The sequence below is a fragment of the Streptomyces sp. NPDC059989 genome (assembly GCF_042736975.1).
In the GTDB taxonomy this organism is placed as follows: Bacteria; Actinomycetota; Actinomycetes; order Streptomycetales; family Streptomycetaceae; genus Streptomyces.
Map to the genome: position 1 here is coordinate 230359 of NZ_JBHWUO010000002.1, position 55844 is coordinate 286202.

Genomic DNA, 55844 nt, shown 5'->3' on the forward strand with positions numbered 1-55844 from the left:
GACCCGGACATCGTGCTGCCGCACGTCCCCGGGCACGAACTCGCCGGTGTGGTCGAGGCGGTGGGGGCCGGTGTCGCCAACTGGCGGGTCGGCGACCGGGTCACGGCTCCGTTCGTCTGCGCCTGCGGCAGCTGCGCCGAATGCGCGGCGGGCGACCACCAGGTGTGCCGGCGGCAGACGCAGCCCGGGTTCACGCACTGGGGATCCTTCGCCGAGTACGTGGCCCTCGACCATGCCGACGTCAATCTGGTGGCGGTGCCCGGGGAACTGTCGTACGCGACGGCGGCCGGGCTGGGCTGCCGGTTCGCGACGGCGTTCCGGGCCGTGGTGGCGCGGGGCAGGGTGGCGGCGGGCGAGTGGGTCGCCGTGTACGGCTGCGGCGGGGTGGGGCTCTCCGCGGTGATGATCGCGGCCGCGGCGGGCGCGCGGGTGGTCGCCGTCGACACCGCGCCGGCGGCGCTGGAGCTGGCGCGGACGTTCGGGGCGGCGCACTGCGTGGACGCCGCGGCCGTCGGCGACACGGCTGAAGCGGTACGGGAGTTGACCGGCGGGGGCGCACACCTCTCGCTGGACGCCCTGGGGTCGGCGGCGACGGCCGCGGCGTCGGTGGGCGGGCTGCGGCGGCGCGGGCGGCACGTCCAAGTGGGCCTGCTGCCGGCGGCGGCGCTGGGCGGCGGGGCGGCGCTGCCGATGGAGCGGGTGATCGGCTGGGAGCTGGAGATCCTGGGGAGCCACGGGATGGCGGCGCACGCGTACCCGCCGATGATGGAGCTGGTTCGGGCGGGGGTGCTGCGGCCGGACCTGCTGGTCACGGCGACGATCCCGCTGGCCGGGGCGCCGGGGGCGCTCGCGGCGATGGGTTCGGCGCCGGGGGGTGGGGTCACGATCATCCTGCCGGGATCGGGGGCGGGGCTCTGAACGGGGGTACCGGAGGCCCCCCGGGGCGCGGGTTCGCCGCTGCGCGGAGCGGTCCCCTACCCGCCCTTCCCCGTTCCCCGGGCCCTGCCCGGACCCGGTCCTCAAACGCCGGACGGGCTGAAAGACCTGGGGCTCCGCCCCAGACCCCGCGCCTCAAACGCCGGCGGGGCTGAAATTGCCCTACGGGCAATCCAGCCCACCGTGCGGCACGTACGAGCGCAGGCTGACCACTCCAGCCCCGCCGGCGATTGAGGCGCGGGTCTGGGGGCGGAGCCCCGATAAATCCAGCCCCGCCGGCGTTTGAGGCGCGGGGTGCGGGGCGGAGCCCCGGGTCTTTGCTCGGGCTAGCCCAGGCGCCGCAGCTCGGCACGGCGGAGCTTTCCCGAGCCCGTGCGCGGGAGTTCCGTCACGAAGACGACCGCGCGCGGGTACTTGTACGGGGCGATGGCCCGCTTGACGTGCGCCTGGAGCTCCCGCACCGTCGCCTCCCCCGCCGGCGTCCCCGCGCGCAGGACCACATAGGCCTTGACGATCGTCCCGCGCCGCTCGTCCGGGGCCCCGACCACACCGCACTCCTCGACGTAGGGGTGGGTGGCGAGCGCCTTCTCGACCTCGGGGCCTGCGATGTTGTAGCCGGAGGAGACGATCATGTCGTCGCTGCGCGCCACGTACCAGAAGTAGCCCTCCGCGTCGCGGACGTACGTGTCGCCGGTGATGTTCCAGCCGTTCCTCACGTACGCGGTCTGGCGCGGGTCCGCCAGGTAGCGGCAGCCCGTGGGTCCGGTGACCGCGAGGAGGCCGGGCTGCCCGTCGGGGACGGGCGCGCCGTGCTCGTCGACGACGGCGGCGCGGTAGCCGGGCACCGGGCGGCCGGTGGAGCCCGGCCGGATCTCCTCGTCGGCCGCCGAGAGGAAGACGTGCAGCATCTCGGTGGCGCCGATGCCGTCGATGATGCGCAGCCCGGTCGCGGCATGGAACTCGTGCCACACCGCGGCGGGCAGGGCTTCCCCGGCGGACACGCAGCGGCGCAGGCCGGCCAGCCGGCCGGCGGCCCCGGCCGCCAGGATCGCGCGGTAGGCCGTGGGCGCGGTGAAGAGCACGGTCACGCCGTGCTCCACGACCAGGTCGGCCAGCCGCTCGGGGGTCGCCTGCTCGACCAGCAGGGCCGTCGCTCCGACGGAGAGCGGAAAGACCACCAGTCCGCCCAGCCCGAAGGTGAAGGCGAGCGGCGGCGTGCCGGTGAAGACGTCGTCCGGGCGGGGCCTCAGGACGTGCCGGGAGAAGGTGTCGGCGTTGGCGAGCACGTCGCGGTGGAAGTGCAGGGTGGCCTTGGGGCGGCCGGTGGTGCCGGAGGTGAAGGCGATCAGCGCCACGTCGTCGGCGGCCGTGGCCACGGTGGTGAAGCGGCCCTCCTTGACGGCACAGCGCGCGGTCAGGTCCGCCGGCTCCGGGCCGCCGTACGTGAGGAGCGTCAGCCCGGGGAGGCGGGCCGCTTGGAGTTCCCCCGCGTAGCGGTGATCGCAAATCGCGACCGCGGGCCGGCTGATGTCGTGGAGCTCGGCGAGTTCGGCGGCCCGCAGCAGCGGCATGGTGGTGACGGCGACGCCGCCGGCCTTCAGGACGCCGAACCAGGCGGCCACCAGCCAGGGGTTGTTGGGGCCGCGCAGCAGGACGCGGTTGCCGGGGACGAGGCCGAAGTCCTCCGTGAGCACCTGGGCTACCTGGTCGGCCCGGAGCTGTAGCTCGCCGTAGGTCCAGCGTTCGGTCGGGGTGAGCAGGCAGGGGCGGTCGGGGCCGTGCTGCGCGACGGCGTCGTCGAGCAGCCGGCGGGCGCAGTTGAGCCGGTCGGGGTAGGCCAACTCCGGTAGGTCAAAGTGCAGTTCGGGCCACAGGGCGGAAGGCGGCAGCCCGTCCCGGCAGAAGGAATCGGTGTGTGCGGAAGGGGAGAGCTCCATGCGGCGGCACCTCGATCAGGGAGCGGCGGGGAGGGAGGCGGGAGCGAGGGCGTTCGGCACGCGGCGTCCGTCAACGTTCCTCGACGGCACCGGCTCGCGACTGCATCCGGGAGACCGGGATGCGGACGCGGACGGATTTGCCGAACTCATCGACAGTGAGGGCGAGTTGCCCGCCCAGACCGGCGGCCAGCAGCTGTACGAGCAGCAGTCCGCGGCCGCTTTCGGAATCCGGGTCGACCATCGCGGAAGGTGCGGGCAGCCGGGGCAGGGCCGCCCCCTGGTCGGCGACCTCCAGCCGGAGCCACCCACCGCCGGAGGCCACGCCCACCCGCATCCGGCCGGCGCCCACGTGCCGGACGACATTGCCGACGAGTTCGCTCACGGCCAGCAGGAGGACGTCCGCCTCCTCGGCGGACACGCGCCACCCTTCGAGCGCGGCGCGCACCCGGGCCCTGACCTGGGGGACGGTCGCGGCCACGGGATCGGAGACCCAGTGGGTGAAGTTCCTGCTGCCACCGCGGGCGGGGATCGCGGCGGCACTGATGACGCTGGTGGCGCCGGCGGCGCTGGTGGTGGTGAGCATGACGCGCTCCCGGAGGGAAAGGGCGACGCCTCCACTGGGGTGGCTCGTGTAACCGGCCCGGAAGTCAGACCGCCTCCGGGCTTGTAGTCAGCGGAAATGCGTCGCTAGAGTTCTGGTAACACGTGTAACACCGTAAGTCCGCTCAGGTGGCCCGCGCAAGGATTTCGGACAAAGCGCACGAAACCAGAGCCCGCACTTGGACCCGTCGGCCACCCTGGCCGCGCCCGATTTGGAGGGCCGCAATGACCCAATCGCCCCCGGCCGTGTTCGACCTCTCCGACATGACCTGGCCGCCCCCGCCGTACCAGTCCCCCGTGCCTCCCGTGACCGGCCCGGACGGCGTCCGCCGCTTCGACGGGGTCACGTACGCCACCACGCCCGGCTACCGCCCCCGGCTGCTCGACGTGCAGGTGCCCGCCGGCGACGGGCCGTTCCCCGCGGTCGTGTGGATCCACGGCGGCGGCTGGCTGGACGGCGACCGCCGCTACCCGCCGCCGACCGTGCCCGCCGCGCTGCTGCACGGGGCGGTGCTGGCGGCCGGGCTCGCGCTGGTCTCCATCGACTACCGGCACAGCCTCGAAGCCCCCTTCCCCGCCCAGCTGCACGACGTGAAGGCCGCGATCCGCTACGTCCGCGCGTTCGCCGGCGAGCTCGGCATCGACCCGGACCGGATCGGCGTCTGGGGCGAGTCGGCCGGCGGCCACCTGGCCGCGCTCGCGGGCCTCGTCGGCTCCGGCACCCCGGACGGCGCGGCGCTCGAAGGCACGGCCGGTGTCGGCTCCGGGGAGACCGGGGTCCGGGCCGTCGTCGACTGGTACGGCTGCTCCGACCTCGAAGCCCTGGCGGCCCACCCGATGCCGGCGATGATGCCGACCGGTGCCGACTTCCCCGACCCGTACGTGTCCCTGCTCGGCGGCACCGATGCCGAGCGCCCCGCGCTGGCGCGGACCGCCAGCCCGGTCACGTACGCCGGAGGCCCGCACCTGCCGCCCTTCCTGCTGGTGCACGGAACCCAGGACGGCCTGGTCCCGTACAGCCAGAGCGAGGTGCTCGCCGAGGCCCTGCGGACGGGCGGGGGCGAGGTCACCCTGCGGCCGGTGGACGGTGCGGACCACATCTTCCTGGGCTCGCCGGACATCGCCGGGATCGTCGCGGAGAGCGTCGCCTTCCTGGCCGCGCACCTCGACGCGGGCGTCTGACCCCCCTCTTCGCTCCACCCCGCGGGGGCGCGGCGCCCATCGGGCCCGCGCCCCCGCGTCCCCTCAGCACACGCACGGCCGCGAGAGGCACCGATGAACCACGCCACCACCCCGCCCCACAGACCCGACGCGCCGCACGCGCCCCACGCGCCGGACCCGCGCCACCGCGCCGAGGCCCCGCACGGCCCCGGCGTCCCGGTCCTCGTCCTGGGCCTCCTGCTCCTGGGAGCTGCCGCCCTGTCGGCCCTCGTCGTCCGCTCGGAAATCACCGATCCGCCCTTCCAGCGCCTGGACGACCGCTGGCTGACCTGGATGGGGGGCCCGCACGAGGGGCCGTACGCCGTCCTCGCCGCGGCCCTGAACTGGTTCGGCGGGCCGCTCGGCGCCATCGTCCCGGTCGCGCTGCTGGTGCTGCTGCTCGTGCGCGGGCGCCGGGTCTCCGCCGCTTTCCTCTTCCTCGTCTACGTCGGCGGCAACATGGTCGTCGTCCAGGGGCTCAAGCACCTGGTGGACCGGCCGCGCCCGGCGAACCCCCTGGTCCGCGTCGACCACGGGTCCTTCCCGTCCGGACACGCGGCCACCGCGGCCCTGCTCGTCGTCCTGGTGGGAGCCCTGCTGGTGCCGGCCGCCCGGCGGCGCGCGTGGTGGCTGGCCGGCACCGCCTTCACGCTGGCCATGATGTGGAGCCGTACGTGGCTGCACGCGCACTGGCTCAGCGACACCGCGGCCGGGGCCGCCGCCGGTGCGGGCGCGGGACTGCTGGCGTGGTGGCTGTGCCGGGCAGCGCTGGCCCGGGAAGGCGTACGTGTCCACGACCGTCGGGGGGCGGCCGCGGGCGCCCCGGAACGCGCTGCCGTGTAACGGGACGCGGTCCGGCCGGGGCCGGGGGAGGCTCCTGCTTCCCCCGGCCCCTCAGGACGTCCGGCGCTCGACGAGCACGGCCTCGATGGCCGGTACGGACGGTGCCGTGCCGGTCTCGATCAGCTCGTGCACGACGTCGGCGATCCGCGCGGCCGACGGCAGGTCCAGCCGGACGGTGGTGAGCGCGGGCTGCTGGAAGGCGGAGAGGACGAGGTCGTCGGAGCCGACGAGGGCGACCTCGTCCGGGACGGCGATGCCCTCGGCCTGGAGCGCGTGCAGGAGCAGGGCCGCGTACTCGTCGTTGTAGCCGAAGACGGAGTCCAGGCCGAGGTCGCGCCACCGGCGGGCGAGGGCGGTCGCGGACTCCCGCGTGTAGGACAGCTCCACCGGGGTCACGGTGGCCATGTGGCGGGCGGCGACCGACTCGGCGCCCGCGAGGCGCGGCTCGGCGAGCGTGCCGAGGCCGCGCTCGGTGGGCATGACCACGCCGATCCGGGTCCGGCCGCGGGCGATGAGGTGCTCGGCCGCGGTGGCGCCGATCCGGGCGTGGTCGAAACCGATGGTGAACACGCCCTCGACGGGGTTGGCCGCGAAGGCGAGCAGGCCGCGCACTCCGGCGCGGCCCAGCAGTCGGGCCGCCTCGGCGGTGAAGCGGTCCCCGTCGAGGGCGACGACGGCCGCCGGGCGCAGTTCGGCCCAGGCCCGGGCGGCGTCGAGGGAATCGGCGAAGCGGCCCGCGTGGAGCACGGCCGTGTAGCCGTGGCGGTCGAGCTCGCTGTGCAGGTCGTCGACCCAGTCGCTGACGAGCCGGCCGATGGCGGAGATCGACGCGGGCATGAGGACCAGGTTGCTGCGGCCGGCGCGCAGGGACCGGGCGGCGGCGTGGGGTACGTAGCCGAGCTGCGCGGCCGCGTCGAGCACCCGGGCACGGGTGGTGTCGCTGACCCGGTGGCCCTGGGTGTCGTTCAGGACGAAGGAGACGGTGGCGCGCGAGACCCCCGCGAGGCGGGCCACGTCGGCGCTGGTGATGGATGCGCGGACGTGCGTGTCTTTGGCCATGACGTCCCTCGACGCTCCTCGTGCTCGGCGCGCATCCGGTCGGCGCGCGCCCTCTTTTCAGGTTACACGAGTTAGGTCTGGGGCCGGGGCAGAGCGCTAGGGGGACGGGGTGTGGGTGGAGGGGCGGTCGGGGCGGGTGGACTCGTGCAGGAGCCGGGAGGTTCCTGCGAGGTCGCCGAGGGGTGTCACGACCGAGTCGAAGCGCATCGTGGTGCGGGCGTGCGTGTCGTACGGCTGCCAGTCCGGCAGGCCCGGATGGTTCGGGTCGCCCGTGCGGACGAAGGCGATCCAGGCCCGGTGCATGGCGTGGGCGAGGCCGTCGCGGACGGCGGGGGCGAGCCCGGCGAGGAAGGGGGCGTGCGACCACTGGTCGAAGTTGTCGAAGACGAAGGGGAGTTCGAGGCAGTGCGCGGCGCCGAGCCGGCCTTCGTAGGCGGGCGTGGGCAGGTCGAACTGGTAGGCCCAGACGGGCCTGCCCAACTCGGCCCGTTCCTCGGCCAGTCGCACGGAGGGAACGCGGAACAGCTCGTCGCTGATCAGATCCATGAGCACGTCGGCCGGCCGGGCGCCGGGGCGGACTGACTCGTACGCCGCGTACACTCCGGGCGCGGCCTCGGCCCCGAAGGTCTCCGCGATGCGGCTCGTCACCCGGTCGCGGGTGGCGGCGGCGTACCCCTCGTCGAGGGCGAAGCCGAAGTTGGCCTCTTCGCGCGTCCAGCCGATCATGACGTCGATGTCGGCCGCCGGTCCGTGCAGCAGGGCCTGCGCGGGATGGCGGAGCAGGGTGTTTCCGTCGATCACGGGCAGGAAGGGCGTGGGCCAGTACCCCCAGCGCATCGTCTGCGCGAAGAGCCCGCCGCCCGCTCCGATCAGCGCGGGCCAGGGCAGGGCCCGCAGCTCCTCGGCGTTCTTGGCGCCGGCCAGTTCCAGGTAGGCGGCGGTGCGCTCCAGATAGGCGTCCGGGGTGGGGAGGTCCAGGCCGAAGGGCGGGCTCTGCAGGATCACGCGCCGGATCAGGCCCCGGGCCTCCGGGTGCCCGGCGAGCGCGGCGGTGGACACCGCGCCGCCCGACTGTCCGGCGACGGTGATGCGGTCGGGGTCGCCGCCGAACGCGGCGATGTTCTCGCGCACCCAACGGAGGGCGGCGAGCTGGTCGGTGAGCCAGTGGTTGGCGTCGCCCGGGCCGGATTCGCCGTCCTGCGGGCCGAGGTAGAGGTAACCAAGCGGCCCGATCCGGTAGTTGATGCTGACGACGACGAGGTCGCCGTCGCGGGCGAAGGTCTCGCCCGAGTAGCCGGGGAGCGATCCGGAGCCGGAGACGAAGCCGCCGCCGTGGATCCAGAGGAGCACCGGTCGGCGGGCGCCGTCGGCGGCGGGGGTTGTGGCGGGGGTTGTGGCGGGGGCCCAGACATTGAGGGTCAGGCAGTCCTCGTCGAAGGGGGGCGACCCGTGCCCGCCGAGCACGGGGTCGCCGCCCTCCTGGTACATCTGCGGGGCGCTGGGGCCGTCGGCGGTGGCGTCCCGCACCCCTCCCCAGCCGGGGTGCGGCTGCGCGGGCCGCCAGCGGAGGTCGCCGACGGGCGGTGCGGCGTAGGGCACGGCCCGGAAGACGGCGAGGCCGCCTTCGAGCGTGCCGCGGAGCCGCCCTGCGGGCAGGTCGACCAGCGTGGGGTCCTCGGCTGGGGAGTGGGCCATGAGTCGATCCTTCCTCGGTGCGCGGAGGGGTGCGCGCCGACGTGATGATATTGCGCGCTTTTCGCGATCGTCAATTGTGCGACATGTGATGGCCCGGGCATTACAGCCACAGGCTGTTGGAGGCCATGCGCTCGGCTTCCGTACGGAGGAGCGGCTCGAAGGCACGCCACAGCACCAGGCCGGTGCCGACGCCGAGCAGGACGCCGGCGAAGGTGTCGCTGAGCCATTGGGCGTGCAGCCAGGTCCGGCTGCCCATCATGGCGAGGACGTACACGGCACCGACCGCCCACCACCAGCGGCGCGCACGCGGCCGGAACACGACCACGGCGACCGCGACCACGAGGATCACCGCGCTGAACACCTGGCCGGAGGGGTACGAGCCGTCGTTGACCAGGACCCACGGGTGCGGCGGACGCGGCCGGTCGGCGAACTGCTTCAGGGGCAGGACCACCAGGACGTTGGCGCCTACGGCGGCGGTGAAGACGAAGAGGGCGGAGCGCCAGCGGCCGTAGACGCAGAGGCAGCCGACGAGCGCGAGCGGCAGCACCAGCCCGAACGGGCCGCCGAGGCGGTCCAGGACGATGGCCCAGCCGCCGCCTCCATCGGCGGAGGAGGCGTTCACGGAGGCGGCCCACTGGTCGTCGAGGGCCTGGAAGGCGGGGCGCGGGGAGACGCGGAGCCACAGTGCCACGAGCAGCGATACGAGGAGGAGGGCGATCCCGGAGGCGAGGGCGTGGCGGGGCGGGGCGGCCGGGAGGGGATGCCGGTGAGTCGGCATGGCGGGCCTTTCGAGGTGGGCTTCCCTGGGCGGGGCCTGGGGAGGGGGGTGTGGGGAGCGGGTGCGGGGAGCGGGAGCGGGTGCGGGGCGCCGGCGCTGGGTGCAGTGCCGGGTGTAGGCCGCCGGGGCCGGGCGCGCGCCGGGGCACCTCCTCGGGCGCCGAACGTGGCCAGGGGTCGGAGAGTGACAGCCTTATTGCGTTCGGCGCCCTGCGGGGGCGCCCCGGCACACACCCGGCCCCGGCTGCGTTCCGCTTCGGTTGCCCGGCCTTGCGCATGACAGGACGACCTGGCGTGGAGCCGGGTGAGAGGCCAGGGCCTGGGGTCGCGAGGGGGACCGGGGATAGGGCGGCGCGGGGGGTGGTCGCGCTGCGGCACGGAGTATGGCGGAGGCGTGACGGTCGCCACAAGGGCAAGACGGTTTTACGACACATCCGCCCAGTTCAGTGGCCTGGAGTTGTGGTTACACGTCATCGCACGGCGGGTCACGATCTGCGCAACGTGCGCGCTCAGGCTCTAGCGGGGCCCGGGAATGGGTGCTACACAGTGTCCAGCGCCGAAGGTGACACGTGTAACAACCGCCTTTCCGCCATCTGCCGGCTACACCGCCGCCTCCCTCCCGCTCGGTCCCCGAGGAGTCGTCATGGCCCTGCCCGAAACCGCCGGTCCGCCGGTCCCCGCGGTTCCCGAACCTCCCCGTCGGCGGGGGCTGCTGCCCCTGCTGCTCTTCGCGAACTCCGCCATGATGGCGGTCTACATGGGCGTCGGCTCCGTCCTGCTGCCGCTCCAGATCGCCGAGATCGAGCCCGTCCGCAAAGTCGCCGTCCTCGGCCTGATCGGCGGGATCAGCGCGGTCTTCGCGACCGCCTTCAACCCGGTCGCCGGTGCCCTCTCCGACCGCAGTGGGCGCCGCAACCCCTGGATCCTCGGCGGCGCCTTCGGGTCGCTCGCCGGACTGGCCCTGCTCGGCAGCGTCGGCACCGCGCTCCTCGTCGGCATCGGCTGGTGCCTGGTGCAGGCGACGATGAACATCTACCAGGCGGCCGTCACCGCCATCGTGCCCGACCGCATTCCCGCCGCCCGCCGTGGCACCGCGTCCGCCCTGGTCGGGCTCGGCCTGCCCATCGGCGGTACGGCCGGCGTGCTCATCGCCTCCCAGACCTCGGAACATCTGAGGACCGGGTATCTGGTCTTCGGGGCCGTCATCGCCCTGGCCGCGGTGCTGCTCACCGCCTTCTGCCGTGATGTCCCCCGCGCCCCGGTCCCGTCCGAGCGGCCCAAGGGCGGGCAACTCGCCGCCTTTCTCTCGGCGTTGTCGCACCATGACTTCCGGTGGGCCTTCATCGGCCGGGCCCTGATGGTCCTCGGCTACTTCTCCGTCGTCGGCTACCAGCTCTACATCCTCGACGACCACATCGCCCTGCCGGCCGGACTGACCCCGCCCGCCGCGATGGCCGTGCTCACCCCGGTGTCCATGGTCGCGATGGCCGTGTCCACCCTGCTGGGCGGCCTGTTGTCCGACCGGTGGGACCGCCGCAAGGTGTTCGTCGGCGTATCGGCCGCCCTCGCCGGGCTCGTCATGGTGGTCCCCGTGGTCAGCCCGACCTGGACCGGCATGCTCGTCTTCAGCGCGCTCAACGGCCTGGCCTTCGGCTGCTTCATGGCCGTCGACACCGCGCTCGTCACCCTGGTCCTCCCCCGGGCCGAAGACGCCGCCCGCGACATGGGCGTCCTGAACATCGCGAACGCCGGGCCGCAGGTCATCGCCCCCTTCGTCGCCTCGGCCGTCGTGACCGGTCTGGGCGGCTACACCCCGCTGTTCCTCGTCGGCGGCGCCCTCTCGCTGATCGGCGCGCTCGCCATCCTTCCGATCCGCAGCGTGCGCTGAGCTCCGGCGGGCGCGTGCCGAGGGTCGCGCGCCCGCCGGTCTTCCCTTCCGACCCTCACCTCTGAAGGAGCACTCTGTGAGACGCAAGCGAGTCCTGCCGCTGGCAGCCCTGGTGCTGTGCACGCCCGCCCTGGCAGGCACGGCACCCGCCGCCGCCACGCCGCAGACCGCGCCCGCCGGCCCGCTGCGGATCCTGCTCACCAACGACGACGGCTACAACGCGCCGGGCATCCGGAAGGCCTTCGACCGGCTGACCGCGGCCGGGCACGACGTCACGATCGTCGCCCCGCTCACCAACCAGAGCGGCACGGGTACGAAGATGATGAGCGCGCCCTCCATCACGGTGAAGCACCCCGAGCCGAAGGTCTGGGCCGTGGACGGCACACCGGGTGACTCCGTCGCCTTCGGTCTGGCCGAGGTCTTCGCCGGCAAGGCGCCCGACCTGGTGGTCTCCGGCACCAACTTCGGTCCGAACGTCGCCGGGCTCGCCACCCACTCCGGTACGGTCGGCGGCGCCGTCGCCGCACTGGAGTCCGGTGTGCCGGCCATCGCGCTGAGCACCGGCGGTCTGAGCGCGCCCGACCCGGTCACCACCGTCAACGCGATGGACCCCACGCTCGACTTCGCCGTCGTGCTGATCGACCGGCTGCGGGCACGCGCACGGTCCGGCCCCCTGCTCCCCCAGGGGGTCGGCCTCAACGTCAACCACCCCGTGGTCGGCGCGGACGGCAAGGGCAAGGCCGCCGGCGTGGCCGCGACCTTCCAGGATCCGCAGAACTTCCTCCAGCCCGGCTTCACCGACTCCGGCGACGGCACGTGGAAGGTCACCGTGAAGGTGGCCCTGCAGCCCGCGGCCAAGGGCGGCGACGTCGAGGCCGTGAGCGCCGACCGGATCGCCGTCAGCCCGATGAACGCCGACTGGAACACCGGCCCGGCCGACCAGGCCCGGGTCACCGGCCTGATCGCGGGGCTTCGCCCGTAAACCCACCCATCCGGACGGCCGGGGGCGGGGGCGGGGCCCCGCCGCCCCCCCCCCCCGCCCCCCGCCCCCACCAGGCGGGCGGGAGTAGTGGGCCGGCGCGCGGGCGGCGTCGGCAAGACCCCTGATCGGTACGGCTCTTGCGCTGGCGGCCCTGCTCGTCGTCCCGGCGCCGCCGGCGACGGCAGCGGGCTCGGCACCGCGCCCGGTGGCGGCCCTCGCGCAGGGCGTCCTGCGCGGCCAGGCACACGACGGGGCGCAGGAGTTCCTCGGCGTCCCCTACGCCGCTCCCCCGGTCGGGGCCGCGCGGCTGCGGGCTCCGCAGCCGCCGCCGCGGTGGAACGGGGTGCGGGACGCCGTCCGGCAGGCCCCCGCGTGCCTGCAGTTCTCGCCGTTCGGGCTGCGTGATCCGCAGGCCGTCAGCGAGGACTGCCTGTACCTGGACGTGTACCGGCCGCGGACGGCCCGTCCCGGATCCCGGCTTCCCGTGATCGTCTGGATGCACGGGGGTGCGTACAGCCAGGGGACGGGCACGCAGTTCGGCGGGCGCACCATGGCCGATCTCACCCAGACGGTCGTGGTCAGCATCAACTACCGCCTGGGGCAGCTCGGTTATCTGGGCCTGCCCGAGCTGGCCGGGGAGAACGACCTGCGCTCAGGCTCTTTCGGCCTGATGGACCAGGTCGCGGCCCTGCGCTGGACGCGGGAGAACATCGGCGCGTTCGGCGGCGATCCGGGCAGCGTCACGATCTCCGGCCAGTCCGCGGGCAGCGGTTCCGTCTGCGCGCTGCTGGCCGCGCCGTCCGCCGCGGGCCTGTTCCACCGGGCCGTGCTGCAGAGCGGCCCCTGCACGCTGCTGCGTACGCCCGATCCCGCGCGGGCCGAGGCCGAGGCGCGGGCTTTCGCCGCGCGGGCGGGGTGCGCGGAACCGGCCGGCGTCGCCGCATGTCTGCGCGGCGCTCCGGGGCCGGCTCTGGTCGAGGCCGCCCGTACGCTGCCCACCTCGGGTCCGGCGTCCGGTGACGGGCTGCTGCCGGTGGATCCCGCGCGGGCCATCGGGAGCGGGGCGTGGAACAAGGTGCCGGTGCTGATCGGGAGCACCCGCTCCGAGGCGCGATTCTTCGTGGCCCTGAGCCGGCCGCACCTGACGGCGGAGCAGTACTCCGCTCAGGTCCTGGCGCAGTACGGGGCCGCGGGCGCGGAGGTGCTGGCCCGCTATCCGGTCGCCGCGCACGGTTCGCCGTACCTGGCGCTGTCGGCCGTCATGACCGACTCGTCCTTCGCCTGCCACACGGCGTGGACGGCGCAGCTCTTCGCCGCCCAAGTGCCGACGTACGCCTACGAGTTCGACGATCCGGATTCGCCCACGCTGGCGGGTGCGCAGGTGCCGGGCCTGGACGAGTCGAACGCGCACAGCGCGGAGCTGGCCTATCTCCACGACTTCACCATGGGCGAGCGGCCGCTGACCCCGGTCCAGGTCGCGCTGGCCACGCGGATGAAGCGCTACTGGGGCGCCTTCGCCCGCTTCGGCGCCCCGGCCGTGCCGGACCAGCCCGGGTGGCCCCGGACCGGCGCCGGCACCGGCACCGTGCTCACCCTCAACCCTCTGGCCACGCGGCCGAGTACGTCCTTCGGGGAGGAGCATCAGTGCGCGTTCTGGCGGTCCCGGACCGTTTAGGGGCTGTCGGCCGAGCGCTTCCCGTCACCCGAACTGGCCGGGCTGGTAGTCGCCGGCGGGCTGCTTGACCATGACGTTCAGGCGGTTGAAGGCGTTGATGAGGGCGATGAGGGACACGAGGGCGGTGAGCTGGTCCTCGTCGTAGTGCTTGGCGGCGTTCTCCCAGGCCTCGTCCGTGACGCCGCCGGCCGCGTCGGCGATGCGGGTGCCCTGCTCGGCGAGCTCCAGGGCAGCGCGCTCCGCATCGCTGAACACGGTGGCCTCGCGCCAGGCCGCGACGAGGTGGAGGCGGGTCGGGGTCTCCCCGGCGTGCGCGGCTTCCTTGGTGTGCATGTCGGTGCAGAAGCCGCAGCCGTTGATCTGGCTGGCGCGGATCTTCACCAGTTCCTGCGTCGCGGCCGGCAGCGTCGAGCCGGCGATCGGCTTGCCGGCCGCGACGATGGGTCCGAGGAATCGGGCCGCGACCGGGTTGCCGAAGAGGTTGAGGCGGGCGTCCATGGTGCACTCCTTGCCGTTGTCCGTGTTGACACCTCTGAGACACGGCAGCCCGGCGGGATGTGACAGGGCTGGAATGTGACCTGCGTCACCCTAGGCGGAGGCGGTGCGGCGGCTTCGGCGGCGGAGCACCGCGAAGGCCGTGGCCGCCAGCGCGACGAGGGCGGCGGACACCGTCAGGAGCCAGACCGGGATGCCGTCGCCCACCGTGAGGAGCTCGTAGCGGTAGGTCGTCCGGTGGTACGGGGTGTCCTTGGCGGCGGCGCGCAGTTCGTGGTCCCCGTCGATGCGGGCCGGCTGCGGGAACTCCTGGTCGATCGCTGTAAGGAACACCGGTGCACCGCCCACGAGTTCGGCGAGCGGGCCGTGACCCGGGGCGACCTTGCCGGCGAAGGTCACCTTCGGGGCGGAGCCGCCGATCGCGGAGCCGGGTTCCATGCGGTGGTCCGCGAGCACGTACAGGCCGAGGGACTGCGGGGTCTTGGCCGTCCGGGAGAGCCGCATCGGGTAGACCAGCCGGTCGCTGTCGAAGCGGATCTTCAGCGGGTCCAGGGTGCCCTGGAGCTTCTTGCCCTGCTGTCGCGGGGCGAGCCGGACGGCGACGTACTCCCACTTCTGGTCGACGTAGGGCTTCAGTTCGGCGGCGAGGCCGTCCGGCAGCTTGAAGCCGTTGCCCTCCAGCCAGTTCCGCAGCGCGTCCGGGTCGGTCGCGGTCAGGCGCGCGACGTCGAAGTCGCCGAGCTGCTCCCGGCCCACCACCTCGACCGGGGGCGCACCGGCGCCGGGCGCGGCTCCGGCCATGCGGCCCCCGTCGCGGGCGGCGAAGGGCCAGTCGCCCTCGCGCGGCCAGAAGTAGTGGCGGGTGCTCTTCTGCGGCGCGGTCAGCCGGGAGAGTTCGTCGAACACGGCCCCGTCGGCGAGCTCCACCGCGGCCCGCCCGGGCACCGGCATGATCCAGGCGGCCCGAGGCGCGTCCCCGCGGACGACGAACCGCATCACGATCTGTTCGGTACGGCCGTCCCAGCGCACGACGGAGGTCTCCTTCTCGACCCCGATCCGCGCGTAGCCCTCGGGGATCATCGCCCCGCATCCGCAGGCCCACGCGGGGTTGACGAGCGAGCCCAACTGGGTCGTGAGCAGGGCGAACAGCAGGACCAGGATTCTTCGTTTCATCACCACGCGGTCTCAGACGACCGTCCGGGTGATCCGGTTCCGCCGACGGTTCCCGGACATCCGGCCGCCACCTCCCCGCCACCCGCGCCTGCCAGCATGCCCGTCGGCAGAGTTGTATATACAACTTTCACCACCCGCCCCGCCCCCTTCGAAGACCACGGGAGCCCCGATGACCGCGACGGAGACCAGCCGTCCGCCCGCGCTCTGGCTGCGCGACAACTGTCCCTGCGCCGACTGCCGCGATCCCCGCAACGGCCAGAAGCTGTTCCAGATCACCGACCTGCCCGAAGGGCTCGCCGTGGGCGAGGTCCGGGAGGACATGCCCACCGCCGACGGCCGGCCCGGCCGCGAGGTGGTGTGGGAGCCCGACGGGCACCGCTCCGTCTACCCCGCCGACTGGCTCGCCGCCCACGCACCCGGCGCGGGCGGCCCGCCCCACCCGGGCGACGGCCGGACCGAGGCGGACAAGGAGCTGTGGACCGCGGCCGATCTGCGCGGGCGGCTGCCCGAGGCCTCCTGGGACGCCTACATCGGCGACCGCCGGGTGCGCGAAGGGACCCTGGAGAGCGTGTCGCGGCTCGGCTTCGCCCTCCTGCGCGGCGTCCCGCCCCGCGACCGGATGGTGCTGGACGTGGCGCGGACCTTCGGCTTCGTGCGCGAGACGAACTACGGCGAACTCTTCGAGGTGCGGGTCGAGGCCGACCCCAACAACCTCGCCTTCACCCGCGCCCGGATCACCCCGCACACGGACAACCCGTACCGGGACCCGGTGCCCACGCTCCAGCTGCTGCACTGCCTGAACAACGAGGCGCGGGGCGGGGACTCGGGCCTCGTCGACGGCTTCCACGCCGCGGCGCTGCTGCGCGCGCAGGACCCGGACGCCTTCGCCGTACTGACCCGCGTACCCGTCGAGTTCGCCTTCGCCGACGCCCGCACCGAGCTGCGCGCCCACCGGCCGCTGATCGACGTGGACGGGCTCGGACGCGTCCGGGAGATCCGGTTCAACAACCGCTCCATCGGCACCCTGCACCAACCCGCCCCGGTCGTCGAGGAGTTCTACGCCGCCTACCGGCGCTTCGCGGAGCTGCTGCTGCGCCCCGCGCTGCAGCTCGACTTCCGGCTCACGCCCGGCGACTGCCTCGTCTTCGACAACACCCGCCTGCTGCACGCCCGTACGGCCTTCGCCGAGTCGGGCGCCCGCCACCTCCAGGGGGCGTACGCCGACCTCGACGGACTCCTGTCCACCCTTGCCGTCCTGCGCCGCGAAGGAAACCGCTCATGACCCTCGACCCCAGCCCCGTCGACACGCTCGCCGCGCTCTTCGCGGGCGAGGGCAGCGCCGAGTACTTCGGCGAGGCGGTCACCCAGGCCGGGCACATGCTCCAGGCCGGCGCGCTGGCCGAGGCCGACGGCGCCCCCGCGCACCTGGTCGCGGCCGCCCTGCTGCACGACATCGGCCACTTCCACGGCGCCGTGACGGGCCGCGACCTGATGGAGGGCGGTGTGGACAACCGGCACAGCCACACCGGAGCGGACTGGCTCGCCCGGTGGTTCGGACCGGAGGTGACCGAGCCGGTGCGGCTGCACGTCGCCGCCAAGCGGTACCTGTGCACGGCCGAGCCCGGCTACTTCGACCTGCTCTCCGAGGCCTCCGTACACACGCTGCGCGTCCAGGGCGGACCGATGACCGAGGAGCAGGCCCGCGCCTTCGAGGCACTGCCCGGCGCGGCCGACGCCGTGGCCGTACGGCGCTGGGACGAGCAGGCGAAGGACCCGGAGATGGCCACTCCGGACTTCGAGCACTTCCGCCCGCTGCTGGAGGGGGTGCTGGCCGGCGCCTGAGCCGCCGGCCAGGCCCCGATGGCAGGATCTGAGGTCAGGGCCTGCGGTCAGGATCTGCGGTCAGGGCCTGAGCCGTCGGCCCAGTGCGCCGGCCGCCGTGGTGTGCACGGTGAAGGCCACCGTCCCCGGGAGGTAGCGGTCCTGCGACCACTCCACCGGGACCCCGGCCGGGTCGGTGGAGCGCCGCCGCTCCCGCAGCAGCGCCTCCCCGGCCCGGCAGCCCAGCAGCCGCGCGTCGTCCGCGTCCGCCGGGATGATGTCGATGGTGTGGTGGGCATCGCTGAACAGCACTCCGTGCAGGGCGAGTTGTTCGGAGTACGAGACCGTGTCCAGCGGCATGTCCGCCACCAGCGCGCCCACCGCCCCGGGGTACGTCGTGCGCTCCACCATGACCGGCGCGCCCGAGAGGGTGCGCAGCCTCAGCACGCGGTGGACGGTCGCGCCGGGTTCGAGGCGCAGTTGCTCCGCCTCCTCGGCGTCCGCCTCCCCCCGGTCCACGGAGACGGTCCGGCCGCCCGGCGCCTCGCCCAGCGAGCGCGCCCAGCGCGTGAAGCTGCGCAGTTCGGTGGTGCCGCCCTCGCCGCCGGGTCCGGCCAGCACGACCCGGCGGGTGCCGCGGCGCGAGGTGATCAGCCCGTCGCTGCGCAGCGCGGCCAGGGCCTGGCGGACCGTACCCCGGGAGACGCCGTAGCGGCGGGCGAGTTCGTCCTCGGCGGGGAGCCGGGCGCCGGAACCGTACTCCCCCGCCGTGATCGCGGTCCGCAGGTTCGCGGCGACGGTCCGGTAGAGCGGTGTCCGGCGGGAGGCCGGCTCCGGTGCCTGGTGCACGGTCCCGGGCTCAGCCGCGCGAACCGGAGCCGGTGGCGGCGGCGTTGCGCCAGACCGTCACGTCCAGCGTCATGTACTTGCTGGGCGAGTCCTCGGGCGAGAACCCCTGCACGGTCACCAGGCCCATGTGACCGGTGCCCGTGATGACGCAGATCTGGCGGCCCTTCGCGATCTTGTGGATGTAGATGTTCTTGGCGAATCGGGTCTCGGCGCGGCAGACGGCGAGGGAGCCCTCCTGGCCGGGATCGAGCAGCACCATGTTGCCCTCGGAGACCTCCGAGTCGAGGTATCCGCCGGTGTCGTAGGAGAGTTCGTACCCGCCGTCCTCGCCCGGCTGGGGCCGGACGTCGTCGTCCCCGAGGGTCAGGTGGTAGCCGGCGGTGAGGTTGATCGCCTTGAAGTCGGCCGGCTTGGGGTCGGCCTTGGGGCTGGGCTTCGAGGAGCCGCCCGTCCCGGTCCCGCCGCCCGTCCCGGTCCCGCCGCCCGGCGACGGGTCACTGCCCTTGCCCTTGTCCGTGCCCTGCGCAGAGCCGGCGGTGTCCTTCGCCTTCTGCCCGTCGTCCTTCTGCAGGACGTACGCGGTGGCGCTGCCCGCGACGGCGAAGACCAGCACGGCCGCGAGGGCGATGAGCACCCCGCGCTTGCTCCCGCTCTTCGGGGGCACGGGCGCTCCGGGGTACGGCTGCTGCGGGTGCGGCTGCTGGTGCGTCGGGTACTGGGTCGGCGCGTAGGCGTGGGCGTGGGCCGGCGGCGCGGGGTACGGCCTGGGCGGCTGCTGTACGGGCTGCATGGGCTGCTGCGTGGGATGCTGTACTGGCTGCTGCGCCGGCTGCTGTACGGGGGGCTGCTGCTGCGGCGGCGGCCCGAAGCCCGGCGGCGGGGTCGCCGGGGCCACCGGCGCGGTCGGCGAGTACGCCACGGCCGGGGCGGTCGCCGGGGGCGGCGGGGCCTGGACCGGGGCCGGGGCGGCCGCGCGCACCGTGATGTCGGCGGCGACCGAGCCCGGCAGCCAGTCCTCGGGGCGGCGCAGCACCGTCTCCGCGTTCGCGGTCTGGCACAGCCGGATGATCTCGGCGATGGTCGGCCTGGCTTCGGGGTCCTTGGCGAGGCAGCGGGTCACCAGCTCGGTCAGCCGCTCCGGGACCCCGGTGAGGTCGGGCTCCTCGTGCACGATCCGGTAGAGCACCCCGTGCGAGGTGCCCTCGCCGAAGGCCGGGGTGCCCGTAGCCGCGTACGCCGCGACCTGGCCGAGCGCGAAGATGTCGGTGGCCGGGGTGACCTTGCGCCCCGCGGCCTGCTCGGGGGCCATGAACGAGGGCGTGCCGATGGTCACTCCGCTGCCGGTGAGCGAGGTCGCGTCGGCGGCGTAGGCGATGCCGAAGTCGATGACGCGGGGCCCGTCCGCGGCGAGCAGCACGTTGGACGGCTTGAGGTCGCGGTGCACGATGCCCGCGCCGTGGATGACGTGCAGGGCCTCCGCCATGCCGGCGATCAGCAGCAGCACCGCCTCGACCGGCAGCGCCCCGTGGGCGACGACGGCGTCGGCGAGCGAGGGCCCCGGCACGTAGGCGGTGGCCAGCCAGGGCTGGGCCCCGTCGGTGTCGGCGTCGATGACGGGGGCGGTGAACAGCCCCTGCACCCGCTGGGCGGACTGCACCTCCTGGGCGAACCGGCGGCGGAACTCGGCGTCTTCACCGAACTCGGGGCGGATCACCTTGATGGCCACGGGCCGGCCGCCCGGCGTGTACGAGAGGTACACCTTGCCCATGCCGCCGGCGCCGAGCTTGGCCGCCAGCCGGTACCCGGCGATGGTGGTCGGATCGTCCGCCGCAAGCGGTTGGAAGACCTGCGGATTACCGTCCCGGCCCGGCTGCTGACCACTCATCAACTCATGTCTCCCACGCTGATCTCTCCCGACGACCGGCACCCTACCCAACCGGCGGGGCCCGGTTTCACACGGGCGGCCGCGCGCAGCCCCGCAGCAGCGCCGGAGTGACGTCCTCCAGGGACGCGGCGAAGGTCCGCGGCGGCGAGGCCGGGACCGCCAGCAGCGACGGGACCACCAGGACCCCGCATCCGGCGGCCTCCGCTGAGGCCGCGCCGTCCGGCGAGTCCTCCACCGCCACGCACGCCTGCGGTACGAGGCCCAGCCGTCCGGCGGCCGCCGCGTAGGGGTCCGGGTGCGGCTTGGTCCGTACGGTGTCGTCGGCGGACAGCGTGAAGGCGAAGGGGACATGGGCCAGGGAGCCGCCGACCACCGAGTCGACGACCATCCGCGGCGAGGCGCTGACCAGGGCGAAGGGCACGCCCTCCGCCTCCAGCGCGGTCAGCAGCCGCTGGGCGCCGGGCCGCATCGGCGCGCCCGCCTGCACCCGGCGGAAGAAGCTCTCGGTGAGGGCCGCCCCCACCTCGTACGGGTCTCCCCCGCCCGAGACCCGTACGAGGTGGGCGGCGGTGTCCTCCACGGCGCGGCCGACCACCTCCGGCGCGTCCGCGTCGGTGAGCCGGTGGCCGAGGCCGTCGGCTATCTCCTCGGTGGTGCGCCACCACAGCACCTCGGTGTCCACGAGGGTGCCGTCCATGTCGAACAGGACCGCGCCGAGCGCGCTCATGCGGTCCGGGCCACGACGAGTACGGGCCGCTCGGCGAGGCCCACGGTGGCCCGGGCGCCCGGGACGAGGGCTCCGGCGTCCCGCGAGGGCAGGTCGGCCTTGACCTGTACGCCGCCGGGCAGTTCGAGGTGGAGGCGGGTGACCGCGCCGAAGAAGGAGGCGGAGACGACGGTGGCCTCGCCCGCCTCGTCGGCGGTGGCCGTCACGCTCTCGGGGCGGACGAGGACCTCCACGTCCGCAGTCGCGGGCACCGGGCCGTCCACCGGCAGCCGGACCCCGGCCACCTCGACCAGGCCGGAGCCGGCGAGCCGCCCGGGCAGCCGGTTCATGGTGCCGACGAACTCGGCGACGAAGGGCGTCGCGGGGCGCTCGTACAACTCGGCCGGGGCGGCGCACTGTTCCAGCTTCCCGGCGTTCAGGACGGCCACGCGGTCGGCCATGGACAGCGCCTCCTCCTGGTCGTGGGTGACGAAGACGGTGGTGATGCCCAGGCTGAGCTGGAGCCTGCGGATCTCCTCGCGCAGGTTGGACCTTACCTTCGCGTCGAGCGCGGAGAGCGGCTCGTCCAGCAGGAGCACGCTCGGGCGCAGGGCCAGGGCGCGGGCGAGCGCGACGCGCTGCTGCTGGCCGCCGGACATCTGGTGCGGGAAGCGGTCGCCGTGGTCGGGCAGGCCCACCAGGTCGAGGAGTTCGGCGGCCCGCTCGCGGCGCTGGGCCGCGCCGACCTTGCGCACGCGCAGGCCGAAGGCGACGTTGTCGCGGGCGTTGAGGTTCGGGAAGAGGCTGTACGACTGGAAGACCATGCCGGCGTCCCGGCGGTTGGCCGGGACCCGCGTGATGTCCTGTCCGTCGACCAGGACCTCGCCGGAGTCGGGCTGCTCGAAGCCGGCGACGACGCGCAGGGCGGTGGTCTTGCCGCAGCCCGACGGGCCGAGGAGGGCGAGCAGTTCGCCGGGCTCGACGGTCAGGTCGAGGCCGTCGAGGGCGACGGTGGAGCCGAACGCCCGGCGCAGGCCGCGGAATTCGACGCGCGCACCCACCGGCTGCGGGGACTCCGCGGCCTTCCTGGCGGCGGGAAGGGTGGTGGACATGGAGGTCAGGACTCCTTGCGGGAGGTGGTGGCGGGTGCGGCGGCGGCCGTGGCCGGGGTGGTCCCGGCCCGGGAGAGGGCGAGCAGCAGCAGCCAGGTGATCAGGAGGCTGAGGATGGACACGGCCACCGACATCCGGGCCTGGGCTCCGGAGATCGTGACGATCCACACCGCGAAGGGCTGGAAGCCGAGGAGGGAGGCGATGGTGAACTCGCCGAGCACCAGGGCCAGGGTGAGGAAGGCGGCGCCGGCGATCGAGGCCCGCAGGTTGGGCAGCAGCACGCGCAGGACCACGTACGGCCAGCTCGCACCGCAGCTGCGGGCCGCCTCGACGAGGGTGGGCACGTCGACGGCGCGCAGGCCGGCGTCGAGCGAGCGGTAGACGAAGGGCAGCGCCAGCACGGTGTAGGCGAGGACCAGGACGACGGGGAACCGCTCGTTCTGGACGGCGAGGAAGGTCTGGTAGAGCGGGGTCCGCGACAGGTGTTCCGGTCCCCAGCGCAGCACGGTGGTGATCCCGGTGACCAGGGCGATCGGCGGCACCACCAGCGGCAGCATGCACATCACCTCGACGACCGGGCGCAGCCGCGGGGAGCCGATGCGTACGGCGACCAGCGCGGGCACGGCGAGCAGCAGCGACAGCACGATGGTCGCGGCGGCCAGGGAGAGGGAGAGGAGCAGGCTCTCGGTGAACCCGTCGGCGCCGAGCAGCTCGGTGTAGGCCGCGAAGGAGATCCCCTGGCCGGGCACGTGCACGGTGAAGACGAAGGAGGCGAGGAGCGGGAGCAGGAAGTACGCGCCCGCCAGCGTCAGGACGGCTCCGCGCCAGACGGGCCTGCGGCGCCGGCTGCCTCGCGGGGCCGCAGGGGCGTGCTCGGCCGGGACTCCGGAAGGCCGGACGGGCGGGACCGGCGAACCCGGCGCGACCTGCGACGGCGCATCGGCCCGGCCGGGCGGGGTGGTCGGGGTCATCGCAGCCATCGGGCGCTCCGTCGCTGGAGGGGCAGGTAGACCGCCATGACCAGGCCGGCGATCAGGATCATGTCGAGGCCGAGGGCGAGCGCCACGTTCTCCTGGCCGGTGAGCACGTTGCCCGAGAGCGCGTCCGCGATCTTGAGCGTGACCAGCGGGACGGAACCGCCGACGAGGGCCGCGGCCGTGGCGTGCGCGGCGAAGGCGGTGCCGAAGAGCAGTACGAACCCGCCGAGCAGGGAGGGCGCGAGCACCGGCAGGCCGACGTGGCGCCAGAACTGCCATCCGGTGGCCCCGCTGTTCTGGGCGGCCTCGCGCCATTGCGGGCGCAGTCCCTCCAGCGCCGGGGCGATCACCAGCACCATGAGCGGGATCAGGAAGTACAGGTAGACGACGGCGAGCCCGGTGAAGGAGTAGAGGTTCCAGCCGAGGCTGCCGAGATCGGCGAGCTGGGTGACCACTCCGGAGATCCCTACGGTGGCGATGAACGCGAACGCGAGCGGGACGCCGCCGAAGTTGGCGAGCACGCCCGAGGCGGTCAGCGCCGCGCTGCGCAGGGCCTGGGAGCGGGAGGTGACCACGGCCTGGGCGATGAGGACGCCGAGGGCTCCGCCGATCAGTGCGGTGAGGGCGGAGAGCTGGACGCTGCCGATGAGGGAGCCGAGGTACGGGCCCTGGAGGGAGCGCGCGAGGTGCTCGCCGGTGAGGCGGGTGGCGCCGTTTTCCGGGTCGGTGCGGGTGACCGCGCCGAAGGCGATGGCGCCGAGCGGGATGCCGAAGCAGAGCCCGGTGAAGGCGAGGAGCGGGAGGGCGGCGAGCCAGGTGCGCGGGCCGCGCTGCCGGCGGCGGGTGCCGCCGGCAGCCCCGGGGAGGGTGGTGGGCATCAGGAGAGGGCCTTGTCCCACTTCTCGGCGAGGGTGGCCTTGGCCTTGTCGAGCTCCGTGGAGGCCGGGAAGGTGGGCGTACCCGTGACCTGCGGAAGCGTGGCGACGGCCGTCTTGTCGACCGTACCGTCCTGGGTCATCGAGGGGAGCAGGACCGGGCGGGCGTGGCCCTTCAGCCAGAGGTTCTGACCCTCGGCGCTGTAGAGGAACTCCATCCACAGGCGGGCGGCCGCCGGGTTCGGGGCCTCCTTGTTGATGGCCTGCGAGTAGAACTGGGCGAAGACGCCGTCGGTGGGGATGGCGACCTTCCAGTCGACGCCCTTGCCCTTGAACTGCTCGGCGTAGCCGGCGTTCAGGTAGTCCCAGTCGATGGAGATGGGCGTCTCGCCCTTCTCGACGGTGGCCGGGGTGGACTCGACGGGGATGAAGTTGCCGCTCTTCTTCAGCTGCCCGAAGAAGTCGATGCCCGGCTGGATGTCGGCGAAGGAGCCCTTGTTGGCGAGGGCCGCCGCGTACACGCCGCCGAAGGCCGAACCGGACTTGGTGGGATTGCCGTTGAGGGCGACCTTGCCCTTGTACTCGGGCTTCTGGAGGTCGGCGAAGGTCTGCGGGCAGGTGGGGATCCTGGCGGCGTCGCAGCCGATGGAGACGTAGCCGCCGTAGTCGTTGTACCAGCGGCCGTCGGCGTCCTTCTGCGAGTCCGGGATCTTGTCCCACGCGGTGACCTTGTACGGGGCGAACAGGTTCTCCGCGGCGCCGCTGCGGGCGAAGGCGATGCCGAGGTCCATGACGTCGGGGGCGCGCTTCTGGCCCTTGCGGGACTTGACGGCGGCGATCTCGTCGGCGCTGGAGGCGTCCGGGTTCTCGCTGTTGACCTTGATCTTGTACTTGGCCTCGAAGGCCTTGATGATCTCGCCGTAGTTCGCCCAGTCCGGCGGCAGCGCGATCACGTTGAGCCGGCCCTCCTTCTGCGCGGCGGCGACGAGGGCCTCCATCGAGCCGAAGTCGGCCACCGAGGCGGCGGCGCCGGGCTGGGCGCCGTTCTTGGCCTCCCCGGCGGACTTCGGGTCGGGTGCGGCGCCACACGCACTCAGTGTGGTGAGGACGGCGGCGCTGAGCAGTACGGCCGCACCGCGACGGGCGGAGGAACGGAGCACGGTCTCTCCCGGAGACTAAGGGGGGAATCACTTGTCTGAACAAGTTGGCTCCAGTTCGCCCGGGCCCGCTGTACGGACGGTGAACGGCGCCTGTCCCCGGGAGCACGGCCCGACGAAGACACGAGGACGGCGGGGGAAGAACCGCCGGAACCTGCTGGAATGATCATGGGAAGAGCATGCGAAGGGAATCGGCCGCACCGGCCGCACCGCGACAGGGGGCAACGGCATGGGCACGGTCCGGTATCTGGAGATCGCCGAGGAGCTGCGGCGGGCGATCCTCTCCGGCGAGCTCCCGGTGGGCGCGCAGCTGCCCTCGGAGAGCGATCTCGCCGCGCGCTGGTCCGCCTCGCGCGGGACGGTCCGGCAGGCCGTCGCCACCCTCGCCGCGGAGGGGCTGATCGGCTCCCGGCAGGGTGCGCGCAGGATCGTGCTGCGCCACGAGCGCCGGCACAGCTTCGGCGAGCTGAACAGCTTCGCCCAGTGGGCCGAAGGGGTCGGGCACGAGGCGGGCGGTCTGTTCCTGTCCCGGATCCGCCGGCCGGCCACGGCCGAGGAGGCGGACCGGCTCGAACTGGCCCCGGGCACGGAGGTCCTGGCCGTACTGCGGCTGCGCCTCCTCGACGGGGAGCCCACCATGGTGGAGCGGACCGCCTACGCCGACTGGGTCGCGGCAGCCGTCGAGGCACTGCCCGCGGACTGCCGCTCCGTCATGAACAGCCTCGCCGAGGGCTCCGGCATCGTCGCCCACCACGGCGAACACCTCATCGACGCCCTCGCCGCCGGCAGCGAGGACGCCCGGCTCCTGGAGATCCGGCGGGGCAGCCCGCTGCTGCGCCAGCGGCACGTCTCCGCGACGGCGACCGGTCGTCCGATCGAGTGGTCCGACGACCGTTTCCGGGCCGGCAGCGTCACCTTCAGTGTGAGCAACTCTTCAGTAGCAACACCCTTGGAACGGCGCACCGGCGAGGGCTGACGGACGGCGCCCGCCCGGGCCGCTGTACTGTCCCCGGCAGAACTGATGATCGGCTGAACGGGCGTGAAGGAAGACTGATGATCGACGTGCAGCGGCTGCGCATCCTGCGGGCCGTGGCCGAGCACGGCAGCTTCAACAAGGCGGCCGGGGCCCTGCTCCTGACCCCGTCGGCCGTTTCCCAGCACATCGCCGCGCTGGAGCGCTCGCTCGGCCACCCGGTGGCGGTGCGCAGCACCCGCGGGGTCACGCTGACCGAGCCCGGGCGGCTGCTGGTGGAGGCGGCGGAGACGATATCCGCCGAACTGGACCAGGTACGCCACGCGATCGACCGGCTCACCGCGCCGCGGCCGCGGCTGACGATCGCCACCTTCACCAGCGGGGGCCGGCACCTGCTGCCCGAGGCGCTGTCCCTGTTCGTGGCCGAACACCCGGAGGTGGAGCTGACGGTGCGGCAGAGCGAACCGGAGCACGCCGTGCCGCTGGTGCGCGCGGGCGCCGCCGACCTCGCGCTGGCCTACCACTTCGACGGGCCGCCGCCGGTCGAGCCGGGCATGCGGCCGGGGCTCGACTGGGTGCCGCTGATGGAGGATCCGCTGTGGCTGGTCCTGCCGCGCGGGCACCGGCTCGCCGGCCGGGCCGCGCTGAGCCCGGCCGAGCTGGGCGGGGACCGGTGGGTGCTCGGCTGCCTCAAGACGGAGGCGTTCCTGCGCCGTTACGCGGACCTCGCGGGCTTCGACCTGCGGGTAGGGGCGTCCACCACCGACTACTTCTTCGCGCAGACCCTGGTCGCGGCCGGTGTCGGGGTGTCCCTGGTGCCGCACGTGTCGCTGGCCCCGGCACCCGGGCTGGTGGTGGTCCGCGCCGAACCGCCGCGCCCCGCCCGGCACATCGGGGTCGCCATCCCGCGCCGGCGCCGCCCGCACCCCTACGCCGAGGCCCTCACCCGAGCCCTGACCACTGCCGCCGCCTCGGCGGGGGACGGAGTCCGCCCGTGAACCACCTCCTGAACGGGCTCGCCGCCAATCCGGCGCTGCCGTCCGCGCTCCTCGACCGGCTGGTGGCGCTGGCGGTGGCGTGGGGCACGCAGGACGACGCCGCCGACGCACTGGAGTTCGAGCTGTCCTCCCGCGTCGATCTCGGGCGCGCGCAGGCGCGGGCGCTCGCCGCCCGGGAGGAGAGCACGGCGATCAAACTGGCGTACGGCGGGCAGCTCGACCCCGACGACGTCGATCCGGCGGCCTCCCCCGCCGTCGCCGTCGCACTCCTCGACTCGGGGACCGGCCGGCCCGAGTGGGCCCGCTTCCTCGCCGCGCACCCCGATCCCCGGGTCCGGTGGAGGCTGGCTTCCTGCCCGGGCCTGCCGGCGGACGTCGTGGAGACGCTCGCCGCCGACCCGGACACCGGTGTCGTCGCCGAACTCGCCCTGTGGACCAGGGCGGAGGCCGCCACCCGCCTCGCCCGCCACCCGCACGCGGAGGTGCGCCGCACGTCCTGCCTCAACGAGGCCGTGGCGCCCGCGGCCCTCGCCGCCCTGATCACCGGCGAGGGCCTCGCCCCGGCCGAGTCCTGCCTGGTCTGCGACGGCGAGGACACCACGTTCACGCACCACCCGTGGGACCCGAGCCCGGTGCCGGAGCGCCAGTTGCGGCCCGGCGCCTCCTGCGCCGGTGCGCACGAGTCCACCCTCGGTGAGATCCGCGCTTGGGTGGTGCGCAACCCTGCGACGCCCGCCGCCGCGGCGGCCGCCCTCGTCGGTGATCCCTCGACGATCGTGCGGTGGACCCTGGCCGAACGGTCCGACCTGCCGCAGGAGCTCTACGCCCGGCTCGCGCAGGATCCCGTACCCGGCGTCCGGGAAGCCGTCGCAGGGAATCCCGCCATCGGCGAGGAACTCGTGCGCACCCTCGCCGCCGACCCGGGACCGGAAATCCGCCGCGCCCTCGTCCACCACCCCGACCTGCCGCTCGACGTGCTGGCCCGGCTCGCCCACACCACCCGGATCGGCACGGCACTGCTGCCCCGGATCGCCGCGGCCTCCCCCGGCGAGCTGGCCGGACTGGCCGCCTCGCCCCACGCGGCGGTACGCAAGCTCGTGGCCCAACGCCACGACCTGCCACCGGAGTTGCGCGACGCACTGGCCGCCGACCCGGACGCGGCGGTGGCCGCGTCCCTCGCCCCGCACCCGGGGCTCTCGGAGCAGCAGCTGCGCTCCGTGGTGGCGGCCCACGGAGACCGCGTGGCCGCCCGGGTGGCCGCCAACCCCGACGCGCCGGGGGCGCTGCTGGTCGAACTCGCCCGCCGTGAGCCGCCCGTACCCAAGGCCCTGCGGGTGATAGCCGGCCATCCGCACGCCACCGCCGAGGCGCTGCGGCCCTGCCTGGCCGATCCGAAGGCGGGTCCGCTCGCCGCCGCCCACCCGGCGCTGCCGCCCGCGCTGCTCGTGGAACTGCTGACGGGCCCCGACGAGGGGCTCGCCGAGGCCGCGGCGGCCAACCCCGCGCTCCCGGTGGCCGTGATGGAGGACCTGATCGCCCGCTACCCGGAGCCGGGGGTGACCAGCCCCGTCTCGTAGGCGAGGACCACGGCCTGGGCCCGGTCGCGCAGCTGCAGCTTCGCGAAGATCCGGGCCACGTGGGTCTTCACGGTGGCCTCGCTGAGGGTCAGCTCCTGTGCCAGCTCGGCGTTGGAGCGTCCGTGGCCCATCAGGGTCAGCACCTCGCGCTCGCGCGGGGTCAGGGCGGCGAGTTCGCGATGGGTGGCGGCCGTGGCGACCCGCTCCGCACCGGGGGCGCAGCGCTCCACCAGGCGGCGGGTGATGGAGGGCGCGAGCAGGGCGTCGCCGGTGCCGACCAGCCGGACGGCGTTGGCGAGGTGCTCGGGGGTGACGTCCTTGAGCAGGAAGCCGCTGGCTCCGGCGGCGAGGGCGGCGTAGACGTACGTGTCGAGGTCGAAGGTGGTCAGCATGATCACCCGGGTGCCGGGGAACTCGGCGAGGATCCGCCGGGCGGCTTCCAGCCCGTCCAGGTTGGGCATCCGGATGTCGAGCAGGACCACGTCGGGGCGCAGCCGGCGCACTTCGGCGACGGCCTCCAGCCCGTCGGCGGCGACGCCGACCACGTCGATCCCGCGGGCGGTGAGGATCATCCGGAAGCCGGTGCGGACGAGCTCCTGGTCGTCGGCGATCACCACGCGGGGCGCGGGCACCTCGGGCCCGGCGGGGGCGCTCACGGCCGGTCCAGGGGGAGGCGGGCGCGCACCCGGTAGCCGCCGCCGAGGCGGCGGCGGGCGTCGAAGTCGCCGCCGTAGACGGCGACGCGCTCGCGCAGGCCGAGCAGCCCGCGCCCGGCGCCCTCGGCCTTGGCCTTCGGCTTGGCCGCGGCCCGCCCGGGCCGCCACCCCCCGGCCCCGCCGCCGACACCCTCCGCGATCCCCGCCGCTCCCGCGTCTCCCGCCTCTCCCGCCGACGCTGCCGGTCCGACGGGTCCGGCCTGGTCCGTCGGGCCCGACCGCAAGGCCCCCGGTCCGCTCGGTCCGCTCGGCCCGCTCGGTCCGCTCGGTCCGCTCGGTCCGCTGGTGAGCACCTCCACCCGCAGCGCGTGGTCCGCGTACCGCACCGTCACCTCCACCTTGCCCCCTGCTCCGTGCTTGAGCGCATTGGTCAGCGCCTCCTGGATGATCCGGTACGCCGTCACGTCGATCCCGGCCGGCAGCGGCCGCGGCTCCCCCGAGATGCGCACCTCCACCGGCAGACCGGCGAAGGCGAACCTGTCGATCAGCGGGGTCAGCCGGCCCATGCTCGGCTGGGGCGCGAGCTGCGTACCGCTCCCCGCGGCCCCGGCGGAGGACTCGTACGGCTCGTCCACGCCGTCCTGCGCGGGCGCGAGCAGCCCGAGCAGGTGCCGCAGTTCGGTCATCGTGGTGCGCCCGGCGGTCTCCACGGCGCCCATCGCCGCCGCGGCCTCCTCCGGCATGGTGCCCAGCACCTCGCGGGCGGCGCCGGCCTGGACCACCATCAGGCTCACGTTGTGGCTGACGATGTCGTGGAGTTCGGCCGCGATCCTGGCCCGTTCGGCGTCGACGGCGGTACGGGCCGCGCTCTCGCGCTCCCGTTCCAGCAGCCAGCCGCGTTCCTCCAGTGCCGCCCGGTGCCCGCGCCGCGTGCGCAGCAGGGCCACCCCCAGCCCGCCCGCCACGGCCGCCGCCGCGCACGCGGCGGCCACCGCGATGATCAGCGCCACCTTCAACTCCCCACCCCGTGTGTCCGGATGTCATTCTGCCGGACGGGCCGCGTACATCCCCAGGATGACCTGCCCGGACGGTTACATCGGGGGGTTGACGCGGGGTCCGCGGGCATCGCCATAGGTTCGGACCATGACAACTGATCGCGGAAGTGCGGGACACCCGGTGGTGCGGCTGGAGAGCGTGCACAAGGAGTACGGCGACGCGAAGGCCCTGGACGGCCTGTCGCTGGAGATCCGGGCCGGCGAGGCGGTGGCCGTGATGGGGCCCTCGGGCTGCGGCAAGTCCACCCTCCTCAACATGGCGGCCGGCCTGGACCGCCCGACGTCGGGCCTGGTCGAGGTGCACGGCCAGGACCTGGGGCAGCTCGACGAGACCGGGCTGGCCCTCTTCCGGCGCCGGAACGTCGGCATGATCTTCCAGTTCTTCAACCTCATCGACGACCTGCCGGCCCTCGACAACGTGTCGCTCGCCGCCCAGTTGACCGGCACCTCGGCCCGGCAGGCGCGCCGCCGGGCCCTCGAACTCCTCGACGAACTGGGCGTGGCCGACCGCCGCAACAGCTATCCGGCGACGCTCAGCGGCGGCGAGCGCCAACGCGTCGCCGTGGCCCGGGCATTGATGAACCGTCCGGCGCTGCTGCTGGCGGACGAGCCGACGGGCGCCCTCGACAGCCGCTCGGGCGAGCAGGTGATGGACCTGCTGATCGACCTCAACCAGATCGGCCAGACCCTGCTGATCGTCACCCACGACCGGCACCTGGCCACGCGCTGCGCCGGCCGGCTGGTCGAGATGGCCGACGGCCGGGTGGCCCGCGAGAGCACCCTGGAGGCGACCGCGTGAGCGCCGTGTGGAGGGCCTCGCGCGCGGCCGTGAAGCGCCGCCGGGTCCAGACGTTCGTCATCGGGCTGGTCGTCCTGTGCTCCACCACGACCGTGCTGCTCGCGCTGGGTGTGCTCGCCGCCGCCTCGGAGCCGTTCGACAAGGCGTACGCCGTCCAGCGCGGCGCGCACGTGGTGGCGTCCTTCGACACCGCGAAGGTGACGGAGGCCCAGCTGGCGCGGACCGCGGGGCGGCCGGGCGTGGAAGCGGCCGCCGGGCCCTTCGGACAGGCCGTCGTCGCCACTCCCAAGGGCTGGCTCGGGAAGCCCGGCGGCTCCCTCACGGTGGTGGGCCGGGCCGATCCGGCGGGACCCGTCGACCGCATCGAGATCCTGCAGGGCCGGTGGGCCACCGCACCCGGCGAGATCGTCGTCAACTGGGCCTTCGACGGCTCCCCCTACGCGAAACTGCTCGGCACGAAGCTCGCGGTTCCCGACGCCCCGCCCCTGACCGTCGTCGGATTCGCCAACAGCATGAGCAAGTCCGCGGGTGCCTGGGTCACGCCCGACCAGGTGAACGCGCTGCGTCCGGCCTCCGCCCAGATGCTCTACCGCTTCGCGGACTCCTCGACCGAGGCGCAGCTGCGCGCCGGGCTCGCCGGGGCGACGGCGGAGCTGCCCGGGGAGTCACTGACCAACACCCAGAGCTACCTCACGATCAAGCAGGCCTTCTCCGCGCTGGCCGACGCCTATCTCCCCTTCATGTCGCTCTTCGGCGTCCTCGGCCTCCTGGTCTCCGCCTTGATCGTCGGAAACGTGGTCAGCGGGGCGGTGGTCTCCGGATACCGGCACATCGGCGTGCTCAAGGCGCTGGGCTTCACCCCGAACCAGGTGGTCGCCGTCTACCTCACGATGATGTCCGTGCCCGCGGTCGTCGGCGGCGTCCTCGGCACCCTGCTGGGCAGAGCGCTGGCCGGGCCCATCCTCAAGGTCTCCTTCTCCGGCATCGAGACGGGCCGGGCCTCCGTCGGGACCGTCCCGTGGTGGGTGTACGCCGTCTGCCTCGTGGGCATGCCCGCCCTCGTCCTGCTCGCCGCACTGGTCCCCGCCCTGCGGGCGCACCGGCTGTCGGCCGCCCAGGCGATCAGCGCGGGTGGCGCGCCCCGGCCCGGGCGCGGGCTGCGCGTCCAGCGGGTGCTGGGCTTCACCGAACTGCCGCGCCCGGTCAGCCTGGGCCTGGGCCAGCCGTTCGCCCGGCCCGGCCGTACGCTCCTGACCATGGCGGCCATCGTCCTGGGGGTCACCACGGTGACGCTGTCGACCGGGCTGACCAGCACGATGCTCGCGATGGGCAGTGCCGGACGGGGCGACGGCGGCGCGCATGTCCTGGTGCACGCGGACGGGGCCGGCGACCGGCCCCCTCCCCTGCTCGGCGACGCGCAGATCGAGGAACGGCTGCGGTCTCTCCCTGGCGCACGGCACGTACGGGCCCGCGGGTTGGCCGAAGTGGGCCTGGTCGGGCAGACCCAGCCCGCCTTCGCCAACTTCTACCGCGGGAACGACTCCTCGTACGCCTACGAGATCGTCGAGGGCCGCCTGCCGGGCGCGGCGGGGGAGATCGCGGCCGGGCCGGCGTTCCTCGCCCAGCGCGGACTGCGGATCGGTGACCGGGTCACCCTGGAGCTGGACGGCAGGCAGGTCCCCACGACCATCGTCGGCAGGCAGACCGCCGGCAACGCACGGTCCCTGGACACCACCTGGGAGACCCTCGAGCAGCTGGCGCCGGGGTCCCGCGCCATCGAGTACTACGTCCGCCTCTCCCCCGGAGCCGACGCGGAGGCCTACGCGGCGGCCGTCGAAGCGACCGACCCCGGGCTCTCCGTGTCCGTGGAGGACGGCGGGAACGCCGCCACCATCACCGTCGTCACCTTCTCCACGGTGTTCACCGTGCTGCTGACCCTCGTCGCCTCCCTCGGCGTCTTCAACACCGTCCTGCTGAACACCCGTGAGCGCCGCCGGGACCTGGGCATGCTCAAGTCCATCGGCATGACGCCCCGCCAGGTGGTGGTGATGACCGTGACCTCGGTGGCCGGGCTCGGGGTGGTCGGCGGACTGCTCGGGATTCCGCTCGGGATGCTGGCGCACCGGCTGGTCGTGGACAACGTCGGGGTGGTCGAGTTCCCCGAGTCCATGAAGGACGTGTGGCACGCGCCGGAGCTGGCCGCGATGCTGCTGGCGGGCGTGGCGATCGCCGTCCTGGGCGCCCTGGTCCCGGCCCGGTCGGCGGCGCGCATGACGATCGCCTCGGTGCTGCACACCGAGTAGCCGCGACGGGGTGACCGGGGCCTGGTGGCCGTGACCTGGTGGCCGTGGGCTGGTGGCCAGTCAGGCGCCACCGCCTGCGCCGCCGTCGGTCTCGCCGGCCGCGTCGCCCGCCAGGGCCCGCAGCCTGCGCCCGGCGGCCTTCGCGGCGCGCCGGGCCTCGCGGGCCGTCCGGCCGGCCTCGCGGTGCCGCTCCTCCGCCTCGGCCACGGCGGCGTACGCGCGGTCCCGGGCGGCCCGGGCGCGTTCCAGTTCGGCATCGGCGGCCGCGGCCGCCTCGACCGTCCGCTGCCGTGCCTCCTCGGCCACGCGCAGCTCGTCCTCCCTGGCCGTGGCGGCCCACTCCGCGTCATGGGCGGCGGCGCGGGCCGCCTCCACCCGGGGGTCTGGCCGCCGGTCCGGTTCGGGCCGCGGTACGGGCGCGGGCGCGGCCGGCGCCGCGCGCTGCGGGGCGGGCGGCACGGCGGGCGGCACGGCGTCCGGGTCGATGCCGGGGAACTCCGTCAGCAAGGCGGGGGCCTTGGCCAGCCGGCCGGATGCCCAGGCCTCGGCCGCTTCCGGATCGGCCAGCGCGGCGTAGAGGATCTGTCCGACCTCGCGCCGCACGGTGTCGGAGACCGGCGTCCCGGCCTCCTCGGCCAACCGCTGCGCCTCCCGGGCCAGGGCCCCGACGACCACGTGCTGCTGGTGGGACAGGGCGCGCAACTGCTCCCCGTCCAGGGACCGGTGCGCCGCCCGCAGCGCCTGGCCCAGCTGGCGGAACTGCTCGACCTCCGCCGGCTTCGCCCGGACCAGCGTGTTCGACGTCCAGGCCGCCAGTGTGGGACGCCGGAGCCCCGCGATCCGCTTCCCCGACGCCGGGTCCCCGGCGCGTTTGGCGCGGGCCGCCGCCTCGTCGCGGCCGGCCGTGAACCGCCCCGGGGGCAGCGCGTACAGGGCGTCGATGACCTCGTCCACATCCACCCGGCCCACTCTCCGCCATCACCGCGCGCGACCTCCGCAGCAGACGGGCGACACGGCACGCGCGGGTGAACGGCGCGGCATTCCGTTTCAGCGGACCGCGGCCTGCCCGGACGGGTCGGCCTGGGGGATGCGGTGCTCGTCGACGATACGGCCGTCGCGCAGTTCCACCACCCGGTCGGCCAGTTCGATGAGGGCCGGGTCGTGGGTGGCGACGAGGGCCGTGACGCCCTCGCTGCGCACGACCGCCCGCAGCAGCCGCATGATGGAGCGGCCCGTCTCGGAGTCGAGCTGGCCGGTCGGTTCGTCCGCGATGATCAGATCGGGTTCGTTGGCCAGCGCGCGGGCCACGGCGACCCGCTGCTGCTGGCCGCCGGAGAGTTCGCCCGGGCGCTGCCCGGCGTGTTCGGCCAGGCCCACCAGGGCGAGCAGGGTGCGGGCGCGCTCCTCGCGCTGCTCGGCGGGGACCTTCCGCAGCCGCATGGGGACACCGACGTTCTCGGCGGCGGTCAGGACGGGTATCAGGCCGAAGGACTGGAACACGAAGCCGATCCGGTCGCGGCGCAGCGCCAGCAGTCCGTTCTCGTCGAGGCCGCCCAGGCCGGTGCCGTCGAGGGTGACGGATCCCGAGGTCGGGGCGTCGAGTCCGCCGACCAGGTTCAGCAGGGTGGTCTTGCCGGATCCGGACCGACCCTTGAGCGCGGTGAGTTCGCCGCGGCGCACCTCGAAGGAGACGCCGCGCAGCGCGTGCACGGCCCGGGGGCCGCTGCCGAAGCTCCGGTGGACGTCGTCCACCACGACCATGGGCGGCGCGAGCGTACCGTTCGGATCCTGCGTCATCGTTCGTCTCCCCCTCGCGTCCCGGACCGGCCGGGCAGGGCCGCCGGGCGCGCCCCTTTTCGAATTTGCTCATCCGTCGCATCCTTCACGCAAGTGCCTTCCCCTGTGCGTTCGAATCTGACAGCATCGTCCGCTATCCGGTACCGATGGTCCGGAACGGGGGAGGTACACAGCACATGCTCGGCTTCGTCATGCGCCGGCTGCGCGGGCGATTGCCGCTCGCCGCCGCCGTGTTGCTCACCGTGCTGATCACCACGACCGTGCTGACGGCGCTGTTCGCCTTCACCCGGGACGTGAGCGAGGCCGGGCTGCGCCAGGCGCTCCAGGGCCCCGGCCGGACCCGGGCGACGGTCCTGGTGACCACCGAACGTGCGGCGGACTCCCGGGCGCAGGACGACGCGACCGTACGGGGCTTCGGCGGCGAGCTGTTCGACCGGCTTCCGTTCGGCATCGAGTCCGTGGCCCGCAGCCGCTCCTACGGCCTGCCGGGCGCCCGTACGCCGGGCAAGGACGCGGACCTGACCCTGCTGGCCGCCTTCGACCGCCGGCACGTACGGCTCCTCGCGGGCCAGTGGCCGGATGCGGCGGCCGGTCCTGCGGGTGCCCCGCTGCCGGCGGCGGTGCCCCGGGCCGCGCTGGACCGTCTGGGGCTGGCCGAGACCGCACTCCCGGCCGAGGTGCGCCTGGACGACCGGTACGGCGGCGCCCCGTTGACGGTGCTGGTCACCGGCGTGTACCGGGCGGCCGACCCCGAAGCCCCCTACTGGCGGCTGGACCCGCTGGGCGGACGGGAGCTCCAGGTCGGCAACTTCGCCACCTACGGTCCGCTGCTCGTCGACGACAGCGCCTTCACCGCGGGCGGGCTCCCGCAGAACAGCCGCGCCTCGCTGCTGACCCCCGACTTCTCCGCCGTGCACGCCGCCGAGGCCGAGGCCGTCCACGGCCGCGCGGTCGGACTGGTGGCCGCCGCGGGCTCGGCCGGCCTCAAGGCACCCGCCGGGTTCCAAGTGCGCACCGAGCTGCCCGAGTTGCTCGGCGACGTGCGGTCCGGCGCGCTCGTCGCCCGGTCCACGCTGCTGGTCGGCGCGCTGCAGCTCGCCGTCCTCGCCGCTGCCGCCCTGCTGCTGGTGGCGCACCTGCTGACGGACCGCCAGGAACCGGAGCGCGTCCTGCTCACCGCGCGCGGCGCCTCCCGGATGCGGCTCGGCGCCCTCGGCACGGCCGGCTCCCTGCTGCTCACCCTGCCCGCCGCGGTCCTGGCACCCCTGCTGGCCCCGCTCCTGCTGGAGCTGCTCAGCGGCTTCGGCCCGCTCGCGCAGGTGCCGTTGAGCACCTCCGGGACCTGGCTGCTGTGGCCGGTCGCGGCGGCGGTCGCGCTCGGCTGCGTCCTGCTGACCTCGCTGCCCGCCGTGCTGCGCGGCGCGGGAGCCGCCGCCCTGCGGCGCGGTGGCCGCCGCCAGGCCGTGGTCGCGGGCGCCGCCCGCTCGGGCGCGGACCTGGCGCTGGTGGCACTGGCCGTCCTCGCCTACCAGCAGCTCGCGCAGTACAACGGCGACGGCCACGTCCTCGACGGTGCCGGTGCGGGCGGGCTCGGCATCGACCCCGTGCTCGTGGCAGCCCCGACCCTGGCGCTGTGCGCGGGCACGCTGCTGGTGCTGCGGCTGCTGCCGTTCGCGGCGCGGCTGGGCGGCCGGCTGGCCGCGCGCGGCCGCGGGCTCGGTCCCGCGCTCGTCGGCTGGCAGCTGGCCCGCCGCCCGGGGCGGGCCGCCGGGCCCGTGCTGCTGCTGGTCCTCGCCGTGTCCAGCGGGGTGTTGGCGCTCGGGCAGCACACGGCATGGTCCGAATCCCAGCGCGACCAGGCCGACTTCGCCACCGCCGGCGGCCTGCGGATCTCCGGCAGCGACCTGGCCCCGCCCGGCCGCAACGGCCGCTACGCCTCGCTGCCCGGCGGCGAGCGGGTGGTTCCGGTGATCCGCACGACGCAGGCGCTGCCGGGCGGACGGACCGGGCAGGTGCTCGCCCTGGACGCCGCCGGGGTGGCCGAACGGGTGCCGCTCCGCGCCGACCTGCGGGACGACCGCCCCGTGCGCGAGCTGTTCGCCCCGCTCGCCGCGGGCCGTGCCCCCGGCGACGCCGGCATCGAACTGCCCGGAAAGCCGCGTCGGATCGACCTCGACGTGAGCGTACGGAACGCCCCGGGCGGCCGTCCCGGCCTGGGCCTGCTGCTGCGCGACCGCTTCGGCCAGACCTTCCGGTCGCCGATGGTCTCACTGCCGCAGTCCGGGGACGCCACCGTCTCGGTGGACGTCGACGCGCTCACCGGGGCCCCGCTCGGATCCGCCGCCGCACCGCTGAGCCTCTCCGGGTTCGTGCTCTCGTACGGCATGGACTTCTGGGGGCTGGGCGGCGCCGAGCGGCATGCCGGCTCCAACGTCCCCGGGGAGCTGTCCGTGCGCCGTGTCACCGTCGCCGATGAACCCGGCGGGGCCGGTGCGCCCGTGACGGCGCCCGCGTCCGGCTGGGTGCTGAAGGGGCCGCCGGAGAGCGGGGGCGAGCCCGCAGGCAAGGTCCTGCCCGCCGCGCCCGACGGCCCGGACTCGGCGGCCCTGCTCCGGCTGCGGTTCCAGGGGGGCAGGCAGTCCGTCGGCGGGGTCCAGCTCGGTGTGCTCGCCGGGCAGGCGCCCCCGTCCGAGATACCCGGGATCGCCACCCGCGGCTACCTCGGCGCGGTCGGGGCGAAGGTCGGCGACCTGGTCCCCGTACCGCTGGGCAGCAGCACCGTGCCGGTACGGATCACCGCGGCCGTGGATTCGCTTCCGGTCGCCGGGGACACCGCGCTGGCCGTCGATCTGGCCGCCGCCGGCCGGCTGCTGGCCGCCGACATCGGGCGGGAACTTCCCCCGCCCACCGAGTGGTGGCTGCCGGCCGCCTCCGCAGACGACCCCGTGCCGGCCCGGGCCGCCGCCGAACTGCGTGCCGGGGCCGGGTCCCACCAGGTGGAGCTGCGCGAGGAGGTGACCGCCGGGCTGCTGGACGATCCGCTGAGCGCCGGCCCGCAGAGCGCGCTCGCCGCCCTCGCGGTGGTCTGTGCCCTGCTGGCGGCCATCGGCTTCGGGGCCGCCGCGGCGGCCGCCGCCCGGGAGCGGAGCAACGAGTTCGCGGTGCTGCTGGCCCTCGGGGCGACCCGGCGCAAGCTGACCCGTACGGCCGCTGCCGAGAGCGGCGTGCTGGTCGGGCTCGGCACGCTCGTCGGGTTGGGCCTGGGCGCCGCCATCGTCCACCTGGTCGTTCCGCTGCTGGTGCTGACACCCGGCGCACAGCGCCCGGTGCCGGAGGTCGTGGTGGACCTGCCGACCGCCGAAACCCTGCTGATGGCCGCCGCGATCGCCGCGGTGCCACTGCTGTCGGCCGTCGTCGGCGGCTTGCGCGACCGCGGCGCCCGGGGCACCGGCGACCGGCTGCGGCTCTTGGAGGACATGTGACCCGCCCGGCCCCGAAATCCGCCGGCTCCCGGGGCCTGCGGCCCGCACCCTGGGTGCGGACCCGGCTGCGCGCGGCCCCGCTCAGCGCGCTGCTCGCCGCCGCCCTGGCCTTCGTCGCCGTCCTGCTCGCGGCCGCGCTGCCGCGCGCCGTGGACCGCGGCGCCGACGGGGCCCTGCGCTCCTTCCTCCAGGAGCAGGGCCCCGGTCCGAGGAGCCTGTCCGCCACGGCGTACTCCCGCAACGGGGCGCTGGCACCGCAGCAGCTGGACTCCGTACTGGACACGCTGCTCTCGCGCACCGGCGGTTCCTTCCGCCTCGACGCGAGCGGCCCCGTGCACGGCGCGCAGAGCGTCAAACCCCGTTCGCTGGCCAACCCGGGCCTGGGCCGGCCCGAGGGCATCGATCCGCGGCTCGGCCTGGTCTACCTGCCGAAGGCCTCCGACCACACCAAGCTGGTCGCCGGCCGCTGGCCCGGCGGCGGAGCGCCCGACGCCCCGATCCAGGTGGCGCTGTCGCGCAAGGCCTCCGAGAGGGTCAAGGCTCCGCTGGGCACGGTGCTGGAGTCGAGGCCGACCATCTCCGGTACGGCGCTGGCCGAGGTCGTCGGCATCTACGACGCCGACCCGGAGGACGTCTACTGGACCGACCTGCCCTGCCTGACCGCGGCCTGCCAGACCGTGACGACCTCGACCAAGGGGCCGCCGCAGGTCTACCTGGACACCGCCGCGCTCGTCGACGCGGAGAGCGTCGCCCGGCTGGACTCCTGGGGCGAGGGCACCGAGTACTTCTGGCGGCTGCCGGTGGACACCGGTGTGCTCCGTGCGGACCTGCTGCCCGGCGTGGCCCGTGACATCGCCTCCTACGTCGCCGGACCCACCGCCTCCGCGATGAGCCTCGCCGTCAACCGGCCGGACCTGCGCATCTCTTCGCGGCTGCCCGAACTGTTCGAGCAGGCTCGGTCCCGGCAGCGGGGCGCGGCTCCGCTGGCCGCGATCGGACCGGCCGGGGTCGCCGGCGTGGCCGCCGTCGTGTTCTGCCTGGCCGCCGCGCTCGTGGGAGACCGGCGCGAGAGCGAGCTGCGGCTGCTGCTGGCGCGCGGCGGATCACGCCGTTCGATCGTCGGACGGCTGCTCGGCGAGGGCGCGGTCACCGTGCTGCCGGCGGCCGTCGCAGCCGCCTGGCTCGCCCTGGTACTGCTGCCCACGCCGCGGTCGGCCGCCTCCCTGACCGCCGCCGCGGCCGTGGGGTCGCTCGCCCTGCTGGCCTTCCCCGTACGGGCCTTCGTGCTGCTGTCCCCGCCCCGCGGGGCACGGCCCCGGCGGCGGCTCGTGGCCGAGCTGTCCGTCTTCGCCGCCACGGGTGCGGCCGTGTTCGAGCTGCGCCGGCGCGGGGTCTCCCCGTCCGCCGGACTCGACCCGCTGCTGGTGGCCGCCCCGCTGCTGCTCGCGCTGTCGGGGGCGCTGCTGCTGGCCCGTCTCCAGCCGGCCCTGGTGGGGGCGCTGGCCCGGGCGGCCGGCCGGAGCCCCGGCGTGATCGGCTTCCTCGGGCTGACCCGGGCCGCCCGCGGTACGTCGGACCGGGCGCGGCCCTCCGTACTTCCGCTGGTCGCCCTGCTGCTGGCCGTGACCACGGGTGGATTCGGCGCCGCGGTGCTGGGGTCCGTGACCGCCGACCGGTTGCAGGTGGCTCGGAGCTCCGTCGGTGGCGACGCGCAGATCACCGCGCCCCGGGACCAGGCCGTTCCGGCGGAGCTGGTCCGGGCGGCCGGAGCCCTGCCCGGAGTGCGGACGTCGGTGACCGCCTGGACGGAGGACGACGCCTTCGTCTTCGGCATCGACCGCGGCTCGCGGCAGGTCACGGTGGTCGTCGTCGATCCGCCCGCGTACGCGGAACTGGCCCGGACGGTCGGGCGCGGCCGCTTCGACCCGGCGGTGCTCGTCGGGGGCGGTACCAGCCTCGACGACCCCGTGCCCGCGCTGTTCAGCGGGGACCTGGGGGTCGAGCCCGGCGACCGGCCCTTCCGGCTGCGGGTCCGCGGCGAGGACCTCCAGGTCAGGGCGGCCGGCGTGGTCGACGGTACGCCGGCCCTGGCGGACCGGGGCGGCGCCACCCTGGTCCTGCCGGCCCAGCAGATGATCTCCCTGACCTCGAAGGCGGCGCTGCCGAACCGGTGGCTCGCCACCGGGCAGGTCGACGCCGACCGGCTGGAGGAGCTGGTCCGGACCGCGCTGCCGGCCGGGGTCGCCGAGAAGTACCAGGTGCGGACCAGCGCGACCGCGGTGGCGAACCTGTCCACCGACCCGCTCCAGCACGCGGCCGAGCGCCTGTTCTGGGCATCGGTCGCGGGGGCCTTCGGCTTCGCCCTGCTGGCCGTGCTGCTGACGCTGGTACGGGCCGCGCCCGAACGGGCCGCGCTGCTGGCCCGGCTGCGCACCATGGGGCTGCGGCCGCGCCAGGGCCTGGCGCTGATCCTGGCGGAGGCGCTGCCGCAGACCGTGGTCGCCGCGGTCGGCGGCGCGCTGTCCGCGGCGGCGGCCGTGGCCCTGCTCGGCCCGGCCGTGGACCTGTCCTCCCTGGTCGGCGCGGAGGTGCCGGCCGGGGTGGACCTCGCCGCGCGGCCGGTCCTGACCCAGGCGTTGGGCCTGGCGGCCCTGGTCGCCGCGGCCGTGCTCGCGGAGGCCGCGATATCCGGCCGGCGACAGATCACCACCGAGTTGAGAGCGGGAGACCAGCGGTGAACACCGACCAGCCGACCTTCGAAGAGCTGCGCCGGCAGGCCCTGGCCGCCGCCGAACCCCTTACGCCGGGGGCGGACACGGCCATCGTCTGCGACCGCCTCGTGCGCATCTTCAGCACCGACGGCGTCGAGGTGCAGGCCTTGCAAGGGCTCGAACTGACCGTGGCCCGAGGCGATCTGGTGGCGCTCGTCGGGGCGTCGGGCAGCGGGAAGTCCACGCTGCTGAACATCCTGGCCGGCCTGGACGTCCCGACGGCGGGCAAGGCCACCGTCGGCGGCTACGACCTGCTGGAGATGTCCGCCAAGGACCGGCTGCGCTACCGCCGCGAGGCGGTGGGCTTCGTCTGGCAGCAGACGGCCCGCAACCTCCTGCCGTTCCTGACGGCGGCCCAGAACATCGCGCTGCCCATGCAGTTGAGGGGCCGGGCCTCCCGGGGGGCGAACGGCCGCCGCGCGGCCCGGGTCGCCGAGCTCATGGAGGCCCTGGACATCGGCGACCTCGCGGAGCGGCGCCCGGCCGCGCTCTCCGGCGGCCAGCAGCAGCGCGTGGCCGTCGCCGTGGCCATGGCCAACGACCCGCAGGTGCTGCTGGCCGACGAACCCACCGGGGAGCTGGACTCCGAGACCGGCGCCGCGATCTTCGAGGCCTTCCGCACCGTGAACCGCGAGCTGGGCGCCACGGTGGTCATCGTGACCCACGACCCGCTCGTCGCCGGCGAGGTCCGCCGTACGGTGGCCATCCGCGACGGCCGCACGAGCAGCGAGGTCCTGCGCCGCACGGTCACCGACGAGCACGGCGCGGAGTCGGTCAGCGAGCGCGAGTACGTGATGCTGGACCGCACCGGCCGCGTCCAGCTCCCGCAGAAGTTCCTGGAGGCCCTGGGCATGGAGCACCGCGTCGCGGTGGACCTCGCCCCCGACCACATCGAGGTCCGCCGCGACGACGTGGAGTCCGACGGAACCTGAGCCCGCAAGTCTTTCCGTCACTTCCCCGCCCCGGGGGTCGTTAGGGCCTGGGGGTTGACTCGGGGGCGAAGGGATGACGGTATGCGGCAATTTCCTCTGGAGATGCACCACGTGGCACCCGGTCGGGTGGTCGAGTGGCGGTTGCGGTCCACGGCGGAGGCGGAAGCGGAAGCCGACGGCCCGGCCGATCCGACGGGCCGGAGGGCGTCCTTCAACCAGGACAAGCACTTCACCGTCGCGGAGGAGAGCCGGGCCGCCGACGACCCCGTGGCGTCATGGCTCGCGGTCACCTTCGAGGTGGCCGGTCGGCTGGACGAACGGGCCCTGGCCCAGGCCCTGCTGGACTTCGTCCAGCGGCACGAGGTGCTGCGGTGCGCGTTCCGCCGGCTGGCCGGTGAGCTGGCCTGCGAGCCCTTCGACCCCGCCGAACTGACCCTGGACGCCGAGGAGGTGGGCACGTTCCGGACCTCCGAGCTGCTGCGCGGCTTCCTCGTCGAGCGGTTCACGCGGTCCATCGACACCCTGTCCTGGCCGCTGTTCACCATGGGTGCGGTGCTGCGCGAGGACTCCGCGACGGTCTACCTCGCCTTCGACCACATCGTGTGCGACGGCATGTCGATGCCGATCGTCGTCAACGAGGTGCTGACCTCGTACGAAGCCCTGTGCCGCGGCGAGTACATCGCGCTGCCGCCCGCCCCCAGCTACCTCGACTTCGCCGACGAGCAGCGGCGCCGGTACCTCTCCATCGACGCCGGCGACGAGCGACTGGACTACTGGAAGACCTTCATCGGCCGGGGCGGCGCGTTCTTCCCCCGCTTCCCGCTCGACCTCGGCGTGGAGCCGGGCCGGATGTACCCGATCGTCAACGAGGCTTCCACGCTGCTGGACGCCGCCGAGGCCGAGGTGTTCGAGAAGACCTGCATGACGGTCGACGGGAAGCCCTTCATGGGGGTGCTCGCGGCCGTCGCCGTGTGCCTGCGCGAGGCCGGCGGGCCGGGCGTCTACCGGGGCCTCATGCCGGTCAGCGAGCGCGGCCGGGGCACGTGGGCGGACTCGGTGGGCTGGTTCGTCAACACCATGCCCATCGAGTTCGACGCCTCCCCCGGGCGGGACTTCGCGCAGGTCATGGCCGCGGTCCGGGCCGGGTTCACGGAGATGATCGGCCACATCGACGTGCCGTTCGTCCGGGCGTGGGAGCTGCTGGCGCCCGAGGAGTTCGCCGCCCGCTCCTGGCCGTACCCGGTCAACTTCTTCTCGTACCTCGACATGCGCAAGTGCCCGGGCGCCGAGCGGCACGACGAGTGGCGGCCCGCCACCCACGTGTGGTCGGCGCGCGCCAACGGGGCCTGCTCCTGGTTCCAGCGGGACGCCGCCGGGATGCACATGAACTCGCTGTACGTCGACACCCCGGCGGCCCGCCGCACCATGGGCGACTTCCAGGAGGCCCTGCGCCTGACGGTCCAGGAGATCGCCCGCTCCGGCGGATTCCGCCGCCCCATCGCGCTGACCGCGCCCCGCAGGCCCGTCGGCACGCCGCTCGACGTGGCCGCCTTCGCCCGCCGCCGCTGAAGCCGGGCCCCGGCCCACGGGGGCCGGGGCCGTCGCTGGTCAGAGACGGGACGCCCGCCGGCGGAGCAGGGCGCGCTCGCGTTCGTTGTGCGTGAGGGTGGCCGCACGCTCGAACTCGGCGCGGGCCTCGGCCGGTCGGCCGAGCCGCTCCAGCAGGTCGCCCCGTACGCTCGGCAGCAGGTGGTAGGAGCGCAGGGCCGGTTCCTCCGCCAGGGCGTCGACCAGCGGCAGGGCCGCCTCCGGCCCCTGTGCCATGGAGACGGCGACCGCCCGGTTGAGTTCCACCACCGGCGAGGGGACGAGCAGGACCAGCCGCCCGTACAGTGCGGCGATCGTGGGCCAGTCCGTGTCCTCGTAGCGCACGGCCGCCGCGTGGCAGCCGGCGATCGCGGCCTGCAGGGAGTACGGGCCGCTGCCGGCGTGGCGCATGGCCCGGGCGCCGCGGTGGATGAGCATGCGGTTCCACCTGGACCGGTTCTGATCGGCGAGCAGCACCGGCTCCCCGTCGGGCCCGGTGCGCGTGGCCATCCGCGAGGCCTGGAACTCCAGGAGTGCGACGAGGCCGTGCACCTCGGGTTCCTCGGGCATCAGCGCCGCCAGGACGCGGGCCAGCCGCAGCGCGTCCTCGCACAGGGCGGGGCGGACGAGGTCGTCGCCGGCGGTGGCCGAGTAGCCCTCGTTGAAGACGAGGTAGATGACCTCCAGGACCGAGGCGAGCCGGGCCTCGCGGTCGGCACCGTACGGGACTTCGAAGGGCACCCCCGCCGTGGCCAGCGTCCGCTTGGCCCGGACGATGCGCTGGGCGACCGTGGACTCGGAGGCGAGGAAGGCGCGGGCGATCTCCTGGGTGGTCAGCCCGCCCATCAGGCGCAGGGTGAGGGCGATCCGGGCCTCGGCGGCCAGGACGGGATGGCAGGAGGTGAAGATCAGGCGGAGCAGGTCGTCGTCGATGTCCTGCGGGTCAGCCGGTTCGGCGGGTGGTGGCACGTCCTCGAGGGTCCGGCCGACCTCCGCGAGCTTGCGCGCGTACGTCTCCCTGCGGCGGACGAGGTCGATCGCGCGGTGCTTGGCCGTGGCCATGAGCCAGGCGCCCGGCCGGTCCGGGACGCCCGACTGCGGCCACTGTTCCAGCGCGGCGACGAGGGCGTCCTGCGCGAGCTCCTCGGCGATGCCGACGTCACGCACGATCCGGGCGACCCCGGCGATGATCCGCGCGGACTCGATCCTGAACACCGCTTCGACCGCCTGGGCCGTGGTCACTGCCGTCACGGCCACCCATCAGAGCAGCCGTGACGGGGCAGGGCAAACGCGGCGGGATCACATCTCCTGGATCTCGCGGACCTCGGCGCTGACGTTCCACTCGGCCGGGTGGATCTCGAGGAACCGCTTGGTCCACTCGAGGGCCTCGGCCTTGTCCTTGCACTGGATGAGGGAGTAGCCGCCGACGACCTCCTTGGTCTCGGTGAAGGGGCCGTCGGTGTAGCTGATCTTCCCGCCGGACCAGTCGACCCGGGTCCCCTCGGGGGTGCGGAGCAGTCCGGCCGTGTCGAGCATGACCCCGGCCTTGGTGATCTCCTCCATGTAGGCCCCCATGTTCTGCAGGAACTCCGGCGGGAACTGGGTGTCGGGGGTCAGCTCCTGCTCATTGATGCGGATCATCGTCAGGAAGCGCGGCATGGTGACTCCTCGGTCGGGAGGGCGGGGACTCTCCCCGCCTCTCACCCCTGCGTCGAACGGCGGACGCCCGGATCGACAGCTCTTCGGAAATTCTTCGAAGAATCTTCGGAACCGGCCACCCGGCGCCCGCCCCACCGCCCGGCCGGCGCCCGTCCGACGGCCCGCCCGGCCGGTCAGCGGCTGTCGCCCGTCCAGTCCCAGCGCCCCGGATCTCCCGCGCGGCGGCGGTAGTGGGCGCGGCCGCCCGCCCCGTAGCGCCCTATCTCGGTGGGGAGCCTGGCCTCCTCGGCGAGCTGCGGGGCGCTCCAGCCGGTGATGTCCAGGAGGAGCCCGTCGAGGGGGCCGCCCACGAGTTCGCCGTAGACGTGGCCGGGGCGCGGGCCGGGGTCGGGGTCGTCGTGGTCGGCGCCGTAGACCCGGCGCCGGAGCATCCTGTCGTCCATACCGCCCAGCTTCACAGGTGCCACTGACAACGGCCCCCCTCCGAGCGGCGATGATGGTGGCCGCCCTCCACATCGGGCGGGGCAATCACGGGCGGGGCGCGGGAGCGAGGAGCGGCACGCATGGCACGTCGGGTACACCAGCCACTGGAGGACCAGGAGTTCGACTTCATCCTGTCCATGGCGCAGGGGCCGGTTCTCGCCTACTTCTGCGGGACCTGGCCGAAGGCTCTGGAGGCGTGCCGCGCGATGGACGCCGTCGTCGGCGAGCTGGCCGAGGAGTACGGGGCGCGGTTCACCGCCGTCCGTACGGACATGACCCGCTGCCCCGGGACGACCAGGCGTTACGGGGTGACCGGCGCACCGACCGCCGTGCTCATCGAGGGCGGCGAGGCGGTCGCGAGCCAGGCCGGGCCGATGACGCGCGAGGAGTTCCGGGGGTTCCTGGACACCCACCTGGGCGAACTCGGGTGATCTGGCCGAAAGTGCCATAGGTGGGATAGGTGCCCTAGGCATGTAATGGAGTCCGGCACGACGGAACCATTGCTCGCGAGGTGCTTCATGTCCTTCACGTCAGAGACCGTTGCCTTCCCCCAGGACCGGACCTGCCCCTACCACCCGCCGACCGGTTACGAGCCCCTGCGGGAGGGGCGTCCGCTCTCCCGCGTCACCCTCTTCGACGGCCGCTCCGTATGGGTGGTCACCGGGCACGCCGAGGCGCGCGCCCTGCTCTCCGACGGCCGGCTCTCCGCCGACCGCACGAAGGCCTCCTTTCCCGCCCCCACCAAGCGGTTCAAGGGGCTGCAGAACCGCCGCGCCGCGCTGCTCGGGTTCGACGATCCCGAGCACAACGCGCAGCGCAGGATGCTGATCCCGCGGTTCAGCCTGAAGCGCACCGCCGCCCTGCGGCCGCTGATCCAGCGGACCGTGGACCGCCTGATCGACGACATGGTGGCCGACGGCCCGCGGGCGGAACTGGTCGGCGCCTTCGCGCTGCCCGTCCCGTCGATGGTCATCTGCGACCTGCTCGGGGTGCCGTACGAGGATCACGAGTTCTTCGAAGGGCAGTCCCGCAGGCTGCTGCGCGGGCCGGAGCCGGCCGATGTGGAAGAGGCCCGCCGGGAACTCGACGCGTACCTCCACGGCCTGATCGAGCGCAAGCGCGCGGAACCCGGGGAGGGCCTGCTCGACGAGCTCATCGAGCAGCGCCTGGAGACCGGTGAGCTCGACGTCGAGGAGCTGGTCGCGCTCACCGTGATCCTGCTCGTCGCGGGACACGAGACCACGGCCAACATGATCTCCCTCGGCACGTTCACCCTGCTGCGCCATCCCGAGCAGCTCGCCGAACTGCGGGCCGATCCGTCCCTGATCTCGGCGGCGGTGGAGGAACTGATGCGCTTCCTGTCGATCGCGGACGGGATGCTGCGGGTGGCGACCGAGGACATCGAGATCGGCGGGGTGACGGTGCGGGCGGACGACGGGGTGGTCTTCTCCACCTCCGTCATCAACCGCGACGCGTCCGTCTTCGAGCAGCCCGACGCGCTGGACTGGCACCGGCCGACCCGCCACCACGTGGCCTTCGGCTTCGGTATCCACCAGTGCCTCGGCCAGAACCTGGCCCGCGCCGAGATGGAGATCGCCCTCGGCACCCTCTTCGCACGGCTGCCCGGGCTGCGGCTGGCCGCCGATCCGGACCGGATCCCCTTCAAACCCGGAGACACCATCCAGGGCATGGTCGAACTCCCCGTGGCGTGGTGAACGCCGTGTCGACCGCACGTCTGCACATCGACATCGACACGGGCGTCTGCATCGGCGCGGGCCAGTGCGCGCTGACCGCCCCCGGGGTGTTCACCCAGGACGACGACGGCTTCGGCGAACTGCTCCCGGGGCGGGAGGACGGCGCCGGGAGCGCCCTGGTCCGGGAGGCCGCCCGGGCCTGCCCGGTCTCGGCCATCTCGGTACGGGAGGACTGAGTCACGGAGGACCGCATTTCCTGTACAGTTGTCCAGGAAATACGGTCCTCGGATTCATCCCCCAAGAAGTGGAGGCGGCCCGTGCATACGGTCGCTCAGATCCTGATCGGCCTCGTGGCCGTGCTGCACGCGTACATCCTGGTGCTGGAGATGTTCCTGTGGCAGCGGCCGCCGGGCCGCGCCCTGTCCGGCTTCGATGCGGACACCGCCCGCCTCACCGCGCCGCTCGCCGCCAACCAGGGCCTCTACAACGGGTTCCTGGCGGCCGGCCTGGTCTGGTCCCTGGTCATCGACTCGCTCGCCACGCAGATCTTCTTCCTGGTGTGCGTGATCGTCGCCGGGGTGTACGGGGCCGCGACCGCCAACCGGCGGATCCTCGTGGCCCAGGCCCTGCCCGGAGCCCTCGCCCTCGGCGCGGCGCTGCTGGCCGCGTGAGCCCACAGGAGTCGCGCGCGCCCGACCCCCGTACGGCCAGGACCAAGGCACGGTTGGGCGAGAGCCTGCTGGCCGAGTGCGCGGGCCGGCCGCTCACGGAGGTCAGCGTCTCGGCGGTGGTCCGCCGGGCGGGGGTCGGCCGCGCCACCTTCTACCTGCACTACGAGGACCTCACCGCACTCGCCGTGGACGCCTGCGCCGATGTGGTGCACGCCGCGGTCGACGCCCTGCACGCCTGGCAGACCGGCCCCGCGGCCGTCCCCCCGGCCCGGCCCCCCGCCGCCCTGGCCGCATTCCTGGCGGGAGCCGCCGAGCGCGCGCCGCTCTACCGCACGCTCCTCCTCCCGGGCGGCGGCGGCCCGCTGGGCGAACGCCTGCACCGGGAGCTGCGGGCGCGTGCCCGCGCCGAGCGCACGGCGGTCGGAGCCCCGCACCCGGACCTGGTGGCCTCGGCGGTCGCCGCCGCCTTCACCGGCGTCCTGGCGGACTGGCTCCACGACGCCATCCCCGCCGATCCGGCCGGGCTGGCGGACCTCCTGTGGCCGCTGCTGCTGGCCCTCCACCGCGCCGTCTAGTGCTGTGGCCGGAAAGGTTTGCCGGGTCACGGCGTCCGGTGCGGTGCATCGCAAGGCGGAGGACCGCGCCTCGTACTGGACGTACTTGCGTGGTCCGACAACGCGGCGAGGTGCAGTGCCTGGGGGTACCTCCCAGCGGTAGCTGGGGGAGCGCCGCGACCCGGTGAACCTTTCCGGTCACAGCACTAGCGGATGGCCGGGGCGGGCCCGCCCGGAACGCGCAAGAGCCCCGCCGAGCGGATCGGCGGGGCTCACATCACGGGCTGGGCTCGTGAAGCGGTACTAGGAGAGGGGAACCACCCGCTCCGCCTGAGGGCCCTTCGGTCCCTGGGTGACGTCGTACTGGACCTTCTGGTTCTCTTCCAGCGACTTGAAGCCGGTGGACTCGATGGCGGAGAAGTGCACGAACACATCCGGGCCGCCGTCGTCCTGCTGGATGAACCCGAATCCCTTCTCCGAGTTGAACCACTTCACGATGCCTGTTGCCATCTGGCTGATCCTTCTCAACGTTCCACTGCGGGCCGCACACGCGGCCGTCTCGATCCTGCCCAACGGTCCGGCACAGCACACGCTGGACGCGGCCAACCGGGGCGCGCCGCGGATTCGAACTTCTGGCCGCCCTGTCCGTGAATCGGGGGAGAAGTGCCTTCGACAGGCCTCCGAGAGGGGACGGACATGGGCGGGTTCGCAACATTCCGGGTGCCGGACCGGGTGACCGGCACGGCGCAGGACGAGGAGCTCGGCCGGGCGATGACCGCGGCCTGGCAGCGCGACGGGATCTTCCAGGTCGCGGCCGACGCCGGCCAGCGGGCGCGGACGCGGGAGGCGCTCGCGGCGAGCCGCCGGTTCTTCGCGCGCCCCCTGGCCGACAAGGCGGCCTGCGTGAACGACACCTCGTACAGCGGTTACATCGCCTCGGGCGAGGAGGTCACGGCGGGCGAGCAGGACGCGTCGGAGATCTTCACCATCACCCCGGACCTGCCGGCCTCCCCGCGGGGATCGCGGGGATTGCCGTGCCACGGACCGGTGCCCTGGCCCGACGAGGGCTACCGCGCGGCCATGGAGGCCTATCTCGCCGGGGTGGGCGGGCTCGGCGAGCGGCTGCTGCGCCTCGTGGCGCTCGGTCTGGGCCTGGGCCCGTCCGGCATCGAGCGGCTCGCCGGGGCGACCCGCCACGGCTGGCACCACATGCGGGTACTGCGCTTCCCGGCCGCCTCGCGGACGACGGAGCGCGGGATCGGCGCGCACACCGACTACGGACTCCTCGTGATCGCCGCCCAGGACGAGGTCGGCGGACTCTTCGTGCGGCCGCCCATCGCCGGTGAGCGCCGCCCGCGGAACTGGCTGCCCGGGGAGAGCACGGCGGGCTTCGCCCAGGACTCCCCCGGCTGGACGTACGTGACCCCCGTGCCGGGGGTGCTCACGGTCTTCCCCGGGGACATCCTCCACTTCCTGACCGGCGGGGCCCTGCTGTCGACCCCGCACAAGGTGCGGCTCGCGGACCGCGAGCGCTACACGCTGGCCTATTTCCACGAGCCCCGGTTCGACGCCGTGGTCCGCCCGCTGCGGCGGCCGGGGCCGGGTGACGACTCCGGGGTCGACGGGATCCACTACGGGGAGCACTTCACCCGCATGTTCATGCGCTGCTATCCGGAACGGGCAACGACGCGGCGGATCGAGGCCGAGGGGCTGCTGCGGCAGCTCGGCGCGGTCCGCTGACGCGGCAGCCCACGCAGTCGGCGTGCCCCGAGCGGGCGCCGGCGTCCCGGGTGCGCCAGTCCCAGTCGGCCTCCGGGCGCGGTCCGCTCGGCTTGCCCCACCCGGCGAGGTGCAGCAGCCAGGTGACGATCCCGGCCGCGGCCACGACGCCGAGGCCCATCCAGATCCCGGGGGCCCAGGCCGCGCACACGGCGACGCCCGCTCCCGTGAAGCCCAGCAGGGCCAAGGTGGTGCCGGTCCAGCCGGCCACCGTGTGGCCGAGATCGACGTGGCCGTGCGCGCTCATGGTTCTCCCTGGTCGGAGGGACGGCAGTAGGCTCAGAGGCAGGAATCATTTACCTCACGAGCTAAGTAACTTAGATGCTAAGGAGAATGTGCGTGGAGGGCAAGCCCCGTCCCCCGGCCACGGCCGCGGAGGCGATGTCACGCATGGACCAGTACGTCGCCCTGGGGATCGTCGGCCAGCAGGAGGTGGCGCAGCGGCTCGGGCTCAACGTCACCGACCTGACCTGCCTCGGGCACATCCTGGGCGCCGGGAACACCCCGCTCTCCGCCGGCGACCTCGCCGAGCTGGTCGACCTCACCACCGGCGCCGTCACCGGGGTGCTCAACCGTCTGGAACGGGCCGGGTACGCACGGCGCCAACCCGACCCCGCCGACCGGCGCCGGGTGCGGGTGGTGGCCGAGCCCGCGGCCGCCGCCCGGGTCTTCGCGGTCTACCAGCCGTTCTACGACCGGCTCGGCGCCCTGTTCGCGGACTACACCCCCGACGAGATCGCCGTGATCGCCGACTGGTTCCGGCGCGCCGCGGTCGAGGTCCGGACCCACTGCGCGCAGGTGCGGTCCGGGGAACTGGACACCGGGGAGCAATAGCCCCCACTGGTACCATGGGCGGTTGACCATCTTCTTCCTTGCTTCGAAAGGTCCTGCATGAGGAACCCGTCAGTTCACGGACGCTTCGGTGTGAAGGGCGGTGCCAAGGCCGGAGCCAAGTCCGGCGGCAAGACCCCCCGGAGCATCGGGCCGCAGGGCGAGTTCACGATGCACGAGCCGAAGGTGCCGGCACTCCCGCCGGTGGCGTCGTTCTCGGAGCTCGACCTGCCCCTTGAGCTGGTGACGACCATGGCCTCCCTGGAGGTCAGGGAACCGTTCCCCATCCAGGCCGCGACCCTTCCCAACGCCCTGGCCGGGCGGGACGTCCTCGGCCGCGCGCAGACCGGCTCGGGCAAGACGCTCGCCTTCGGGCTGGCGCTGCTGGCGCGTACGGCGGGACAGCAGGCCGATCCGAAGCGCCCGCTGGCGCTGGTCCTCGTACCGACGCGCGAGCTGGCGCAGCAGGTGACGGAGGCGCTGACCCCGTACGCCGAGGCCCTGAAGCTGCGGATGGCCACGGTCGTCGGCGGGCTGTCGATCGGGCGGCAGGTCAGCGCGCTGCGCACCGGCGCCGAGGTCGTCGTGGCCACGCCGGGGCGGCTGAGCGACCTGGTCGGGCGGCGTGACGTCCACCTGGAGCGCGTGAAGATCACCGTGCTCGACGAGGCCGACCAGATGTGCGACATGGGCTTCATGCCGCAGGTCACGGAGATCCTGGACCAGGTGCACCACGCGGGGCAGCGGATGCTGTTCTCGGCGACCCTGGACCGCAACGTGGACCAGCTGGTGCGCTCGTACCTGAAGGACCCGGTCGCACACTCCGTCGACCCGCAGGCGGGCGCGGTGACCACGATGGACCACCACGTGCTGCACATCCACGCGGCCGACAAGATCTCGGCGGCCACCGAGATCGCGGCGCGCGACAACCGCGTGCTGATGTTCCTGGACACCAAGCACGGGGTCGACCAGTTCGTGAAGCACCTGCGGGCCATGGGCGTACGGGCGGAGGGGCTGCACAGCGGAAAGTCGCAGCCGCAGCGCACCCGGACCCTGGCGCAGTTCAAGGACGGGGCCGTCACCGTCCTGGTCGCGACGAACGTCGCGGCGCGCGGCATCCACATCGACGACCTCGACCTGGTGGTCAACGTCGACCCGCCGGCCGACCACAAGGACTATCTGCACCGCGGCGGCCGTACCGCCCGGGCGGGCGAGTCCGGCCGGGTCGTCACCCTCGTCACCCCGAACCAGCGCCGGGACATCGTCCGGCTGATGGCGGACGCCCGGATCCGGCCGACCATCACCCAGGTGCGGTCCGGCGAGGCGGCCCTGAGCCGGATCACCGGGGCGAAGGCGCCGTCCGGGGTGCCGCTGGCCGGGTCCGCGCCGACCGACGCCAAGGGCAAGCCGTCCGGATCCGAGCTCGGCTTCCGCGGGATGGGCACGCGCCCGGGCCGGGTGGGCAAGGGCAAGGAGTCCCGCAAGACGATCGAAGCCAGGCAGCAGGCCGAGGCCCGCCGCGCGGCCCGGGTGCGGCGCGGGGTCTGACCCGCCGGTACCGCAACTCGCCGTCCATCGCTTGCCGTTGGCGGCGGGTAGCGGTCTAGCATCGGTGGATGCAGAGGGGCACGGGGGCCGACCCGACCGACGCGACCGACGTGGCAGGGCGGCTGGAACTCCCGCTGCGCGTCTGGGGGTCCGAGCGCGAACAGGACGTCTACCGCCGGAGCGTGAACGACTGCCTGCGCGATCCCGTGATCCGCAGACGGCTGGGCGCCCGCCCGGGTGTCAGCAGGGCGGCGGTGCGCCGCGCGATGTGGCGCGCGGCGAACGTGCACCGCGCCCTGGAGCCGTGCGAGCGGACACACGGCGCGTTCCGGGGCAGGCTGTGGCTCCTCGACCTCGCCCGGCACCGGGACGAGGCGATCCGGTCCTTCGCCGACGCGACGTGGCAGCTCTCCCTCGTGGGCGGCTGCCTGATCCTCGCCGCGGTCACGTTCCTCGGCTCGACCACGGGGACCGCCGTGGTGTTCGCACTGCTGTTGGCGGCCTCGGTCGTACTGGCGCTGCTGGACGCCCCCTCCCGGCAAGGCCTGGCCGAGCGGCTGGCGATCCTGTTCGGACGGTTCTGCGTACCGCTGCTGGAAGCCCGCGCCGATGTGCTGGAGGCGCGCTGGGGCGAGGAGCTGCGCACGCACGGCACCGGGCCGCTGATGCTCCGGGTGGTCGAGGCGCTGCTCGGGGAGGACTCCGACGCACTGCTGCTGGCGGTCCACCACGACGGTCTGCGGTCCTCGGACGGACTGGGGTTCCTGGTGGCGGGCAGCTCCGCCGAGCAGCTGCAGCGCAGGATGGACCAGATGGACGGCGGCACGATCGCCGTCTGCGGCCCCCGGGGCGTGGGCAAGACCACCCTGTTGAGGGGCTGCACGGAGAACGCCGGCTTCTCGGTGTTCGTGTCGGCGCCCGCCGCGTACGCGCCGCACGACTTCCTGTTGTCGCTGTTCATCACCCTGTGCCGGCGCCACATCGAGGACGAGGGGTTCGAGGCGCCGGAGTTCGTCCGGCTGTCCGCGGTGCGCCGCACGCTGCGCGGGCTCCGGCCGTACGCCGGCCGGGGGCTGCGCCGGCTGGCCTTCGCCCTGCCGGCCACCGCCCTGGTCGTGCTGGGCCTGTTCGCGACGGTCCGGTCGCTCGCTGAACGGCCCGGCTCCCCGCTGCGGCGCGCGTACGACACGGCCGCCGGGTTCGTCGGCGACTGGGTGCCGCGGGTGTGGCGGGGCGAGGAGGTCGGCGCGGCGCTCGCCGTGACGGCGGCCGGGATCCTGCTGTGGCGGCTGCGGCGGAGCCCGGGAGCCCGGCGGTACATCCGGCAGCTCGCGGTGGGACTGCTCGCGGCGGGCGCACTGGCGCTGCTGGTCGGGCCGTTCGTGTCGCTGGCCCTCGACGCGGAGGTGCGGGGGCACGCGACCGCGGCGTTCTCCCAGTGGAGATGGACCGTCCTGGTGGTGCTGGTGGTGGCTGCCTGCGGCCTGCTCGTGCAACTCGCGGCGGCCGCCGGACCGTTCCGGGTGTGGCGGTGGAACCTGCCGCGCGCGGACGTGCTCCCTCCGCTGCAGCTCGCCTTCGCGTGCGGGCTCGTCGTGGTGCTGCTCGCGTCCACGGAGATGCGGGCCGCCCTCACCGACGGCGGGAATCCGGCCCGCATGGCGGCGTTCGTCTGCGGGCTGCTGCTGGCCAGGCTGATGGTCTGGCGGCCCCGCGCGGTGGAACCGCCGCTGGTACGGGAGTGCCGGGACCAGCTGTACCGGCTCCGGACGGTGCAGAGTTCCACGGCGGGCATGACGTCGAGCGGGACCCAGTTGCTGACCCTGGGCACCTCTCACACCACCTCGCTGTCCACCGTCCCGCCGAAGTTCCCCGAGCTGGTGGCCGACTTCCGGGAGCTGCTGGTGCGCATCGCGGCGGAGCGGCACGCGCGCAGGCAGAGCGTGGTCATCGCCATCGACGAGGTGGACCGGCTCGGTTCGGACGCCAAGGCCCTGGAGTTCCTCGGCGAGGTCAAGGCCATCCTGGGCGTTCCGCACGTCCATTACCTGATCTCGGTGGCCGAGGACGTCGGCGCCGCCTTCGTCCGCCGCGGGCTCCCCCACCGGGACGTCACCGACAGCTCCCTCGACGACATCGTGCACGTCAGGCCGTGCACGCTCGCCGAGTCGGCGGAGATCCTGGAGAAGCGGGCCCCCGGCATCTCCGACCCGTACGTCCTGCTCGCGCACGCCCTGTCCGGCGGACTGCCCCGAGACCTGATCCGCTACGGGCGGCGCATCGTCGAGGTGGAGGGCGCCACCTCGTCCCGCGAAATCCGGGACATCTCCCGCGCGATGGTCCTGCAGGAACTGTCGGAGACCCTCGCAGGCTTCCGCACGCTGCTGGGCAAGCAGCAGTGGACACCGGAGAACGGGGTCCTGCTCACCTCCTTCCGGACCTTGACGGGGCGGTTGCGCACGGCGGGCTCGCGCGACCAGGCCCTCGAACTCCAGGGGGCGCTGGAGGACTTCGCGCTGCGCGCCCCGTACGGGCAGGCCGGCGCGGGCGCCCCGGAGCTGACGGACGCCGCCCGGCAGCTGATCGAGGAGGCGTCGGTGTACTCGTACTTCGCCCTCACCCTGCTGGACGTGTTCGGCTCCGACGGTTTCAGGCGGCGCCGGGAGAACGCGGAAGGGCGCGGCCCGGACGGCGATCCGGAGCTGCTGGCCGAGGCGCGGCGGGAGCTGGCGGTGTCCCCGTACAGCGCCCGGCCGCTGCTCACGGCGATCCGGACGGCGTGGGAGCTGCCGCTGGTGGCGGTGCCGCAGCCGCGCCGGCCTGCCGGTCCGTATCCGCCGCCGGGGCCGGGGCAGGCCCCGGCCGGGCGGCCGTGAGCCGCCCGGTTCAGACCGCGGTACGGCGGCGCAGGCGCTCGGCGGCGGCGTTGCGGACGCGGCGGGTGCGGGCGCTGGTGGCGAGCAGGCCGAGGGCGTCGAGCGAGGTCAGGGACTGTGCGGCGGTGCGCTGGCACCAGTCGGACGCGGCGACGAGCTCCTCGGCGGACCAGGGCT

Annotated in this window: 50 protein-coding genes (2 of these 50 only partly in view); 26 read left to right on the forward strand and 24 right to left on the reverse strand. The window is 74.2% G+C overall.

Going from position 1 to position 55844, the window contains the following annotated elements:
* A protein-coding gene (locus ACFWBN_RS02880) for an alcohol dehydrogenase catalytic domain-containing protein (protein WP_385169507.1) crosses the window boundary here: on the forward strand, positions 1-918 show its 3' portion. Its footprint begins 144 nt before the window's first position; 918 of the gene's 1062 nt are visible here — the last part of the coding sequence; the start codon falls outside the window, past its left edge; its stop codon occupies positions 916-918.
* A 344-nt stretch (positions 919-1262) separates the two neighbouring features.
* Here the strand turns inward: ACFWBN_RS02880 and ACFWBN_RS02885 are convergent, their stop codons facing one another.
* Positions 1263-2873, reverse strand: coding sequence for an AMP-binding protein (locus tag ACFWBN_RS02885; protein WP_385169510.1), 1611 nt, complete (start codon positions 2871-2873; stop codon positions 1263-1265).
* A gap of 70 nt (positions 2874-2943) precedes the next feature.
* Positions 2944-3456 carry an ATP-binding protein gene (locus ACFWBN_RS02890; RefSeq protein ID WP_385169512.1) on the reverse strand — a complete coding sequence of 171 codons (513 nt, stop codon included), beginning with the start codon at positions 3454-3456 and terminating at the stop codon, positions 2944-2946.
* A gap of 242 nt (positions 3457-3698) precedes the next feature.
* Between ACFWBN_RS02890 and ACFWBN_RS02895 the strand changes: the two genes are divergently transcribed.
* Together ACFWBN_RS02895 and ACFWBN_RS02900 are read left to right on the forward strand one after the other, a co-directional pair.
* Positions 3699-4655 (forward strand): alpha/beta hydrolase fold domain-containing protein, encoded by a 957-nt coding sequence (locus ACFWBN_RS02895; protein WP_385169515.1) that lies wholly within the window; start codon positions 3699-3701, stop codon positions 4653-4655.
* 93 nt (positions 4656-4748) lie between these two features.
* Entirely contained in the window at positions 4749-5516 is a 768-nt protein-coding gene (locus ACFWBN_RS02900; RefSeq protein ID WP_385169519.1) for a phosphatase PAP2 family protein, read from the forward strand.
* A gap of 51 nt (positions 5517-5567) precedes the next feature.
* On the opposite strand, the gene ACFWBN_RS02905 is transcribed toward ACFWBN_RS02900, so the two are convergent.
* The 3 genes from ACFWBN_RS02905 to ACFWBN_RS02915 form a co-directional block, all read right to left on the reverse strand.
* Positions 5568-6575 (reverse strand): LacI family DNA-binding transcriptional regulator, encoded by a 1008-nt coding sequence (locus ACFWBN_RS02905; protein WP_385169521.1) that lies wholly within the window; start codon positions 6573-6575, stop codon positions 5568-5570.
* 96 nt (positions 6576-6671) lie between these two features.
* Entirely contained in the window at positions 6672-8270 is a 1599-nt protein-coding gene (locus ACFWBN_RS02910) for a carboxylesterase/lipase family protein (RefSeq protein ID WP_385169524.1), read from the reverse strand.
* 100 nt (positions 8271-8370) lie between these two features.
* Entirely contained in the window at positions 8371-9048 is a 678-nt protein-coding gene (locus tag ACFWBN_RS02915; protein WP_385169526.1) for a phosphatase PAP2 family protein, read from the reverse strand.
* Positions 9049-9690: 642 nt separating this feature from the next.
* On the opposite strand from ACFWBN_RS02915, the gene ACFWBN_RS02920 reads away from it, so the two are divergent.
* The 3 genes from ACFWBN_RS02920 to ACFWBN_RS02930 all read left to right on the forward strand — a co-directional run bounded on the left by ACFWBN_RS02920 (position 9691) and on the right by ACFWBN_RS02930 (position 13592).
* Entirely contained in the window at positions 9691-10935 is a 1245-nt protein-coding gene (locus tag ACFWBN_RS02920) for an MFS transporter (RefSeq protein WP_385169529.1), read from the forward strand.
* A gap of 76 nt (positions 10936-11011) precedes the next feature.
* On the forward strand, positions 11012-11917 hold the full coding sequence (gene surE, locus ACFWBN_RS02925) for a 5'/3'-nucleotidase SurE (protein ID WP_385169533.1): 906 nt from the start codon (positions 11012-11014) through the stop codon (positions 11915-11917).
* Positions 11918-12122: 205 nt separating this feature from the next.
* Positions 12123-13592: a carboxylesterase/lipase family protein gene (locus ACFWBN_RS02930; RefSeq protein WP_385169536.1), complete on the forward strand. Its 1470-nt coding sequence runs from the start codon at positions 12123-12125 to the stop codon at positions 13590-13592.
* A 24-nt stretch (positions 13593-13616) separates the two neighbouring features.
* Here the strand turns inward: ACFWBN_RS02930 and ACFWBN_RS02935 are convergent, their stop codons facing one another.
* Positions 13617-14090: a carboxymuconolactone decarboxylase family protein gene (locus ACFWBN_RS02935; protein WP_385169538.1), complete on the reverse strand. Its 474-nt coding sequence runs from the start codon at positions 14088-14090 to the stop codon at positions 13617-13619.
* A gap of 90 nt (positions 14091-14180) precedes the next feature.
* Positions 14181-15260, reverse strand: coding sequence for a DUF2330 domain-containing protein (locus ACFWBN_RS02940; RefSeq protein ID WP_385169540.1), 1080 nt, complete (start codon positions 15258-15260; stop codon positions 14181-14183).
* Between the two features lie 169 nt (positions 15261-15429).
* On the opposite strand from ACFWBN_RS02940, the gene ACFWBN_RS02945 reads away from it, so the two are divergent.
* Both ACFWBN_RS02945 and ACFWBN_RS02950 read left to right on the forward strand, forming a co-directional pair.
* Positions 15430-16542, forward strand: a complete 1113-nt coding sequence (locus ACFWBN_RS02945) for a TauD/TfdA family dioxygenase (RefSeq protein WP_385169542.1) — start codon at positions 15430-15432, stop codon at positions 16540-16542.
* Complete coding sequence (locus ACFWBN_RS02950) at positions 16539-17102, forward strand: phosphonate degradation HD-domain oxygenase (protein WP_385169545.1); 564 nt, start codon at positions 16539-16541, stop codon at positions 17100-17102. Before ACFWBN_RS02945 ends, ACFWBN_RS02950 begins: the two co-directional genes overlap by 4 nt.
* A gap of 60 nt (positions 17103-17162) precedes the next feature.
* Here the strand turns inward: ACFWBN_RS02950 and ACFWBN_RS02955 are convergent, their stop codons facing one another.
* From ACFWBN_RS02955 to ACFWBN_RS02985, 7 genes are all read right to left on the reverse strand, one after another.
* Positions 17163-17930, reverse strand: coding sequence for a GntR family transcriptional regulator (locus tag ACFWBN_RS02955; protein ID WP_385169547.1), 768 nt, complete (start codon positions 17928-17930; stop codon positions 17163-17165).
* Between the two features lie 10 nt (positions 17931-17940).
* Positions 17941-19815 (reverse strand): serine/threonine-protein kinase, encoded by a 1875-nt coding sequence (locus ACFWBN_RS02960; protein ID WP_385169549.1) that lies wholly within the window; start codon positions 19813-19815, stop codon positions 17941-17943.
* A gap of 67 nt (positions 19816-19882) precedes the next feature.
* Positions 19883-20542, reverse strand: coding sequence for an HAD family hydrolase (locus ACFWBN_RS02965; RefSeq protein WP_385169552.1), 660 nt, complete (start codon positions 20540-20542; stop codon positions 19883-19885).
* On the reverse strand, positions 20539-21633 hold the full coding sequence (locus tag ACFWBN_RS02970) for an ABC transporter ATP-binding protein (protein WP_385169555.1): 1095 nt from the start codon (positions 21631-21633) through the stop codon (positions 20539-20541). The genes ACFWBN_RS02965 and ACFWBN_RS02970 overlap by 4 nt, the downstream gene beginning before the upstream one ends.
* A 5-nt stretch (positions 21634-21638) precedes the next feature.
* Entirely contained in the window at positions 21639-22613 is a 975-nt protein-coding gene (locus ACFWBN_RS02975; protein ID WP_385169559.1) for an ABC transporter permease, read from the reverse strand.
* Positions 22601-23488 (reverse strand): ABC transporter permease, encoded by an 888-nt coding sequence (locus ACFWBN_RS02980; RefSeq protein ID WP_385169562.1) that lies wholly within the window; start codon positions 23486-23488, stop codon positions 22601-22603. Before ACFWBN_RS02980 ends, ACFWBN_RS02975 begins: the two co-directional genes overlap by 13 nt.
* Positions 23488-24645, reverse strand: a complete 1158-nt coding sequence (locus tag ACFWBN_RS02985; protein WP_385169565.1) for an ABC transporter substrate-binding protein — start codon at positions 24643-24645, stop codon at positions 23488-23490. Before ACFWBN_RS02985 ends, ACFWBN_RS02980 begins: the two co-directional genes overlap by 1 nt.
* Before the next feature lie 226 nt (positions 24646-24871).
* On the opposite strand from ACFWBN_RS02985, the gene ACFWBN_RS02990 reads away from it, so the two are divergent.
* From ACFWBN_RS02990 to ACFWBN_RS03000, 3 genes are all read left to right on the forward strand, one after another.
* A complete protein-coding gene (locus tag ACFWBN_RS02990) occupies positions 24872-25618 on the forward strand; it encodes a GntR family transcriptional regulator (protein ID WP_385169569.1) in 747 nt (248 codons plus the stop codon).
* A 77-nt stretch (positions 25619-25695) separates the two neighbouring features.
* The gene (locus ACFWBN_RS02995; protein ID WP_385169572.1) at positions 25696-26613 is read left to right on the forward strand and encodes a LysR family transcriptional regulator; all 918 of its coding nucleotides are present in this window, start codon (positions 25696-25698) and stop codon (positions 26611-26613) included.
* The gene (locus ACFWBN_RS03000) at positions 26610-28190 is read left to right on the forward strand and encodes a hypothetical protein (protein WP_385169574.1); all 1581 of its coding nucleotides are present in this window, start codon (positions 26610-26612) and stop codon (positions 28188-28190) included. Before ACFWBN_RS02995 ends, ACFWBN_RS03000 begins: the two co-directional genes overlap by 4 nt.
* Here ACFWBN_RS03000 and ACFWBN_RS03005 read toward each other — a convergent pair.
* Both ACFWBN_RS03005 and ACFWBN_RS03010 read right to left on the reverse strand, forming a co-directional pair.
* Complete coding sequence (locus tag ACFWBN_RS03005) at positions 28154-28762, reverse strand: response regulator (RefSeq protein WP_385169721.1); 609 nt, start codon at positions 28760-28762, stop codon at positions 28154-28156. The genes ACFWBN_RS03000 and ACFWBN_RS03005 overlap by 37 nt on opposite strands.
* Before the next feature lie 80 nt (positions 28763-28842).
* Positions 28843-29856, reverse strand: coding sequence for a sensor histidine kinase (locus ACFWBN_RS03010; protein ID WP_385169577.1), 1014 nt, complete (start codon positions 29854-29856; stop codon positions 28843-28845).
* 133 nt (positions 29857-29989) lie between these two features.
* Here ACFWBN_RS03010 and ACFWBN_RS03015 point away from each other — a divergent pair, with 133 nt between their 5' ends.
* Both ACFWBN_RS03015 and ACFWBN_RS03020 read left to right on the forward strand, forming a co-directional pair.
* On the forward strand, positions 29990-30700 hold the full coding sequence (locus tag ACFWBN_RS03015) for an ABC transporter ATP-binding protein (RefSeq protein WP_385169580.1): 711 nt from the start codon (positions 29990-29992) through the stop codon (positions 30698-30700).
* Entirely contained in the window at positions 30697-33003 is a 2307-nt protein-coding gene (locus ACFWBN_RS03020) for an FtsX-like permease family protein (protein WP_385169583.1), read from the forward strand. Before ACFWBN_RS03015 ends, ACFWBN_RS03020 begins: the two co-directional genes overlap by 4 nt.
* 60 nt (positions 33004-33063) lie before the next feature.
* Here the strand turns inward: ACFWBN_RS03020 and ACFWBN_RS03025 are convergent, their stop codons facing one another.
* Together ACFWBN_RS03025 and ACFWBN_RS03030 are read right to left on the reverse strand one after the other, a co-directional pair.
* Complete coding sequence (locus ACFWBN_RS03025; RefSeq protein WP_385169586.1) at positions 33064-33963, reverse strand: hypothetical protein; 900 nt, start codon at positions 33961-33963, stop codon at positions 33064-33066.
* Positions 33964-34050: 87 nt separating this feature from the next.
* Positions 34051-34800: an ABC transporter ATP-binding protein gene (locus ACFWBN_RS03030; protein ID WP_385169588.1), complete on the reverse strand. Its 750-nt coding sequence runs from the start codon at positions 34798-34800 to the stop codon at positions 34051-34053.
* 176 nt (positions 34801-34976) lie between these two features.
* Here ACFWBN_RS03030 and ACFWBN_RS03035 point away from each other — a divergent pair, with 176 nt between their 5' ends.
* The 4 genes from ACFWBN_RS03035 to ACFWBN_RS03050 all read left to right on the forward strand — a co-directional run bounded on the left by ACFWBN_RS03035 (position 34977) and on the right by ACFWBN_RS03050 (position 43554).
* Complete coding sequence (locus tag ACFWBN_RS03035; protein WP_385169591.1) at positions 34977-38282, forward strand: FtsX-like permease family protein; 3306 nt, start codon at positions 34977-34979, stop codon at positions 38280-38282.
* A complete protein-coding gene (locus ACFWBN_RS03040) occupies positions 38279-41020 on the forward strand; it encodes a hypothetical protein (RefSeq protein ID WP_385169594.1) in 2742 nt (913 codons plus the stop codon). Before ACFWBN_RS03035 ends, ACFWBN_RS03040 begins: the two co-directional genes overlap by 4 nt.
* A complete protein-coding gene (locus ACFWBN_RS03045) occupies positions 41017-41985 on the forward strand; it encodes an ABC transporter ATP-binding protein (RefSeq protein WP_385169597.1) in 969 nt (322 codons plus the stop codon). Before ACFWBN_RS03040 ends, ACFWBN_RS03045 begins: the two co-directional genes overlap by 4 nt.
* Positions 41986-42066: 81 nt before the next feature.
* On the forward strand, positions 42067-43554 hold the full coding sequence (locus tag ACFWBN_RS03050) for a condensation domain-containing protein (RefSeq protein WP_385169600.1): 1488 nt from the start codon (positions 42067-42069) through the stop codon (positions 43552-43554).
* 39 nt (positions 43555-43593) lie between these two features.
* On the opposite strand, the gene ACFWBN_RS03055 is transcribed toward ACFWBN_RS03050, so the two are convergent.
* From ACFWBN_RS03055 to ACFWBN_RS03065, 3 genes are all read right to left on the reverse strand, one after another.
* Positions 43594-44814 (reverse strand): RNA polymerase sigma factor, encoded by a 1221-nt coding sequence (locus ACFWBN_RS03055; protein ID WP_385169724.1) that lies wholly within the window; start codon positions 44812-44814, stop codon positions 43594-43596.
* Between the two features lie 57 nt (positions 44815-44871).
* Entirely contained in the window at positions 44872-45231 is a 360-nt protein-coding gene (locus ACFWBN_RS03060) for a YciI family protein (RefSeq protein WP_385169603.1), read from the reverse strand.
* Between the two features lie 173 nt (positions 45232-45404).
* A complete protein-coding gene (locus ACFWBN_RS03065) occupies positions 45405-45674 on the reverse strand; it encodes a hypothetical protein (protein ID WP_385169606.1) in 270 nt (89 codons plus the stop codon).
* 120 nt (positions 45675-45794) lie between these two features.
* Between ACFWBN_RS03065 and ACFWBN_RS03070 the strand changes: the two genes are divergently transcribed.
* From ACFWBN_RS03070 to ACFWBN_RS03090, 5 genes are all read left to right on the forward strand, one after another.
* Positions 45795-46145, forward strand: coding sequence for a thioredoxin family protein (locus tag ACFWBN_RS03070; RefSeq protein ID WP_385169609.1), 351 nt, complete (start codon positions 45795-45797; stop codon positions 46143-46145).
* Positions 46146-46232: 87 nt separating this feature from the next.
* Complete coding sequence (locus ACFWBN_RS03075; protein ID WP_385169612.1) at positions 46233-47429, forward strand: cytochrome P450; 1197 nt, start codon at positions 46233-46235, stop codon at positions 47427-47429.
* A gap of 20 nt (positions 47430-47449) precedes the next feature.
* Positions 47450-47644 carry a ferredoxin gene (locus ACFWBN_RS03080; protein ID WP_257559557.1) on the forward strand — a complete coding sequence of 65 codons (195 nt, stop codon included), beginning with the start codon at positions 47450-47452 and terminating at the stop codon, positions 47642-47644.
* Positions 47645-47725: 81 nt separating this feature from the next.
* The gene (locus ACFWBN_RS03085; RefSeq protein ID WP_385169617.1) at positions 47726-48079 is read left to right on the forward strand and encodes a DUF1304 domain-containing protein; all 354 of its coding nucleotides are present in this window, start codon (positions 47726-47728) and stop codon (positions 48077-48079) included.
* On the forward strand, positions 48076-48654 hold the full coding sequence (locus ACFWBN_RS03090; RefSeq protein WP_385169620.1) for a TetR/AcrR family transcriptional regulator: 579 nt from the start codon (positions 48076-48078) through the stop codon (positions 48652-48654). Before ACFWBN_RS03085 ends, ACFWBN_RS03090 begins: the two co-directional genes overlap by 4 nt.
* Positions 48655-48936: 282 nt before the next feature.
* Here the strand turns inward: ACFWBN_RS03090 and ACFWBN_RS03095 are convergent, their stop codons facing one another.
* The gene (locus tag ACFWBN_RS03095; protein WP_385169622.1) at positions 48937-49143 is read right to left on the reverse strand and encodes a cold-shock protein; all 207 of its coding nucleotides are present in this window, start codon (positions 49141-49143) and stop codon (positions 48937-48939) included.
* 186 nt (positions 49144-49329) lie between these two features.
* On the opposite strand from ACFWBN_RS03095, the gene ACFWBN_RS03100 reads away from it, so the two are divergent.
* A complete protein-coding gene (locus tag ACFWBN_RS03100) occupies positions 49330-50373 on the forward strand; it encodes a 2-oxoglutarate and iron-dependent oxygenase domain-containing protein (RefSeq protein ID WP_385169624.1) in 1044 nt (347 codons plus the stop codon).
* Here the strand turns inward: ACFWBN_RS03100 and ACFWBN_RS03105 are convergent.
* Positions 50291-50659, reverse strand: a complete 369-nt coding sequence (locus ACFWBN_RS03105) for an HGxxPAAW family protein (protein ID WP_385169627.1) — start codon at positions 50657-50659, stop codon at positions 50291-50293. The two genes, ACFWBN_RS03100 and ACFWBN_RS03105, sit on opposite strands and share 83 nt — an antisense overlap.
* Before the next feature lie 92 nt (positions 50660-50751).
* Between ACFWBN_RS03105 and ACFWBN_RS03110 the strand changes: the two genes are divergently transcribed.
* The 3 genes from ACFWBN_RS03110 (at position 50752) to ACFWBN_RS03120 (ending at position 55667) form a co-directional block, all read left to right on the forward strand.
* Positions 50752-51246 (forward strand): MarR family winged helix-turn-helix transcriptional regulator, encoded by a 495-nt coding sequence (locus tag ACFWBN_RS03110; RefSeq protein WP_385169630.1) that lies wholly within the window; start codon positions 50752-50754, stop codon positions 51244-51246.
* Positions 51247-51303: 57 nt separating this feature from the next.
* Positions 51304-52791 (forward strand): DEAD/DEAH box helicase, encoded by a 1488-nt coding sequence (locus tag ACFWBN_RS03115; protein WP_385169634.1) that lies wholly within the window; start codon positions 51304-51306, stop codon positions 52789-52791.
* A gap of 68 nt (positions 52792-52859) precedes the next feature.
* A complete protein-coding gene (locus tag ACFWBN_RS03120; protein ID WP_385169637.1) occupies positions 52860-55667 on the forward strand; it encodes a hypothetical protein in 2808 nt (935 codons plus the stop codon).
* A gap of 10 nt (positions 55668-55677) precedes the next feature.
* On the opposite strand, the gene ACFWBN_RS03125 is transcribed toward ACFWBN_RS03120, so the two are convergent.
* Positions 55678-55844, reverse strand: the 3' portion of a protein-coding gene (locus ACFWBN_RS03125) for a hypothetical protein (RefSeq protein ID WP_385169640.1). Its footprint extends 304 nt past the window's final position; only the last 167 of its 471 coding nucleotides appear in the window; the start codon falls outside the window, past its right edge — the gene reads right to left on this strand; its stop codon occupies positions 55678-55680.

What these genes read in the sequence shown, in the direction of transcription:
- ACFWBN_RS02970 (WP_385169555.1), bottom strand. Translation starts at nt 21,633, where the DNA reads ATGTCCACCACCCTTCCCGCCGCCAGGAAGGCCGCGGAGTCCCCGCAG.
- ACFWBN_RS02910 (WP_385169524.1), bottom strand. Translation starts at nt 8,270, where the DNA reads ATGGCCCACTCCCCAGCCGAGGACCCCACGCTGGTCGACCTGCCCGCA.
- ACFWBN_RS03120 (WP_385169637.1), top strand. Translation starts at nt 52,860, where the DNA reads ATGCAGAGGGGCACGGGGGCCGACCCGACCGACGCGACCGACGTGGCA.
- ACFWBN_RS03035 (WP_385169591.1), top strand. Translation starts at nt 34,977, where the DNA reads ATGCTCGGCTTCGTCATGCGCCGGCTGCGCGGGCGATTGCCGCTCGCC.
- ACFWBN_RS02915 (WP_385169526.1), bottom strand. Translation starts at nt 9,048, where the DNA reads ATGCCGACTCACCGGCATCCCCTCCCGGCCGCCCCGCCCCGCCACGCC.
- ACFWBN_RS03005 (WP_385169721.1), bottom strand. Translation starts at nt 28,762, where the DNA reads ATGATCCTCACCGCCCGCGGGATCGACGTGGTCGGCGTCGCCGCCGAC.
- ACFWBN_RS02885 (WP_385169510.1), bottom strand. Translation starts at nt 2,873, where the DNA reads ATGGAGCTCTCCCCTTCCGCACACACCGATTCCTTCTGCCGGGACGGG.
- ACFWBN_RS03100 (WP_385169624.1), top strand. Translation starts at nt 49,330, where the DNA reads ATGGGCGGGTTCGCAACATTCCGGGTGCCGGACCGGGTGACCGGCACG.
- ACFWBN_RS02975 (WP_385169559.1), bottom strand. Translation starts at nt 22,613, where the DNA reads ATGGCTGCGATGACCCCGACCACCCCGCCCGGCCGGGCCGATGCGCCG.
- ACFWBN_RS03060 (WP_385169603.1), bottom strand. Translation starts at nt 45,231, where the DNA reads ATGCCGCGCTTCCTGACGATGATCCGCATCAATGAGCAGGAGCTGACC.
- ACFWBN_RS02900 (WP_385169519.1), top strand. Translation starts at nt 4,749, where the DNA reads ATGAACCACGCCACCACCCCGCCCCACAGACCCGACGCGCCGCACGCG.
- ACFWBN_RS03070 (WP_385169609.1), top strand. Translation starts at nt 45,795, where the DNA reads ATGGCACGTCGGGTACACCAGCCACTGGAGGACCAGGAGTTCGACTTC.
- ACFWBN_RS02895 (WP_385169515.1), top strand. Translation starts at nt 3,699, where the DNA reads ATGACCCAATCGCCCCCGGCCGTGTTCGACCTCTCCGACATGACCTGG.
- ACFWBN_RS03030 (WP_385169588.1), bottom strand. Translation starts at nt 34,800, where the DNA reads ATGACGCAGGATCCGAACGGTACGCTCGCGCCGCCCATGGTCGTGGTG.
- ACFWBN_RS02920 (WP_385169529.1), top strand. Translation starts at nt 9,691, where the DNA reads ATGGCCCTGCCCGAAACCGCCGGTCCGCCGGTCCCCGCGGTTCCCGAA.
- ACFWBN_RS03065 (WP_385169606.1), bottom strand. Translation starts at nt 45,674, where the DNA reads ATGGACGACAGGATGCTCCGGCGCCGGGTCTACGGCGCCGACCACGAC.
- ACFWBN_RS02940 (WP_385169540.1), bottom strand. Translation starts at nt 15,260, where the DNA reads ATGAAACGAAGAATCCTGGTCCTGCTGTTCGCCCTGCTCACGACCCAG.
- ACFWBN_RS03075 (WP_385169612.1), top strand. Translation starts at nt 46,233, where the DNA reads ATGTCCTTCACGTCAGAGACCGTTGCCTTCCCCCAGGACCGGACCTGC.
- ACFWBN_RS02995 (WP_385169572.1), top strand. Translation starts at nt 25,696, where the DNA reads ATGATCGACGTGCAGCGGCTGCGCATCCTGCGGGCCGTGGCCGAGCAC.
- ACFWBN_RS03050 (WP_385169600.1), top strand. Translation starts at nt 42,067, where the DNA reads ATGCGGCAATTTCCTCTGGAGATGCACCACGTGGCACCCGGTCGGGTG.
- ACFWBN_RS02990 (WP_385169569.1), top strand. Translation starts at nt 24,872, where the DNA reads ATGGGCACGGTCCGGTATCTGGAGATCGCCGAGGAGCTGCGGCGGGCG.
- ACFWBN_RS02935 (WP_385169538.1), bottom strand. Translation starts at nt 14,090, where the DNA reads ATGGACGCCCGCCTCAACCTCTTCGGCAACCCGGTCGCGGCCCGATTC.
- ACFWBN_RS02945 (WP_385169542.1), top strand. Translation starts at nt 15,430, where the DNA reads ATGACCGCGACGGAGACCAGCCGTCCGCCCGCGCTCTGGCTGCGCGAC.
- ACFWBN_RS03115 (WP_385169634.1), top strand. Translation starts at nt 51,304, where the DNA reads ATGAGGAACCCGTCAGTTCACGGACGCTTCGGTGTGAAGGGCGGTGCC.
- ACFWBN_RS03095 (WP_385169622.1), bottom strand. Translation starts at nt 49,143, where the DNA reads ATGGCAACAGGCATCGTGAAGTGGTTCAACTCGGAGAAGGGATTCGGG.
- ACFWBN_RS02890 (WP_385169512.1), bottom strand. Translation starts at nt 3,456, where the DNA reads ATGCTCACCACCACCAGCGCCGCCGGCGCCACCAGCGTCATCAGTGCC.
- ACFWBN_RS03105 (WP_385169627.1), bottom strand. Translation starts at nt 50,659, where the DNA reads ATGAGCGCGCACGGCCACGTCGATCTCGGCCACACGGTGGCCGGCTGG.
- ACFWBN_RS02980 (WP_385169562.1), bottom strand. Translation starts at nt 23,488, where the DNA reads ATGCCCACCACCCTCCCCGGGGCTGCCGGCGGCACCCGCCGCCGGCAG.
- ACFWBN_RS03015 (WP_385169580.1), top strand. Translation starts at nt 29,990, where the DNA reads ATGACAACTGATCGCGGAAGTGCGGGACACCCGGTGGTGCGGCTGGAG.
- ACFWBN_RS02950 (WP_385169545.1), top strand. Translation starts at nt 16,539, where the DNA reads ATGACCCTCGACCCCAGCCCCGTCGACACGCTCGCCGCGCTCTTCGCG.
- ACFWBN_RS02905 (WP_385169521.1), bottom strand. Translation starts at nt 6,575, where the DNA reads ATGGCCAAAGACACGCACGTCCGCGCATCCATCACCAGCGCCGACGTG.
- ACFWBN_RS02960 (WP_385169549.1), bottom strand. Translation starts at nt 19,815, where the DNA reads ATGAGTGGTCAGCAGCCGGGCCGGGACGGTAATCCGCAGGTCTTCCAA.
- ACFWBN_RS02965 (WP_385169552.1), bottom strand. Translation starts at nt 20,542, where the DNA reads ATGAGCGCGCTCGGCGCGGTCCTGTTCGACATGGACGGCACCCTCGTG.